At 60.2% G+C, this 53,375-nt stretch carries 55 protein-coding genes and 5 pseudogenes; 27 read left to right on the forward strand and 33 right to left on the reverse strand.

Features of this window, described 5'->3' with window-relative positions:
* Window positions 1-68 precede the first annotated feature (68 nt).
* The gene (phaR, locus tag BMZ19_RS12795; RefSeq protein ID WP_090311472.1) at window positions 69-599 is read right to left on the reverse strand and encodes a polyhydroxyalkanoate synthesis repressor PhaR; all 531 of its coding nucleotides are present in this window, start codon (window positions 597-599) and stop codon (window positions 69-71) included.
* Between the two features lie 238 nt (window positions 600-837).
* Here phaR and BMZ19_RS12800 point away from each other — a divergent pair, with 238 nt between their 5' ends.
* From BMZ19_RS12800 to BMZ19_RS22175, 5 genes are all read left to right on the forward strand, one after another.
* Window positions 838-1,248, forward strand: coding sequence for a PA2779 family protein (locus BMZ19_RS12800; RefSeq protein ID WP_090311473.1), 411 nt, complete (start codon window positions 838-840; stop codon window positions 1,246-1,248).
* 415 nt (window positions 1,249-1,663) lie between these two features.
* Window positions 1,664-2,296, forward strand: a complete 633-nt coding sequence (locus BMZ19_RS22170) for a hypothetical protein (RefSeq protein WP_139214673.1) — start codon at window positions 1,664-1,666, stop codon at window positions 2,294-2,296.
* Window positions 2,289-4,175 carry a helix-turn-helix domain-containing protein gene (locus BMZ19_RS12805; RefSeq protein WP_090311474.1) on the forward strand — a complete coding sequence of 629 codons (1,887 nt, stop codon included), beginning with the start codon at window positions 2,289-2,291 and terminating at the stop codon, window positions 4,173-4,175. The genes BMZ19_RS22170 and BMZ19_RS12805 overlap by 8 nt, the downstream gene beginning before the upstream one ends.
* A 15-nt stretch (window positions 4,176-4,190) precedes the next feature.
* Entirely contained in the window at window positions 4,191-5,171 is a 981-nt protein-coding gene (locus BMZ19_RS12810) for an AAA family ATPase (RefSeq protein ID WP_090311475.1), read from the forward strand.
* Window positions 5,171-6,613 (forward strand): TniQ family protein, encoded by a 1,443-nt coding sequence (locus BMZ19_RS22175; RefSeq protein ID WP_139214674.1) that lies wholly within the window; start codon window positions 5,171-5,173, stop codon window positions 6,611-6,613. The genes BMZ19_RS12810 and BMZ19_RS22175 overlap by 1 nt, the downstream gene beginning before the upstream one ends.
* A 13-nt stretch (window positions 6,614-6,626) precedes the next feature.
* Here BMZ19_RS22175 and BMZ19_RS22180 read toward each other — a convergent pair whose 3' ends face one another.
* Window positions 6,627-8,072: a hypothetical protein gene (locus BMZ19_RS22180; protein ID WP_139214675.1), complete on the reverse strand. Its 1,446-nt coding sequence runs from the start codon at window positions 8,070-8,072 to the stop codon at window positions 6,627-6,629.
* Between the two features lie 82 nt (window positions 8,073-8,154).
* Window positions 8,155-9,312, reverse strand: coding sequence for a tyrosine-type recombinase/integrase (locus BMZ19_RS12825; RefSeq protein WP_090311479.1), 1,158 nt, complete (start codon window positions 9,310-9,312; stop codon window positions 8,155-8,157).
* Between the two features lie 87 nt (window positions 9,313-9,399).
* Here BMZ19_RS12825 and BMZ19_RS12830 point away from each other — a divergent pair, with 87 nt between their 5' ends.
* The 8 genes and pseudogenes from BMZ19_RS12830 to BMZ19_RS12865 all read left to right on the forward strand — a co-directional run bounded on the left by BMZ19_RS12830 (window position 9,400) and on the right by BMZ19_RS12865 (window position 19,500).
* Entirely contained in the window at window positions 9,400-10,362 is a 963-nt protein-coding gene (locus BMZ19_RS12830; RefSeq protein ID WP_090311481.1) for a DNA-binding protein, read from the forward strand.
* A gap of 590 nt (window positions 10,363-10,952) precedes the next feature.
* Window positions 10,953-13,442 (forward strand): tellurite resistance TerB family protein, encoded by a 2,490-nt coding sequence (locus BMZ19_RS12835; protein WP_090311482.1) that lies wholly within the window; start codon window positions 10,953-10,955, stop codon window positions 13,440-13,442.
* The gene (locus tag BMZ19_RS12840; RefSeq protein WP_090311483.1) at window positions 13,439-14,734 is read left to right on the forward strand and encodes an ATP-binding protein; all 1,296 of its coding nucleotides are present in this window, start codon (window positions 13,439-13,441) and stop codon (window positions 14,732-14,734) included. The genes BMZ19_RS12835 and BMZ19_RS12840 overlap by 4 nt, the downstream gene beginning before the upstream one ends.
* Complete coding sequence (locus BMZ19_RS12845) at window positions 14,709-16,919, forward strand: DEAD/DEAH box helicase (protein WP_090311576.1); 2,211 nt, start codon at window positions 14,709-14,711, stop codon at window positions 16,917-16,919. Before BMZ19_RS12840 ends, BMZ19_RS12845 begins: the two co-directional genes overlap by 26 nt.
* A gap of 26 nt (window positions 16,920-16,945) precedes the next feature.
* Window positions 16,946-17,089: pseudogene (locus BMZ19_RS12850) on the forward strand (helix-turn-helix domain-containing protein); the annotation flags it as partial.
* A 45-nt stretch (window positions 17,090-17,134) separates the two neighbouring features.
* Entirely contained in the window at window positions 17,135-17,500 is a 366-nt protein-coding gene (locus BMZ19_RS12855) for a histone-like nucleoid-structuring protein, MvaT/MvaU family (protein ID WP_090311484.1), read from the forward strand.
* Between the two features lie 866 nt (window positions 17,501-18,366).
* Window positions 18,367-18,615, forward strand: coding sequence for a hypothetical protein (locus BMZ19_RS12860; RefSeq protein WP_090311485.1), 249 nt, complete (start codon window positions 18,367-18,369; stop codon window positions 18,613-18,615).
* A 99-nt stretch (window positions 18,616-18,714) separates the two neighbouring features.
* Window positions 18,715-19,500 (forward strand): inositol monophosphatase family protein, encoded by a 786-nt coding sequence (locus tag BMZ19_RS12865; protein ID WP_090311486.1) that lies wholly within the window; start codon window positions 18,715-18,717, stop codon window positions 19,498-19,500.
* Window positions 19,501-19,733: 233 nt separating this feature from the next.
* On the opposite strand, the gene BMZ19_RS12870 is transcribed toward BMZ19_RS12865, so the two are convergent.
* Genes BMZ19_RS12870 through BMZ19_RS22530 form a run of 3 tightly spaced genes read right to left on the reverse strand, consistent with a single transcriptional unit; the run spans window position 19,734 to window position 20,990 of the window.
* The gene (locus BMZ19_RS12870) at window positions 19,734-20,372 is read right to left on the reverse strand and encodes a DUF6088 family protein (protein ID WP_280142160.1); all 639 of its coding nucleotides are present in this window, start codon (window positions 20,370-20,372) and stop codon (window positions 19,734-19,736) included.
* Complete coding sequence (locus tag BMZ19_RS22905; RefSeq protein ID WP_425287170.1) at window positions 20,363-20,629, reverse strand: hypothetical protein; 267 nt, start codon at window positions 20,627-20,629, stop codon at window positions 20,363-20,365. The genes BMZ19_RS12870 and BMZ19_RS22905 overlap by 10 nt, the downstream gene beginning before the upstream one ends.
* Before the next feature lie 4 nt (window positions 20,630-20,633).
* A complete protein-coding gene (locus tag BMZ19_RS22530; RefSeq protein WP_090311487.1) occupies window positions 20,634-20,990 on the reverse strand; it encodes a hypothetical protein in 357 nt (118 codons plus the stop codon).
* 179 nt (window positions 20,991-21,169) lie between these two features.
* Here BMZ19_RS22530 and BMZ19_RS12885 point away from each other — a divergent pair, with 179 nt between their 5' ends.
* Window positions 21,170-21,355 carry a hypothetical protein gene (locus BMZ19_RS12885; protein WP_090311488.1) on the forward strand — a complete coding sequence of 62 codons (186 nt, stop codon included), beginning with the start codon at window positions 21,170-21,172 and terminating at the stop codon, window positions 21,353-21,355.
* 504 nt (window positions 21,356-21,859) lie between these two features.
* Here the strand turns inward: BMZ19_RS12885 and BMZ19_RS12890 are convergent.
* Together BMZ19_RS12890 and BMZ19_RS12895 are read right to left on the reverse strand one after the other, a co-directional pair.
* Entirely contained in the window at window positions 21,860-23,020 is a 1,161-nt protein-coding gene (locus BMZ19_RS12890) for an ATP-binding protein (RefSeq protein ID WP_090311489.1), read from the reverse strand.
* Between the two features lie 110 nt (window positions 23,021-23,130).
* Window positions 23,131-23,421 (reverse strand): helix-turn-helix domain-containing protein, encoded by a 291-nt coding sequence (locus BMZ19_RS12895; protein WP_090311491.1) that lies wholly within the window; start codon window positions 23,419-23,421, stop codon window positions 23,131-23,133.
* 146 nt (window positions 23,422-23,567) lie between these two features.
* Between BMZ19_RS12895 and BMZ19_RS12900 the strand changes: the two genes are divergently transcribed.
* Entirely contained in the window at window positions 23,568-23,954 is a 387-nt protein-coding gene (locus BMZ19_RS12900; protein ID WP_244517198.1) for a hypothetical protein, read from the forward strand.
* Between the two features lie 22 nt (window positions 23,955-23,976).
* Window positions 23,977-24,312 carry an RNA chaperone Hfq gene (locus tag BMZ19_RS22910; protein WP_090311495.1) on the forward strand — a complete coding sequence of 112 codons (336 nt, stop codon included), beginning with the start codon at window positions 23,977-23,979 and terminating at the stop codon, window positions 24,310-24,312.
* 137 nt (window positions 24,313-24,449) lie between these two features.
* Here the strand turns inward: BMZ19_RS22910 and BMZ19_RS22670 are convergent, their stop codons facing one another.
* From BMZ19_RS22670 to BMZ19_RS12925, 4 genes and pseudogenes are all read right to left on the reverse strand, one after another.
* Window positions 24,450-24,629 carry a WCX domain-containing protein gene (locus tag BMZ19_RS22670; RefSeq protein ID WP_244517199.1) on the reverse strand — a complete coding sequence of 60 codons (180 nt, stop codon included), beginning with the start codon at window positions 24,627-24,629 and terminating at the stop codon, window positions 24,450-24,452.
* Window positions 24,630-24,681: 52 nt separating this feature from the next.
* Window positions 24,682-25,012: pseudogene (locus tag BMZ19_RS12915) on the reverse strand (site-specific integrase); the annotation flags it as partial.
* A gap of 441 nt (window positions 25,013-25,453) precedes the next feature.
* On the reverse strand, window positions 25,454-26,236 hold the full coding sequence (locus tag BMZ19_RS12920; RefSeq protein WP_090311500.1) for a metallophosphoesterase: 783 nt from the start codon (window positions 26,234-26,236) through the stop codon (window positions 25,454-25,456).
* A gap of 106 nt (window positions 26,237-26,342) precedes the next feature.
* Window positions 26,343-26,483, reverse strand: a pseudogene (locus BMZ19_RS12925) (IS3 family transposase); the annotation flags it as partial.
* A 400-nt stretch (window positions 26,484-26,883) separates the two neighbouring features.
* On the opposite strand from BMZ19_RS12925, the gene BMZ19_RS22675 reads away from it, so the two are divergent.
* Complete coding sequence (locus BMZ19_RS22675) at window positions 26,884-27,024, forward strand: DUF4113 domain-containing protein (protein WP_244517201.1); 141 nt, start codon at window positions 26,884-26,886, stop codon at window positions 27,022-27,024.
* A 120-nt stretch (window positions 27,025-27,144) separates the two neighbouring features.
* Window positions 27,145-27,795 (forward strand): annotated as a pseudogene (locus BMZ19_RS12935) (transposase); the annotation flags it as partial.
* Window positions 27,796-27,862: 67 nt separating this feature from the next.
* Here the strand turns inward: BMZ19_RS12935 and BMZ19_RS12940 are convergent.
* Window positions 27,863-28,507: a class I SAM-dependent methyltransferase gene (locus BMZ19_RS12940; protein WP_090311502.1), complete on the reverse strand. Its 645-nt coding sequence runs from the start codon at window positions 28,505-28,507 to the stop codon at window positions 27,863-27,865.
* A gap of 93 nt (window positions 28,508-28,600) precedes the next feature.
* Here BMZ19_RS12940 and BMZ19_RS12945 point away from each other — a divergent pair, with 93 nt between their 5' ends.
* From BMZ19_RS12945 to BMZ19_RS12960, 4 genes are all read left to right on the forward strand, one after another.
* Window positions 28,601-29,263 carry an ArsR/SmtB family transcription factor gene (locus BMZ19_RS12945; protein ID WP_090311503.1) on the forward strand — a complete coding sequence of 221 codons (663 nt, stop codon included), beginning with the start codon at window positions 28,601-28,603 and terminating at the stop codon, window positions 29,261-29,263.
* 69 nt (window positions 29,264-29,332) lie between these two features.
* Window positions 29,333-29,683, forward strand: a complete 351-nt coding sequence (locus BMZ19_RS12950; RefSeq protein ID WP_090311505.1) for a DsrE/DsrF/TusD sulfur relay family protein — start codon at window positions 29,333-29,335, stop codon at window positions 29,681-29,683.
* 13 nt (window positions 29,684-29,696) lie between these two features.
* Window positions 29,697-30,428 carry an MBL fold metallo-hydrolase gene (locus BMZ19_RS12955; RefSeq protein WP_090311507.1) on the forward strand — a complete coding sequence of 244 codons (732 nt, stop codon included), beginning with the start codon at window positions 29,697-29,699 and terminating at the stop codon, window positions 30,426-30,428.
* A 13-nt stretch (window positions 30,429-30,441) separates the two neighbouring features.
* Window positions 30,442-31,773, forward strand: a complete 1,332-nt coding sequence (locus BMZ19_RS12960) for an MFS transporter (protein WP_090311508.1) — start codon at window positions 30,442-30,444, stop codon at window positions 31,771-31,773.
* Here the strand turns inward: BMZ19_RS12960 and BMZ19_RS12965 are convergent.
* From BMZ19_RS12965 to BMZ19_RS12995, 7 genes are all read right to left on the reverse strand, one after another.
* Entirely contained in the window at window positions 31,709-32,059 is a 351-nt protein-coding gene (locus BMZ19_RS12965; RefSeq protein WP_090311510.1) for a DUF3147 family protein, read from the reverse strand. The genes BMZ19_RS12960 and BMZ19_RS12965 overlap by 65 nt on opposite strands.
* Window positions 32,060-32,155: 96 nt before the next feature.
* Window positions 32,156-32,821 carry a transmembrane anchor protein gene (locus BMZ19_RS12970; protein WP_090311513.1) on the reverse strand — a complete coding sequence of 222 codons (666 nt, stop codon included), beginning with the start codon at window positions 32,819-32,821 and terminating at the stop codon, window positions 32,156-32,158.
* Between the two features lie 12 nt (window positions 32,822-32,833).
* Window positions 32,834-33,568: a HupE/UreJ family protein gene (locus BMZ19_RS12975; RefSeq protein ID WP_090311581.1), complete on the reverse strand. Its 735-nt coding sequence runs from the start codon at window positions 33,566-33,568 to the stop codon at window positions 32,834-32,836.
* Window positions 33,569-33,618: 50 nt separating this feature from the next.
* Window positions 33,619-33,960, reverse strand: a complete 342-nt coding sequence (locus BMZ19_RS22185; RefSeq protein WP_139214676.1) for a hypothetical protein — start codon at window positions 33,958-33,960, stop codon at window positions 33,619-33,621.
* A gap of 190 nt (window positions 33,961-34,150) precedes the next feature.
* Window positions 34,151-34,468 (reverse strand): YnfA family protein, encoded by a 318-nt coding sequence (locus BMZ19_RS12985; RefSeq protein ID WP_090311518.1) that lies wholly within the window; start codon window positions 34,466-34,468, stop codon window positions 34,151-34,153.
* Complete coding sequence (gene dmeF, locus BMZ19_RS12990) at window positions 34,465-35,439, reverse strand: CDF family Co(II)/Ni(II) efflux transporter DmeF (RefSeq protein WP_090311519.1); 975 nt, start codon at window positions 35,437-35,439, stop codon at window positions 34,465-34,467. Before dmeF ends, BMZ19_RS12985 begins: the two co-directional genes overlap by 4 nt.
* Window positions 35,440-35,447: 8 nt before the next feature.
* Window positions 35,448-35,726: a metal/formaldehyde-sensitive transcriptional repressor gene (locus tag BMZ19_RS12995; RefSeq protein WP_090311521.1), complete on the reverse strand. Its 279-nt coding sequence runs from the start codon at window positions 35,724-35,726 to the stop codon at window positions 35,448-35,450.
* A gap of 142 nt (window positions 35,727-35,868) precedes the next feature.
* Between BMZ19_RS12995 and BMZ19_RS13000 the strand changes: the two genes are divergently transcribed.
* From BMZ19_RS13000 to nrtS, 3 genes and pseudogenes are all read left to right on the forward strand, one after another.
* A complete protein-coding gene (locus BMZ19_RS13000; protein WP_090311523.1) occupies window positions 35,869-37,071 on the forward strand; it encodes an MFS transporter in 1,203 nt (400 codons plus the stop codon).
* 92 nt (window positions 37,072-37,163) lie between these two features.
* A pseudogene (locus BMZ19_RS13005) lies at window positions 37,164-37,697 on the forward strand (recombinase family protein); the annotation flags it as partial.
* A 226-nt stretch (window positions 37,698-37,923) separates the two neighbouring features.
* Window positions 37,924-38,151, forward strand: a complete 228-nt coding sequence (gene nrtS, locus BMZ19_RS13010; RefSeq protein WP_090311525.1) for a nitrate/nitrite transporter NrtS — start codon at window positions 37,924-37,926, stop codon at window positions 38,149-38,151.
* Window positions 38,152-38,158: 7 nt separating this feature from the next.
* Here the strand turns inward: nrtS and BMZ19_RS13015 are convergent, their stop codons facing one another.
* From BMZ19_RS13015 to BMZ19_RS22410, 3 genes are all read right to left on the reverse strand, one after another.
* Window positions 38,159-39,031 (reverse strand): patatin-like phospholipase family protein, encoded by an 873-nt coding sequence (locus tag BMZ19_RS13015; protein ID WP_090311527.1) that lies wholly within the window; start codon window positions 39,029-39,031, stop codon window positions 38,159-38,161.
* Window positions 39,032-39,045: 14 nt separating this feature from the next.
* Window positions 39,046-39,834, reverse strand: a complete 789-nt coding sequence (locus BMZ19_RS13020) for a DUF547 domain-containing protein (protein ID WP_090311529.1) — start codon at window positions 39,832-39,834, stop codon at window positions 39,046-39,048.
* A gap of 409 nt (window positions 39,835-40,243) precedes the next feature.
* Window positions 40,244-40,399: a hypothetical protein gene (locus BMZ19_RS22410; protein WP_170847760.1), complete on the reverse strand. Its 156-nt coding sequence runs from the start codon at window positions 40,397-40,399 to the stop codon at window positions 40,244-40,246.
* 38 nt (window positions 40,400-40,437) lie between these two features.
* Here BMZ19_RS22410 and BMZ19_RS22915 point away from each other — a divergent pair, with 38 nt between their 5' ends.
* On the forward strand, window positions 40,438-40,515 hold the full coding sequence (locus BMZ19_RS22915) for a DUF2790 domain-containing protein (protein ID WP_425287172.1): 78 nt from the start codon (window positions 40,438-40,440) through the stop codon (window positions 40,513-40,515).
* Window positions 40,516-40,741: 226 nt separating this feature from the next.
* Here BMZ19_RS22915 and BMZ19_RS13030 read toward each other — a convergent pair whose 3' ends face one another.
* From BMZ19_RS13030 to BMZ19_RS13040, 3 genes are read right to left on the reverse strand one after another with little or no spacing between them, the layout of a single operon-like run.
* A complete protein-coding gene (locus BMZ19_RS13030) occupies window positions 40,742-40,981 on the reverse strand; it encodes a GDCCVxC domain-containing (seleno)protein (protein WP_090311532.1) in 240 nt (79 codons plus the stop codon).
* Between the two features lie 7 nt (window positions 40,982-40,988).
* Complete coding sequence (gene merP, locus BMZ19_RS13035) at window positions 40,989-41,264, reverse strand: mercury resistance system periplasmic binding protein MerP (protein WP_090311534.1); 276 nt, start codon at window positions 41,262-41,264, stop codon at window positions 40,989-40,991.
* A 12-nt stretch (window positions 41,265-41,276) separates the two neighbouring features.
* A complete protein-coding gene (locus tag BMZ19_RS13040; RefSeq protein WP_090311536.1) occupies window positions 41,277-41,624 on the reverse strand; it encodes a mercuric transporter MerT family protein in 348 nt (115 codons plus the stop codon).
* A gap of 75 nt (window positions 41,625-41,699) precedes the next feature.
* Here BMZ19_RS13040 and merR point away from each other — a divergent pair, with 75 nt between their 5' ends.
* Window positions 41,700-42,095, forward strand: coding sequence for a mercury resistance transcriptional regulator MerR (gene merR / locus BMZ19_RS13045; protein ID WP_090311539.1), 396 nt, complete (start codon window positions 41,700-41,702; stop codon window positions 42,093-42,095).
* Window positions 42,096-42,451: 356 nt separating this feature from the next.
* Here the strand turns inward: merR and BMZ19_RS13050 are convergent, their stop codons facing one another.
* The 7 genes from BMZ19_RS13050 to BMZ19_RS13075 form a co-directional block, all read right to left on the reverse strand.
* Window positions 42,452-42,655 carry a hypothetical protein gene (locus tag BMZ19_RS13050; RefSeq protein ID WP_090311541.1) on the reverse strand — a complete coding sequence of 68 codons (204 nt, stop codon included), beginning with the start codon at window positions 42,653-42,655 and terminating at the stop codon, window positions 42,452-42,454.
* Between the two features lie 30 nt (window positions 42,656-42,685).
* On the reverse strand, window positions 42,686-42,808 hold the full coding sequence (locus BMZ19_RS22820) for a hypothetical protein (RefSeq protein WP_280142161.1): 123 nt from the start codon (window positions 42,806-42,808) through the stop codon (window positions 42,686-42,688).
* 121 nt (window positions 42,809-42,929) lie between these two features.
* Window positions 42,930-43,172 carry a hypothetical protein gene (locus tag BMZ19_RS22535; RefSeq protein ID WP_212633231.1) on the reverse strand — a complete coding sequence of 81 codons (243 nt, stop codon included), beginning with the start codon at window positions 43,170-43,172 and terminating at the stop codon, window positions 42,930-42,932.
* A gap of 79 nt (window positions 43,173-43,251) precedes the next feature.
* Entirely contained in the window at window positions 43,252-47,592 is a 4,341-nt protein-coding gene (locus BMZ19_RS13060) for a PAS domain S-box protein (RefSeq protein WP_090311543.1), read from the reverse strand.
* 93 nt (window positions 47,593-47,685) lie between these two features.
* Window positions 47,686-50,226 (reverse strand): EAL domain-containing protein, encoded by a 2,541-nt coding sequence (locus tag BMZ19_RS13065; protein ID WP_170847761.1) that lies wholly within the window; start codon window positions 50,224-50,226, stop codon window positions 47,686-47,688.
* 542 nt (window positions 50,227-50,768) lie between these two features.
* Entirely contained in the window at window positions 50,769-51,926 is a 1,158-nt protein-coding gene (locus BMZ19_RS13070) for a response regulator (protein WP_090311547.1), read from the reverse strand.
* An 87-nt stretch (window positions 51,927-52,013) separates the two neighbouring features.
* On the reverse strand, window positions 52,014-53,375 hold a 1,362-nt coding region (locus tag BMZ19_RS13075), incomplete at its 5' end, for a response regulator (RefSeq protein ID WP_139214678.1).

Below are 53,375 nucleotides of genomic sequence, written 5' to 3' on the forward strand. Positions count from 1 at the left end.
GGGCACGCGTGCAATGGCCCGGGTTGTTCGGCCTTGCACGCATCTGGTGCGAGGTGCTTCAAGACCGTTCAGGCCTTGTCGTCATCTTCGCTCTTCTTGTCCTTGTCACTGCGCCCCGGGGTGCCCGGAAAGCCAGGGAACATGCCGAACAGGTTCTGCGTGTTCAGGTACAACTGCTTGGACTGCTCCACATACTGCCCCATCAGATCCTGCATCACCGGCAGTTGGCTGCGCATGTAGTCGCTCCATGCTTGGGAGGACTGTTGCCCGGTTTTCGCCTGGATATCGACGACCGCCTGGATGCTCTTTTCCAGGTAATTGCCAAGCATGCCCTGGAAGGGGCCATAGAACCGGATGATCCCCCTGAGCATGTCGCTGGAAAAGATCGGCTCGCCGTCGCTTTCGGCTTCCTGAATGATCTGCAGCAGGATGCTGCGGGTCAGGTCTTCGCCGGTCTTGGCATCCAGCACCTGGAAGGGTTCTTCGTCGATGACCAGCTGGCGGATGTCGTGCAGCGTGATATGCGTGCTGGTCTGCGTATCATAGAGACGGCGGTTGGCGTACTTCTTGATCAGGCGGACCTGGTTCTGATCAGACATGCTGCGGACTCTCGCGAACTGGGGATGTCAGTCATGTTACCCCAAACCACCGTGCGCTGGACCGGCCAGTGCTGATACTGCCACCACATCAGGGGCGGGAGCCGGTGCCGCCGAGACAGGAATACGTGCGCCGCGAAGCACGCTGCGCATCCACACGAGATATCCTTCAACTACGCTGCCTTGGAGCCAGCGCGCATTCTGCGCTGGTCCATAGCTGATCAAGCGAAGGAGTGGCCTCATGTTCAAGCGTGCATTTTCCCGCCGACTGGCCGTACTGCTTGCGGCATCGCACATGCTGATGGTCGTTCAGGTGCCGGTAGCGCAGGCGTCGATGATAGGCACCACTGAAGTCGTGCAGGCGCAGCAACAGCAACTGGATCGCCAACAGCTGTTGGCCATGCTCGATGACCAGGATGTGCAAGGCAAGCTGGCTGCCCTGGGTGTCGAGCGCGATCAGGTCGAGCGGCGTATACAGAGCCTGACCAATGCCGAGCTGGCTCATTTCAACCAGCAACTGAGCGAAGCACCTGCCGGTGCGGGTGCCGGCGGTATCCTCGGGATCATCGTGCTGTTCCTGGTGATCTTCATCATTACCGACATGCTGTGCGCGACCAACGTGTTCAAGTTCGTCAACTGCATCAATCGCTGAGACCGCAAGCGTTCGGCTGTGACCCTGCAGCTGTGGCAAATGCACACAGCTGCAGGAGGAATCCGTTCTGGCGAAGTGGAAGAGAGGGGCTGTTGCTCCAAGAGACTTGTGAATGCGCGAAACATAAACTATTTGGATTTGAAACTTTTAGTTTTGATGAGCTTTAAGCGTTAGTTTAACTTGGCGCGCCAAAAAAGTCATCATTTTCCTCCTTGGTGTCCGGTATTGCTCGCCTTGCTATTCCAGTGAGAAATATAAGTGGCCGGCCAATATGCGGAAAAGATATGAGTCGATTTCCATATTGGGTCCATAATTTCGTAAATCCGAAACTTTCTAGTTCATATGTAAAAGTAAAACTTTGTAATCTTTTGAATCTCGAGGGTTTTTTCGGATTGGCTTGAGATGGAGGGATATGATGAATCCATTCGTTTCATCTGAAGATTGCGTTCGCCCTAAGGGGGCGCCTGAGTTCTTTGCCTTCAGCTTGAAAAAGGACCAGAGCGTCAGGTTTTTTCATCGCGCGAGTCTGTGGCGTTGGGCTCGCGTTGAGTTTGACCATTTTGCAGTGTCTTTGAGGGTGAATGAACAGAGCTTAACCGCTACTAGCGGAAAAGTAGCTATTTCGATTAGTTATGAAGATAATTTTTCGGATAGGCTAATAGTTTTTGAGACGGGCCTCGGCGAGGCTTTGCGGGTGGATGTTTGTCGCTATGCTGAGACGACGGGGTGCGCTGTTGAGTTTCTCAGCAATAGATTCCTGCATGAGAATGAAATTGCTTCAGGGAATTATTTGCGAATGCTTTCCTATATAGTTAAGCGACGCGAGGTATTGACTGAGCGAAATTTAGATCGGTGTTTGAGGGTAGTGCGAGATAACAACAAAGTTGTCCAGGATGCTGTAAAAGAACTGGCGATTGAGTTTCGAGATAATGCAGCTGCGCTTTTCTTTGAATTGGTGCGGCGTGGCAATATCACGCTCGCTGACGTGCAGACCTGCAAACTCACGGGGCGCACCAAATTCAGTGCCGAGGAGAAGTTTGGTGAGTAATTCCAAGCGGTTTTCCAAGGCGCTTTTTAAGGCTGATGGGGGCGATTGTGAGTTATGGCCGTCCATTGATGTAAACTTGTTGCCCGAAAAATTTCGGGAAGCGACGCTGCTACGTATTAAAGCAATAAAGGCATTTCTCAATGAAGGTGCTAGCCTTGTTGAGATAGAAGATAAATATAAAGTAAGTCGTGCAACGCTGTACCGCATGATTGAACGATGTGAAACGCTCGGAGAGGACGGCAGGGTTTTAGGTTTCAAGGGGGCGATCCCTTATTTGCGAGTCTCAGATGAAAAATATCACCGTTCGAGAAATATTGAAAATCAGGCTGGTGTTTCAGAGGCAGGCGATGCGGGTGCTTTCCATAAGCTCTTGAGTGAACAGAACGAGCTTAAAAAATGGGTAGACAAGCGTGCGAGCCAATACAAGTCGCGTAAAGAGGGGGGGGAGCATCTGGCGGTTATCCATAATGCGTTTTTAAATCTATGTAAGGCACTTGGTATACCCGATACAGAGTACCCATTTTGCCGCAAAACGGCCGCCCGATCTGCGCTGCGAAGGTATTTAATCGATACTGCGAAACATCTAAAAGCGCAAAAGGAAAAAGCCTATCACGAGTCGGATATCCGCGATGCTATAGCTCCGACTGATATTCTGGAGCAAGTAGAGGTCGATGGTCATGAAGTGGATATACGACTGGTAATTGAAGAGCGTGACCGATACGGTAAACCCGTTCGATACGAGATCTTGCGAGTCTGGCTGATCGTGCTGCTTGACGTCTTTTCTCGCTGCATACTTGGCTACTCAATAGCCCTAGGGCGTAATTATGATCAAGTTGACTTGTTGTCCGCAATCTACCACTCAATGGCACCTCATATCTCTCCTCCATTGTGTATACCGGACGCCACTTATGCTGCTGAAGGTGGTTATCCTTCTGAATGTGCAGGTGCCTGGGAGACGTGGAGCACGTTGAAACTTGATAACGCATGGGCGCATAGGGCCAAACATGTGCTTGCCGTGCTCCAAGACAGGGTGGGTTGTATCGCTGAATTCGGCCGTGTCCATACCCCCAATGATCGACCTTTTGTAGAGCGTTTCTTTTTGTTTTTGACCCAGCACTTCTCACATCGAATCATTGGGACGACTGGCAGCGACAGCAGAGACGCAATCATACAGAGACTTTCGCCCAAATCCAAGAATCCATTGAGCCTCCTGATTACGCTAGATGAGTTAAATAGCGCCATCGATATTGTATTGGCTGGCTATAATGGCAGGCCACATTCATCTCTGCAAGGGCATACGCCACTCAGTATTTTTAATCTGAGGCTGAGTGAGCGACTCTTGCCGGCGAACGCGCTGCCAGAACAGTACCAAAGAGCAGATGAATTTATCATTGTGCGCGAGCAGGTTGTAGTGAAAAGCTCATCTGACTTTGGTGGGGCTTATATTAATTTTGCTTATCTAAAATATAGAAACTCTGAAATATTACGCAGCGACTCGGCGGGCAGGAAATTGTTCGTGGAATACGCAAGGAATGATGTCTCTGTTCTCCGATTATTGGACGAGAACGGCGCGAAACTTGGCATGCTGATGCCGCCGGATCCCTGGTGTCGTCACCCTCATAGTCTCAAGCTTCGCACTGTATTGTGGAAGTTAATTAAAGATGGCCAGTTTGCATTCGAGCGCAATGAATCAGTACACCAGGCGCTTCGGCGAAGCCAGCTTTCCAGTGAGGGTATGTCCCGCAGTCTGGCTACAACACTCTTCAAACAGTCTGGACGGGTGTCCGAGGAGCCCGCTATTGAGACAGCAGCAGATCGGGAGCCCCCGACGGAACCCACGGTGAAGCCGCCACGGCTGACCAAGGTGTATACGTTTTAAACGGGAGATACTTCCATGGATATCAGCGAAGCCCGGATAGTGCAGCCACATCTTCACCCACTTTGCTTGGAGCGATACCTGATCCCGACCGACTCTATCAGTGCCACCTATGCGATGGTCCTCAAAGTAATTCATCGCAGGGATTCTGGGCTGGTGATATATGGCAACCCACGGTACGGAAAAACTCGCGCCATGATGTACTGTCAGCATTGCTTGAATGTGGACTTTCCGGATATGCCGGTTGCGATTTTCAATGCAAAAGATGAAGCCTCACCGCACAAGGGAAACTTCTACACAACTTTTCTGGAGGTGGTGAAATCCAAACCCTTCAATGGACGTGTGTCACTGGCAGATAAGCACTCGCGTTTGGTGAAATTCATGGTCGGCGAGGCAGATAGGGACTTGCGCCGCTTGTTTATTTTATTTATTGATGAAGCGCAGCGGCTCATGTTGTCTCACTACGAATGGATAAAGGATATATATAACGACCTTGCGCTGCAGGGGGTGACTCTACTCCCGATTCTCCTCGGTCAGAAAGAGTTGCTGGGTCAAAAAGACGCGTTCGAATGTGCAGGGAAGGACGCAATAGTCAGTCGCTTCATGCTCTACGAACATGCGTTCCGAGGAATTCGTGAGAAGGACGATTTCGTCACTTGCCTCGGCTATTACGACAGTTCGGTGTTTCCAGTCAATACGAACTGGACCTACACACGATTCTTTTTCCCAAAAGCGTATGCGAACGGATTCCGACTCGCTGACTTTGGTGATGAGCTATGGGCAGCTTTTGTCGAATCCTATGATGGACTCGGCTTTCGCAGTCGAATGGAAATACCGATGAAGTATTTCACCAAGACGATTGAGATTTTGATGATGGATTACTCTGATAAGGACTATCCAGAATTCTCTATCTCTAAAGATCTCTGCAAGGAGGTTATTAAGGAGTCGTGGTATCTCGCGGCCACCAGTAGTATGAAAAAGATGAACCCGAGCATGTGATGATTATTACCCTGGATCATTCGCCCGCCGAACCAGAGGCACACTACTGCAGGATTAGTCCACGCTACATTTTGCACGAGTCGGCGTATTCAATTTTGTGTAGATTCTCATTGTATAATGTGGTTTCAGGGCGTGAATTGGTTGATATTTTTGCGAGCCATGAATATTCCTCCCGTCGACCCAAATCGCAACGCTCACCACATCTTGCCTGTACGCAATCAGTGGACCTGGCGGTCATGGCCGACACCTTCAATTTGCCGATGTTCAAAATCCATAACCTATTTCTTTGTCCAACCTGGATGCCTTTTGATCGACATGTGGCTGAGGTGTTAAAGGTCTGCCCAGAGTGCTTGGCGCAGGGTAGGCATTTCACGATCTTTCAATATGGTCTAGTGCATCAATGCCCTATCCATCAGATAGAGCTACAACAGCGCTGCCCTAACTGTTCAGCAACCGTTCGATACGCCTTATCGGCTCAGCTATTCAAGACGCCATATGGCTGCTGGCATTGTGGTCTTCAGTTGGGAACGGCACGAAACAAGGATGTTATTCGTTATATAAACGCCATAGGCATGGAGCGGCTGAGAAGAAGTTACCGGGCTTTTGAGTTGGCTAGGGGTAAGTACCTGAATTTCGCTGTCGGCGGCACAGAAGACCTCTACTGCGACAATGTGCTGCAGTTCTCTACGTCATTCCGGGAAATTGCTGAGACGGAGAACGTGCTTTTTAGTCATATCCAAGGGCTCGCTGCGGACCTTTCTCCAAAAATTATCTGTGCGCAATACGCTTGGTTTCGGTGGCACCCTAACCATGGCACCAGAGCGTGTGGCAAAATCGTACCGGTTGGTGTGCAAGACCTTCGTAGTACGGCGAAAGCAATTTTCCGACATTTTCGAAAAAAACGCCTAGGCGGCTTCAAACTGTCGATACGAGTTCTGTTACCGTTGTGGCGATCCCTGGAGTCTTGTCAGATCCCTGCAGAAGGCTATCCGGTCATCGCTTGGTTGGACTGGTATTGCTTCTGGTCAGGAGTGGGCACACCGAGTCAACTGGCTGATAATAAGGGATTGATTCAAATCTCGAAATGGTTAATGAAGGTGAGTCGGCATTCCGTTTTCTTGAAATGCCGAGACGCTCGTGCCAAAAACTGGCTGATGCAGCGACTGTTCGCGCACGAAGTATTCACATTGCTGGCGGGGCAATTGGCTTGTGTGGCCCAAGCCAAGGCAGGGGTACTTGAGGGGACTCCTGCGAAGATCGTCTACGAGAGAAAGCTTCTTCCTGTCTCCTGGGCAACCTACTTCCAGCATCACCTTGATCATATGCGAATAATTTTTATTCCTGGTTATGCGGGCGTCATTTCGCCAAATGATGAGCGTCAGGGCAGAACTAACTTGAGGAATATCCTTAAACAATGTGCCGATCAGGATGGGAGTCAATAACTTTGACTTGCTGTCAACTTTCGTATTTGCCCAGGATGGTATCTTCCCAGCTGGCTTGTTCGTCATCTGACTCTTTTCGGCGACTTTCAATTTCTTGCTGGTTATAAACGTGTTCATGCCAGTGCATCTGTCGTATTGCTGCATCCCAATCGCCATCATGAACGGAAACTGTCGTTTCATCACGATTGCACTTCACATCAGGAGTCGGTGGGTTGGATGGTGCGTTCTGGCCACACACTGGCATTTGTAAGCCGGTGACCTGGTCAGTATTGCGCCAGTCGGTGTCGCGTTTGTTGATCTTAGCTTTGCAGGATATCCGCTCAATTGACTGTGGCCCCCATGCATCTGGTTCTCGCAAGCGTTCGACTTTACGCCTAGCCTTGTGCTGGAGGGGCTTCGCCTCTCGCTCGGCTTGGCGTTTGCGCTCTTCAATGTGCCTCTCTACGGCGCGCCGGATGCAATCCTCGTGCTTTTTTGCAAGCTCTATTGAACTGACGAGTTGTTTGACCTGGCGGGACAGCAATTCTTCGAGATACGTGTCACTCAAGTTGGCATATAACAATCTCCTGTCGGCGATCATGTCTGGTTCTCTATCGCTATAGCTCTTTGTTAACACCTGAGATATTCGATAGCGACGCTCAAAGATGAGCCGTATGTGGGGTGGCGTCAGTGGCCCGGTCCGGTTGTCGAGTTGGAACAGTTTTTCCTCTAAACCAGGCCGCCATGCTCGTTCGAACAGCCACCCCACCACCTTGCAGGCCGTGTTCAGATCCAGGAGCATAGGCGCAGCGCTAGGCTGCGAAGGTAATCGAACCGACCAAACTTGCCAGTCGTCTGTCTGGATATCGCTGCACTTCATCTGCGCAAGGTCATCCAGGGGACAGTCTAGTAGTTGTGATAAGGCAATCAGGGCTTGGTCTCTGCCGCCCTGGAAGGTGCACTGACAAGCCCTGAGTATGTTGCTGATGCAAGCGTCACTCCCTGGCAGCTCAGTAATATGCTGCGCAGGTTGTTGCGAGATCGCGCGAAACCGCTGATACAGCCGGGACAGGGCCCGCAGATCCTTTTTTTCATTCCACTGATTATGGGTCTGCCATTGAACCAAGATGGAGATCCGGCGTTTTACCTCGTTGAACGACAATGGTCCACGGGGTTTGAGCTGTTTTTTACAGAGGGTCTCTTCGATATACTCATAAAGGCCGTAATCGCTCCTTTCGCCGGTCTCGTAGATCACCGCATGATCGGTCAGAAATCTCTCCCAGTAGCAGTAACCCTTGGCTGACTCCAATGAACCCAAATGCAGCAGTTGCAGCCACGTATTCCAGTGTGCCAGCGCTCGCTTTACTTGGGCCGCGGCCCTGGGAAGGGAGGCTGCGTACATCAGCACAGCTGGAGGCAGGTCCTGATCCCACTGACCTAGATCGATTCTGCTGGTGTTGCGAATACGGAGGGTTGACATCGGTATGCCGGGTATGGTTTTGGATGTGTACAGCGCGGAGCCTCAACGAACACACCGCAGTTGGACAGGGTGGGCCAGGGGCCTAGTCCTCAGTCGGCGCAACGTGGCGTGAATCCATCGGATGACTTCCTGCGAGCGGTTTGGTAGCAGATGACCCAGTCACAGGGTCAGCCCCCGTTAGCAGTGTAGTTGCTCGGCTGTTCAGCAAGGAGCCTGCCTGGAAATAACCCATGACGGTGTGTATTGAGCGGTGTTCGGTCATGGCCATGACCTCGCCGAGCGGCACACCCTGGCGCCCGGCTTCGCTGACAAACCCGGACCTGAGGCTGTGCGCCGACCAGTCGCCATCGAGGCCAGCCAATTGTGCCCGGCGCTGTACGATGCGTGCGATCTGGTCGCAGGACAATCCCGCCGTACCCACCCGGCCGCCCCGGTAGACCCGCCGAAACAGCGGTCCCGTGCTAGCCGGCGCAGCCGCCAGCCAGGCCGCGAGTGCCTGTGCCGCGGGCCCGCGCAACGGTTTTTCCCGGCGCACGCCCTCGGTCTCGGTCTTAGTGATGCCTAGGGCGTAGAGCCAGGTGTCGGCATCCAACTGACAGACATCGCCCACTTGCAGCCCGACCACCTCCGAGCGCCGGCGCCCGCCACCGCTCCAAGCCAAGAGGAGGAGCGCGCGGTCGCGCAGGCCGCGCACGCCATCGCTACAGGTGGCGAGCATCGCCTCCAGCGGTTCGCGCACTGCCGCGGACTTCTTGCGCACGCTGACACCCTGGCGGGTCTGGGCCTTACGGGCCTCGCGCAGCAGCGTCTTCACCGTGGTTGCCTCGGTCGGGCTCGGCCAGTCCTTTAGGGCATGCCACTTGGCGAGCACCGCCAGGCGATGGCGTATCGTGTTGTAACTCAGGGCGCCGAGTTTGGCCTTGACCCCGACGTCGACCAGCGCGGCATCCAACACTGGAGGTAGCAGGTACTGCCAACCGCCCGCCTCGGGGCGTGCCAGGTGATCGAGGATGAACTGCACCACCACCGTGTCCGCCAGCGGCCCCGCCTCCAAGGTATGGCCGTAGCGCAATTGCAGCCAGGCGGCCCAGTAGGCGAGGGCGCTGCGGTAGCTGCGCACAGTATTGGCGGCGGTGCCGGCGGCGACGAAGGCGGCTGCGGCGGCGTGGGCTTCGGCATCAAGGCGATCGATAGCCAGCAGGCTGCTGTCGCTGCAATGGAGTAATAGCGTATTGTTCATTACGTTCAACGTATTCTAATTAAGGTTTTTGGTAAATATAGTCGGATAACAATCGTTTATCAGACCTAATCTAGCAGGAGACAGAGAATGGCGGTAGGCGTACCGGAAACCGACGTATTCGCGGCGGCAGACGCAGTCTTGGCGCGCGGCGAACGGCCGACGGTGGAGAGGGTGCGCCTGGAGCTGGGGCGCGGCAGCCCGGCGCGGGTCGGCGCCTTGCTGGATCAGTGGTGGGAGCAGTTAGCCCAGCGCCTGCGCGGCGAAACGCGGCTGCCGGCGCTGCCGACGGAGTTGGCGCAGTCCTTTGTCGCTATCTGGCAGCAGGCGACTACCTTGGCTCATGGGGTAGTCGAGCAATCGCTCGCTGGCCAGCGCCAGCTGTTAGCGGTAGAGCGCGAGCAGCTGGCCGCAGCCGAAGAACAGGCGCGCCAGGACGCGGCGCAGGCCCGCCAACAGACCGCCGCGGCATTGGCGGGACGGCAGGCGGCTGAAACCCGGCTGTCCGACCTGGAGCAATTGCTGAGCCAGCGGCTGGCGCAAATCGGCGACCTCCAGCAGCAACGCGGCGAGCTGCAACAGGTGTGTAATGCCCTGCAGCATCAGTTGCGGACTCTGCAGGCCGAGCTGCACGTAGCCCAGCAGCAGGCTGAGCAAGCGCGGGTGGCGCAAGAAACTTACGTGCGCGGTGTTGAGGAGCGCGCGCACCGCGAAGTCGACCGAGCGCGGGAGGAGAGCAAGTCCCGCCAAGCCGAGCACCGGGCACTGCAGCGCCAGCTCGACGAGCTGCAGCAGCGTATGGAGCAAGTCCGGAGCGCCTTGAGCGAGGCGCAGCACCAGGCGGCTGCACAGCAAGCTCGTGCCGAGCTGACAGCGGAGCAGGGAGAGCAGCAGCGGCAAGCCCTGGAAGACCGGCTGTGCGCCACGCAGCAAGCGCTCGACGCGGTGCGGCATACAGCCGTGGCCCAGCAGGCTAGGGCCGACACGCTGGAGCAACAACTGGTCCAGCAGCAGGCATCGGGCTTGCGCAAGTTCAGAACGAAGAAAGGGTAATCCAACCGCGTCCCGACTGGTGCGGCGCCAGGGTACCTACAATCCGAGCACCATTCCAACGCCCCAGGACGGTAACAGGTTGCTCGCCGGCCTCGTGGCCGCGCTAGAACATGGCAACGAGCAGGACTATTAGCCATCCCGCGATGCACTGGTGTTTTTGGATCGCCAGTGCTTTATGGAGTTGGAGAGGGAATCGGCGTTCGTTGAGCTCATCTCGCATTTGGCACCGCGTGATCCTAGGCGGGCACCGTATCACTCGCGCTATGGACTCAAATCAACTGAACTTCCGCCCGATACCACTGATCAGCAGGTGGAGGTCAGTGTCAGAGCTCAGCTTGGAGTAGAATTCTTTGCCTCGCTCAGCCAGGCATGTACCGACATGCAGGTTCACCCAGCTCATCGGGGCCAGCCCATCGGCAGCCATCAGATCTTCCGAATCGACTTGTAGTGAACACTGGGACTATGCAGGACTAGCCCTCTGGAGATGCCTGAACGTGCGTTTTTAGAGGTGACCACTGGGGGAGTTGGCTGATTCGCTTGAATCTTCGATACTGACCGTCGGCCAGCACTAACCAGGGAGCGCCGTACAAATGGCAAGGAAGCGTAGAAGCAGCAGCAAATCCAATGGATCCGTTGCATTGGTCCTCGGGGCCATTGTGCTAGGCCTGCTTGCTTCCGTTCCCAAGGAGGTATGGATTTTCCTGGGCGGAGCAGCCATCGTTAGTGGGGGTATGTGGCTGATCGTGAAGGCCTCCAACAAACAGCCGGCTGTGCCTCCTCCCTCGACCAAGCGGCAGTCTTCTCTGCAGGCAACCCACCCAAGTGCTATCGATGCAGTTGTGCACGGTGGTTTGACGTTTTCTTCGAATACAGCTGTGCCGCTGGAGGCTGTCTCGACCTCTAGCGTACAAAAAACGGTTTCGTTCCAGACTCCGACAGCAAGGCCAGAGAGCTCCGAACTGTTCACCGTGACGCTCGAGGTGGTGGAGCAGCCCTCTCATCGAATTCCCAGCGCGCCTGCTGATTCGGTTGGTGCGCAAATGCGTTGGCTCTCTGCCGGTGACTTCATCGAGATCGCCGGCGAGAAAATTCCTGGTGGCATGATCTACGTCGGAGAGGATCGAAACAGCCGCTACGGCTCATCAGAGCCCTCCCGGATTAATCCCAGGCTGAAGGTCGCGCGAGGCATCGTGGATATCGCCGAGCGCCTGACATCCTATTGGCCGAGCTACGATACCATCTCCCCTGAAGCACGGCGTGCCTACCTGCAGTGGCTGTCCAGTGGCCGTAAAGCCCCGCATGCCAACATCGGTTACGTGTTCCTGTTCTTCTATGGCCTGGAGCGCCGGGTATTCGTCGACGCGAAGACAGATCGCGCAGCGGCCGCCGAGATTCCCAGCATCATCGCAGAAGTCGAAAGGTTGCTCTCGATTTACGGCGAGAACCAATCCTTCAGCAACTATGCGAGCCGCTTCGCGGACTTCCTTCGTCAGGGCACGGTGTCCGCCCGACGCTATCTGGAGGCGCCGCCAGCACCGTTGTCTTACGGCTACGAAATGCCCATAGAACTGCGCATCGGTCTGGGACAGTTGGCTGTCGATAAGCAACCGATGCCTGCTAACTGGGCACTGACTTGGGTCCTGTCTGATCACAGCATCGGGAAGCGGACACCCGTGACTCGTTGTGAGGATGCATTTGCCCACTTGTTCCGAATGCGCTACGAGGAGCGCCATGGCGCTGGGGTAGTGCTTCCGCAGAACAAGACCCGGCTGAAGTTCCAGTACAACACCGCCTCTGCGGGGCTGCCTCCCCAAGAGCTGGATGGCCTGTCCGGAATTCCTGATGTCACTGTCACCTCCGCGGCACGGAAGAAGCTGCAGCAACTGGTTGACGAGTGCACAGTGCTGTTGGAGCCTTACAGCCGTTATCTCGGCCGAAACCCCGGCGTTCCAGATGCACTGGAAGGCCTTCTGCAGCTTCCCGTCGGTCTGTGGCCAGCGAGAGCTCGAGCAGAGCTTGACGAGCTGAAGCAGCGCATCGGCGACGGCATGGTGGTCATGAGCTTCGGCGAACTTGCGGGACGGCTGCAGAGTGCGGGAACCTTGTCGCGAGACAAGGTTCTGATGCTCGCTCGGGCCTTGGAGTCATTGCACATCGGCATCGAGCCGGATGTACTGGCAGGCAGCAGAACGCCCAAACCTGAGGACCGCGTGGCGCTCTTCGCGACCCAGGCCGAAGATGGTGATCTGCGTGCTTCGCCGGCGTACAGCGCCGCCTCTGTCACCTTGGACCTCGCTTGTGCTGTAGCGGCTGCCGATGGCGACACTTCGCCGAAGGAGATCATGCTGTTGTCCCAGCATGTCGACTCCTGGAATCACCTGAGCGGTGCACATCGCAAGCGTCTAAAGGCCCACCTGCGTTTGCAGCTGAACCAGCCCCCAACCCTGCAAAGCCTGAAGAAGAAACTGGAGCCCTTGGCCGAGTCGGCCAGAAGAGCAGTGGCGGCGCTCCTTGCCCACTTGGCGCAGGCCGACGGCGAGGTCACCCCTGCGGAAGTGAAGCTGCTCGAGCGTGTCTACAAGGCCCTGCAGCTGGACCTACAGTCGCTGTACAGCGACCTGCATGTAGCGGCCAGCGGTAGTCCTGTCGGCCCATCGCAGTCGATGCCTTCTGCACCTGGAACATCTCAATCCAAGTCCGCTGGCGGCTTCGCTTTGGACCACGAGCGCATTGCCCAACTGCAGCGTGAAACCGAGCAGGTATCGGCGCTGCTGGCACAGGTTTTCGTTGACGAACAGCCTGCAGAGCCGGAGGAGACTACAGTCGAGGAAGCCATCGAGGACACCGTCAGCATCTGCGGGTTGGACGCCGATCACTCGGCGTTCCTACGCGTACTCCTTTCCCGTACCTCATGGGCACGAGACGAGTTGGAAGCGGTGGCAAGCGACATGGAGCTCATGCTCGACGGCGCATTGGAGCAGATCAACGACATGGCCTTCGAGAATTTCGATATGCCGGTCACCGAGGGGGAAGACCCCTTCGAAATCAACCCTGACATCATGGAAAGGCTACCGCTATGAGCAGCATCAGAGCCAAGGATCGCGACGCGGTCATTCAGTCCCTGCGCGCCGGCGTCGTTCCTCGCGCAGGTCAGCATCTCATCCAGGTAGGGCGAGTCGGTGAGCTTGAAGCACTCATCCGTGACGTGGAGCGCCTGGCGGGAAGTGGCTCCGCGTTTCGGGTGGTGATCGGTGAGTATGGCGCGGGTAAGACATTCTTCCTCAACCTGGTGCGCTCCATCGCAATGGAGCGCAAGCTCGTCACCATGCATGCGGATCTGAACCCTGATCGCCGTCTGCATGCCACCGGTGGTCAAGCGCGCTCGCTGTATGCCGAGCTGGCCAAGAACATGTCCACCCGGACTAAGCCTGACGGCGGCGCTTTGCAGGGAATCGTCGAGAAGTTCATCGCTCAGGCCAAGACCGAGGCCAAGGCGTCCGGTAAAGACAGTGAGGCCGTGATTCGTGAGCATCTCACCCAACTGACCGAGATGGTCAACGGCTATGATTTCGCCGACGTGATCGCTGCCTACTGCAAAGGCTTCGAGGAAGGCAACGAGCAGCTCAAGGCCGATGCGATTCGCTGGTTGCGTGGAGAGTTCACCACCAAGACCGATGCGCGTGCCGCGCTGGGTGTGCGCAGCATCGTCGACGATGCTTCCGTCTACGATCAGCTCAAGCTTCTCGCTCGGTTCGTTCGGCTGGCGGGTTTCGGCGGTTTGATGGTGTGTCTCGACGAACTGGTCAACCTGTACAAACTGTCCAACACACAGGCTCGCAACGCCAACTACGAGCAAATCTTGCGAATCCTCAACGACTCCCTGCAAGGTTCCGCAGAGGGGCTCGGTTTCGTGCTGGGCGGTACCCCCGAGTTCCTCCTGGATACCCGCCGTGGCCTTTACAGCTATCCAGCCCTGCAGTCGCGTCTAGGGGAAAACAACTTCGCCAAATCAGGCCTGGTGGACCTCTCCGGGCCGGTCATCCGCCTCACCAGCCTGACGCCTGAGGACTTCTACGTGCTGCTGCAGAAGCTGCGCCATGTTTACGCAGCAGGTGAGAGCGAGCGGTATCTGCTGCCCGACGAGGCATTGCCTCTCTTCATGGCCCACTGTAATCAACGGTTGGGGGAGGCCTACTTCCGCACCCCGCGGACTACCATCAACGCATTCATCAATCTGCTGGCAGTGCTGGAGCAGAACCCGGGAGCCGACTGGCGAACTCTGCTGGGCGCTGTAGAGATTACGCTGGATCGAGGCGGTGACGCTGATACACAGGTAAATGCTGACGATGAGCTTGCCACCTTCCAACTCTGAGTCCGCAGGGTTCGCATTACTCGAACCGAGAATCCAGCGCTGGGTCTGGTCCGAGGGCTGGACCGCCCTGCGGGACGCCCAGGAGCGGGCCATCCCGGCGCTCCTGAGGGCAGACCAGGATGTCATCATTGCGGCCGCGACGGCTGCAGGGAAAACCGAAGCCGCTTTCCTGCCCATCCTCACGCATCTCCTGCAGCATCAGGACTCACCGGGGGCAGTGCTCTACATCAGTCCCCTTAAGGCGCTGATCAACGACCAGTGGGATCGCTTGGCCAGACTTTGTGATGAGCTCGAACTTCCTGTCGTTGCCTGGCACGGGGATATCTCGTCGAGCCGCAAGCATCGCTTCCTCAAGTCCCCGGAAGGCATTCTGCTGATCACACCTGAGTCGCTCGAAGCCTTGTTCGTGAACCGGGGAACCAGCCTGGCGGGGTTGTTCGCGAACCTGCGCTACCTGGTGGTGGATGAGCTACATGCCTTCATCGGCAGCGAGCGAGGCAAGCAACTGCAGTCCCTCATGCATCGTGTTGAAGCGATCATTGCTCGGCCCCTGCCCAGGGTCGGTCTTTCCGCCACACTGGGAGACATGACGCTGGCTGCGGCCTTCTTGCGTCCCAATGCCCCCCATCACGTCTCGGTGATCGAGTCGAAGGGGACGGGACAGGTATTGAAGGTCCAGATCAGGGGGTATGCGGAGTCTCGACAGGACATCTCGGCGCCATCTGAGGGCGAAGAGGTGTTTTCCGCCGACCATGCCATTGCAGAGCATCTCTTTCAGGTGCTGCGGGGCAGCAACAACCTGATCTTCCCCAACAGCCGAGCCCAAGTGGAATGGTTCGCGGACAACCTGCGGCGACGTTGCGAGCAGGATGGCCTACCGAACGAGTTTTGGCCGCATCACGGGAGCTTGGCGAAGGAGATTCGAGAGGAAACCGAGAAAGCACTGAAAGCTGGCGGCCAACCCGCCACCGCGATCTGCACCACGACGTTAGAGCTGGGGGTGGACATCGGTAGCATCAAGACGGTGGCGCAGATCGGCCCACCACCGTCGGTAGCCAGCCTGCGTCAGCGCCTGGGCCGATCCGGTCGCCGCCCGGGCGAGGCCGCAATTCTCCGGAGCTACTGCAAGGAGCGCCAGCTGGACGATGACTCTCCACTGTCGGATCGGCTCCGCCAAGGCTTGGTGCAAAACATCGCCATGATCAGGCTGTTGATGCAGGGCTGGTTCGAGCCGCCTCGAGTCCAAGGATTGCATCTGTCGACTCTGGTACAGCAATGCCTCTCGGTGATTGCCCAGCGGGGCGGTGCAACAGCGGCAGACCTTTGGAACACACTGATTCGAAGCGGTCCGTTCACCGGCGTTGAGCAGAGCAACTTCCTGAGTCTGCTTCGCGCCCTGGGTGACCGCGATTTGATTACCCAGGAAGCTTCGGGCCTCCTGTTGCCCGGTGTGCTGGGAGAGCGTCTGATCAACCACTACGACTTCTACAGCGCATTCGTCAGCAATGATGAGTTCCGCCTGGTTTGCGATGGCAAACCACTCGGGGCACTGCCGGTCTCCAGGCCGCTGACCGTCGATCAGCGAGTCATCTTTGCCGGTCGCCGCTGGCGAGTCACGGATGTGGATACCGAGGCTAAGGTCATCGTCGTGAGGCCCGATCCTGGTGGTGCGCCTCCGTCCTTCGACGGACTTGGTGCTCGTGTACATGATCGGGTCAGGCAAGAGATGAAGACGGTTTTGCTGGGGACCGATGCCTACCCCTATCTCGACACCACTGCACAGGAGCTTCTGGCTCAGGCGCGCGGCACCTTTTCGGACCTCGGATTGGCCCATTCGAGCATGACTGAAAGCGGAGGCAAGACCTGCCTTTTCACTTGGCAGGGAGATTGGGTAAACGATGCTCTGGCTATCCTGCTCACATATACCGGACTACCCAGTGAAAACACTGGCCTGGCGATTGAGGTCGACGGGAGTCGTGCATCACTAGCAGGTAAACTGCTGGAGATCTCGGAATGGGAAGATGTTCAGGCCGCTATGGTCTTGCGCGACGTACGGAATATGGTTCGCGAGAAGTGGGACTGGGCACTTCCAGCTGATCTGCTGATGAAGTCGTTTGCCACGATGCATCTGGATCTGAAAGGAGCCAGAGCAGTGGCAAACGAGCTGTCGAACTGTCAAAGCTGAAGCAAGGCAAGAGGGGATGCGCCTAACGTGGCCGGAAGAAAGCCTTGAGCGATACTAGGATCGCCGAGCTACGCCGACGCGTCGATGCGCACGAGTCGAAAGCCGCCCTGGCCCTCGAGTTCGGCATCAGCCGGGCCACCCTTTATGAATACCTGCGCGCCGGCAATTAGCCGGCCGCATCCGTTTTATTCCGTTACCAAACCAAAGGAGATGACATGTCCAAACTTGCCGAATTTCGCCGCGCGGAGCAGGCCCTCAAAGAACAGCTGGCACTGCTGGAGAAGCTCCAGGGCGACAGCGGCCTCCAGCGCGAGATGGAGTTCGAAGACAAGCTGAAGGCGCTGATGGGCGAGCATGGCATGGATCTGGCGAAGGTGGTCGCCATTCTCAATCCGCAGCCAGCCGAGCTTGAACCGGCCGCGCCGGCTGTCGTGAAGCAGCGCCGTGCCCGTCAGGTGAAGCTGTACGTGCAACCGGTCACCGGCAAGCGCATCGAAACCAAGAGCGCGAATCACGCCTTGCTCAAGGCCTGGAAGGCAGAGTTCGGGGCAGATGTGGTGGAGGGGTGGAGGCAGGCCTAATTGGCTTGGCGGGTGATGTGTTGGGCAATCCCCGTGTGGATACGCCCCGACTGCCTGTCTGAGTGAGCGTGGAACTGCGTCCGGATCTGCGGGGGCTGCGTGTAAGAGTGGCGTGGAGTCCGCATTTCGGTGGAGTGTGAGGGCTGATCGACGACTGTGCCCCCGGGGCCGGGTGAATCCGTCTCCGGCTCTGCAGCCAGTCTAGGTGTGGCCTGTGCGGTTAGTTTGTTAACTCAAGCTCGGATGACCATGGTTTCGAGACAAGGCGACGCGACGAGTCATAGCAAGGCTGTGGCGAGGAGTGGCAACACAGTATCGTGACCATGGGCGCCGAAATTGACTAACTGAACTAACCAAACAGGCCACTAGCCATTTTGAGGATCCTTCAAGACGGTCGACAGCGGAGCTTAGTAGAACGTCACAGCATTTCCGGGCAATATATTATAGTGGTCAGCTGCAAAGGGGGAGTGTCCGCTTCTGGCCGATTCTGTTGAAAAAGTCCCGCCGCGATTTTTGCTCCCGAAATTGCGTGGTCGGCGTTGAAATCTGGTTCGTTAGGAAGGCGGAGCCGTCTTGGTTTTTACGTAGAAACACCAAAACCGAGCGTTGTTTGAGCTGCTGAAAGGCAGCCCTCCCAGATGTCGACTTTTTCAACAGAATCGGCCGAAAGAGATCATCCTGCTCACGATTCAGCTACCGGACGTGGAGCTGCCCTCCGGGAAAAACCACGATAAAATCCGTTATCGTCACTTTCCGGCCGGCGGTCGTTTCGCTACCCTGAGCGCCTGTGCCGTGGGACTTGTTGGCATCGGCTCACCGACGCCTCCCCCCGCGGACGCCTGATTTAACTCACCCAGGAGTCGCCCATGGAAACCCGGCAGGTCGTGATCGAAGACTGGGAAGGCGATGGCGGGATCCGCATTCCCGATGAGGCCCTGCAGGAAATGGGGGTAGACGTCGGGGACTCGCTGTACCTGATCGAGGAGTACGTGGGCACGACACGCTGCCTTGTGCTCAGCAAAACCCCGCGCATTCCCGATCGCGTCGATGAGCTGGTTGACCACTGGGAGTCCTTCGGCAAGGTGGCAGCCGAATTAGACACCAAAGATGAATGAGCTGATCCCAGGGACTCCGTTTTTCTTGGTAGTAGCCTCGACGAGACGCCAAGGGAATGCAGATGAGCCCGTTGGAAGGCTTAGGCTCAAGGCCAGCCCATGCTGAACGAAGTCATCCCACTGATTCTGCGCGCCGGAACGCTCATCGCTGCCGAGGCCAATCGCCCGGGAGGCCCGCGCGGGGAAGGAGACAAGGCCGATATTGACGTCGAAGTTGAGATTCTGCTGCGCGAGGGACTGCTACGACTGCAGGCGGGTGACTTCTGGGGAGAGGAGACGGGGAGCGCACTGACGGGGGCACCCTATTGCTGGGTGGTGGATCCGAACGATGGCACTTCCGATTTCTTGGCTGGCCGGCAGGGCTCGGCCATTTCCGTGGGGTTGCTTAGGGACTCCGAGCCAGTGCTGGGCGTTGTCTATGCGCCGACTTCTCCGCGCGGGCCGGACTGCATCAGCTGGGAGACTGGCATGACTGGCCTTCTGCGTAATGGCATACAAATTTCCCCCGACCTGTCTGCACGGCAACTCGACGCCGCTACGGTGGTCTTCGTAAGCACAGCCGCCAACCAAAAACCGGAGCTGAATGCCGAGCTTTGTTCACCAGCAGGCTTCAGCTCGATGCCCAGCATCGCTTATCGCCTCGCCCGGGTGGCCGCCGGCGACGGCATTGCGGGGGTTTCGCTCTACCCCGTATCTCCGCACGACGTAGTCGCCGGCCATGCCCTCCTCAAGGCTGCTGGCGGCGACTTGCTTGACCAAGACGGCCACCCGATTCGTTACGACGACCTGAACAAACCGCTGTGCCGAAGCTGTTTCGGTGGAAATTTGGCTGTCAGTCAACGCTTGGCCGCACGCCCTTGGCGGCAGCGGCTTTCGATCCCCTGACATCCTGAGCACCTCGTGCTCCCCACACTGGGAAAGGTAAAGCGATCGTGCGTGCACTGAACACACAGCTTGGATCGGCTGCTGTTGGTCAGTAGAGGCTGCTATCGACCCGGAGCGGCCGGTCACGACAGGCAGGAAGCGGCCGATTCTGTTGAAAAACTCCCGCCGCGTTTTTTGCTCCCGAAATTGCATGGCCGGCGTTGAAATCTGGTTCGTTAGGTGGCGGAGCATGTTTAATTTTGATGTATGCCCTTTCGGACGAAGTCCCTCATCCAGCGAGGCATTCTGCAGCGGCAAAGCATGGCGAGATCATCGTCGCTCAAGAATGCCTTGAGGTGAGATAGAACTTGATCGTCGATACCTCTTTTGCCGATGTAGTGCAGTGCGATCAGTGCTATGCCTGCAGGGCTGCCGGCGCATTGCAGTTTGTCGGGTGTGACATGTCGCAGGTGTGCGACAGCTGCGCCCAGGTGCACCGTGCGACTGCGCCCACTGGTGTAGAACATCGGGACCAGCTGCATTTGGGTACTGAGTCTGAGTCGTCGTACCGCTTCCGCCCCGTGAACTTGCAAGGTTTCAACATTGCACCGGGCGATCAGCCGGACCAGCTGCTCAACGCCCGGCCTGACTCGGCCGATGTAGCGGTTGAGCTTGGGGCGCATGTAGACGCCCCGCACGATGCGCTCCAGATCGCCGCGGGCGCACAGGCGCGACAGCGCCCTGCTAATGGCTGCGGGGGAGCCCAGATCCGCTAGTAGGGTGCGGCTGAACAATCGGCCCTTGGGCATGCGCTGGATGCGCCGGAAGACCACGTCCGTTACGGACGTACCTTCGGCGGGAGGCGCCAAGCGTTCGCAAGCATCTAGAAGCATGGTGCCATACCATGGCCGCGCGTCTGACCTGTGACTCGGCACAGTGGTTGACTGTGGCTGGGAGAGCCACACGGTCCGATCACACTGGGCAGCAGGTGGCGAGGTAGTTCGCGGAAGGCGGCCTGCAGTTCGGCCACCGTCTCGCCTTCGTAGTTGATCAGCTCGCGAATGAAGAGCAGCTTGCCGAACAGGCAATTGTCCTCGGCGCTGGTTTCGATGGAGCCGTAATAGCCCCGGTATTGCCGCAGGTTGTTCACGGAGTCAGTCCTCCTGCCCTGGGTCAGGATCGTCGTCGAACATATGATTAACCCAATGCGCGTGCTTGAGCGTGGCCATTGCGTAGCCGAAGCAGGACCTGCACAGTTGCATCCTTTCGCGCTCGCCATCACGCCACTGGGCCTGCAGGACACCATGCCCCGTTTCGGCTGTACTGGCGTCGCACACGTCGCACCGCACGACCTTCATCAGCCGTATCGCCGAGCTGTCGTCCGGGTCAGGATCCAGCTCCAGAGTGTCGCCCTTGGCCAATCCTGCGGCCTGGAGCAAATCGTCCGGCAGCTCTAGGATCACGTCGCCGCTGCCGTCCCCGGCGTCGCGGCAGGTCAGTTTCCATTTCATCTAATTCCCTCCGCTGTCCCTCCCGGCAGGTGCCCACCTGGGAGAGCATTGGTCAGATCCCAACTTTACGCTGCCGGCTCCTAAAAATGGGGCAGCAACGCCTCCACATTCAGCTTGATGATCTGTGATTACTCAATGACACTTAATATTTCGGGGCACAACCTCCGCATGAGGTAGGCATGAAACACCAGAAAGTATCTGACAAGCACGCCATGATCGCGAAATTCACGGAAGAGGCCATGCAGTTAGGCGGCCGCGTTTCAGCCAACCAGCGCCACTTCATAAAGGCAGCTCTTGCCCATGGCAAAACGATGGAGCCTGCAGGTCGCCTCGCGGGAGCCAACAGGGAGTGCAGTCATGCCTGATCAGTCCAAGCAAGAGGCCGTCACGCTTAGCGCCGAGGCCCTCCAGGCACTCCTCGACGAGCTGGAGGATCTTCGTATCGAGCGTGTTGCGTGCGATCGTATACCCACCATCCAAGTATCTAAGCTGCTATCTATAGAGGCCATGCGGGCCTGCTTTCGTTGATGCGCAGGCGAGCAGAGTCCAGTCACGGAGTTGATCAGTCACTTAACGGTGACTCGACACGCAAGGCCTCCAGCCCGTCCAGAGCTGTTTTTGCCAGCAAAACCGCCGGCCGGCCACCGCCCATGAATAGACGCGCCCCCCCGGGGATCACGAGCTCACCGCAATCGGGTGGCCTCCACCAGCGCTTCACAGCGGGCCCGACGCAATCTGCACATTAGTAATGAGTGAAGGGGGCCTCGTGGTGGTTCAAGAAGCCGAGTCTCGGGTTCGGGAGATGTAGGCTTGGGCCGAGTGTGTATCTGAAAGCAGAGTGATGGCCTGGTGGCGGCGTAGGCTACAGATCAGGTTTGTTGACGTTTGAGCCACTGCGTCATGGAGGCGTCCTCCAGTGCGTATTCGCCGCGGTTGGATTTCCAAACCAATCCTTTATCGCGAAGCCCGATGATCGCGTTCTGGATCGTGGTGGTGGTTGGCTGAATGTCGCTTCCCTTTTGCTCCAGGGCGCGGCCGACCGCGAGTAGGGTGGTCTCTGCGTAGGGAAGGAAAGCCTCCTTTTTGAGTGCCAGGTCTGCCATGACGTCCAGCACAGCCTGCTGCGCCGGTGTCAGGGTGTTGTAGGCGCTCTCATACTCCCCCCAGGCGCCGGTCTGGATGGCAAGTGCGTCGCTGTGTAGCAGCTGGCCGAGGTTGCCGGCGTCGCCGATATCGAGCCCGACATCCTTGATGATGGCTGCCAACAGTTCCGGCCGGTTGCCGACCATCCTGAAAGCGTCTGCCATGTCGTCGGCTGAGAACTGATTGCCCTCAGCCAGGCGCGCATTCACATGGGTGGAGTACGCCTCGATGTAATCCCACCCGAGCAGAGGGAAGGTGGTGATGCTTGCGCCATAGAATGGCTGACTGCGGTTGGACACGAGGTTGGCCAGCTTGTCACGACTGGAACCGGTGAAGATGAGGCGGAGGCCCTCGCGAGCTCGCCCCAGATTGAGTGCGTCGCGTGCAGCCTTCAGGCCAAACATGGCATTGATGCCTTTGTCGGTGTTCAAGGCGAGCTGGGCTTCGTCGATGATCAGGACGATCAACTTGTCAGATGCTTGATGAAGCAATTCGAGGGCCTGGGCTAGGGTTGCGTCGGGCGGCAGCTCGGATTTCGAGAGGTTCCATGCCAGGGCCCGAAGTGTGCTGGTCTTGTTGGCGCCGATAGACTTGGTCAGCTTGAGCAGGCGGCCTTCATACGTGGACAGCGTTTTGGCTATGGCGGTGGCGATCAGGTCTCCTGGGTCGGTCTTCTTGTTGCCCCACAGGTCAACGTAGACCGGCAGCCATCCGGAAGCCTCGCACTGCGGGATGAGATCTACCTTCAGGAAGGTGCTCTTACCAGTGCCGCGCGGAGAGGTGAGGAACAGGCCTGAGCTGTAATCGGCCAGGCCTTCGCCGGCCAGATCGCGAACCAGGGATGCGGCAAGAGCGGGGCGGTTGAAGACGAAGCGTTGCAGGCTCATTGGATTATCCTGAATTATTGCTGTGGCAATAATTTGCTTAGCCTACAGTAAAACGCAATAAGCCTGTGACCTACGCCCCCGTGCACGCGCCCGGGGCATCCGTCCAGCTATCAATGTGGTTCGTGCTCTCCTTGGTTGAGCTCTGTACGGATGAGGGAAAACAGCTCCTCGATGGTGAGCGTTTCCTCAAGCTGTAGGTAGCAGCTTGTCAGGAGTGTTAGCGGATGGACGCCGATGACGGACGATAGCTCGTGAAGCTTGTCTAGTGTTGGAGATTTCAGGCCCCGCTCCAGCGCGCTGAGATAGGTCCGGCCGCTGACGTCCGCGAAGTCTTCCTGGGTGAGGTGCTTGTTCAGCCTCGCCTGCCTGATGGCTCGCCCGAGTGCCTGCTTCAGCTCCATTTTGCTGCTCCCGCAAAAGGAACGATGAAGCCTTCTTGAACACTATAGGGCTACACCCTATAGTGTTCATTTTGGGTGGAAGACGTATGTTCATAACGTACAAGCACGCGGAGCTGCCTCTGGGAGAGCTCCTGGGAGATCCCCGCGTGCAGCACTGGCAGTTCGTCGAGCAGGACGTCCATTGGCCATGGTTTTACATGGAGTTCGTGAGAGACCTTGGCGAAGACTGCATAAGCAGCATGCTGATGATCCCGACGGTACCGGCACTTGAGCAATTGCTAGATGAGCAGAACGAGCGCTCGTGGCTTGCCCAAGCCTTGCTGGTCACGCCAGGACACTTGAATGGGAGCAAGGGTTGGATGATGGAGCCTTTGGTCGAGGTCAGTGTGGCTTTGGATGAGGAGGAGAACCAGTTAGGGTACGTTTACAAGGTTGAGGCTGGACACTGCTACAGCACGCATCCTGGCGGGAAAAAAAATAATTTACTGACCTCTCACGTCATTTTTTCAGCGGACAAGCACCTACGCAGATAATTGCCGAATCATGAGGGTTGTCATGGAAGAGTTCTGTCATCAGGCCGAAAAGGTTGATCGCTCGACAGCTGAGCAGAACAGGTTTCTTGATCATTGCCTTACGCATGGGCGAGAGTTGACCATTTTTCTTGAGTCAGGTGTGCAGTTCATTGGTGTAGTACGAGCCCATGACAGGAAGTCGCTCTTGCTCGGTGGGCGTAGTCGGAACAAGGATCCTCGCATGATCTTGAAAAGCAGCATTGCATACATTCGGGCTGCCGAGGATCTCGATCTTTTTCTGCCCTACCGGGGAATGGGGACTGCACTGCAGAGAAGGCGAAACCGTCGTATGGCTGAGCTTCGCAGGCCGAGGCGATAGCCATGGTGCCCCCTAGGTGAGCGTGCAGATGCAGTGATTCCGACAAGGGGTTATGGTCAGGTTGAGATGGGATTTTCAGTTGTCGGATGAGCTCCGCAGTGAGGCTGATCGACTGCTGAGGCGCTATTCCTCGAAAATTAACTTGTCAGATAGTACCCCAGCCCCTTCTTCAGATGCCCAATCAACTCTTCACGCAGTCCAACCGGCTCCAGCACGGGGATGGAGCCGGCCTGCGATAGCAGCCACCAGCGCAACTGCCATGAGTCCTGCACGGTAGCAGTCAACCGGTGACCATCCTCATCAGGCTCCAGTTGCATGTCACTGGACAGCGGCGTTTCGCGCAGCTGTCGGCCCAGGTCTTCGTTGATCCAGGCTGGCCTGATGCATCCAAGCCTCCAGAGCCTTTCGAGTTTGCTCAGTAATTTCAAACTGAACCGGACGCTGGGTTTTGTGCTGCATCACGATGGCTCGTGATGACACGTGCTCACCATGGGCTATGTCCCGTATTCGCAGCTTGGTTAGGTCGCAGGCACGCAGCTTGCTGTCGATTGCCAAGTCGAAGAGCCAGATCCCGTGTTTTCTCCGCAAGCTGGAGTCGTACCCGAATGGCCCAGATATCTCTGAGCCGGAATGGAGCCTTCTGCCCAACGAGCTTTCCTTTGTTCCACGGTTGATGACCAACGGTTGCAGTGATACTCATGGCTTGCCCTCCTCGATAGGGAAAGACAAAGGTGGGTCAGATCAGTGCATGAGGCGCTAACCGACCCAGAGCTACCGGTGGAGACCGGCAGAGTCCAGCCAGAAGTGGACGTTTTAAGCAGGGGAAATAAATCCGGCTCTTTCCACCGGCTCCGTGACAGGCCATGCCGCCGCCATCAGTGCATAAGTTTGTAGATTTTACCGGTATTGTCTGGCATGCCCATGCGGCTTCCAACGGGTGTCATTACATGGGTGTTGCTCGTCTGGTAGGCGGCCAGGGCAATGACCGCGGATACCTAGGGGATTAGCTCATTCATCATTGGTCGAATCCGGCGGAGTGAACTGGGCCTGCTCCTCGGCGAGCTCACGCTCCCACTGGGCGACCAAGACGTCGACCCGATCGGGGATCAGCGGAGCCTTCGGGCCCTGCGATTATTGGCAATTATTGCCCCGACAATAATTGCTCATCGCCCGCTGGCAGCAGGGCCTCGAGGTCGATGACCAGGGACGGCTGGAACCCAGACTCCTCCCCTGGATAGCCCCGCTGATTGGAGACAACCCGCGTCCCATCCACCTCGAAGTCGACCGAGGTATGCGTGTGGCCATGCACCCACAAGGCCACGCGATCGCTCCCTATCAGATCCTCCCAGTCGTTCGCGAACGCAGCATCTAGGATCGTGCCGGCATGGGGGCTTTCTTGCAGCGAGCGCAGCGTCGGGGCGTGGTGGGTGATCACTACGGTCGGCCCGTCATGGGGCACGGCGAGTTTGCTGCGCAGCCAGTCACGGGTCTTCTCCGCCTGCTTGATCAGGTCCGCCGGCCGGATGCGGCGATAGTTCTCCGTGCGGATCTGGCGGAAATCGCTCAGCGCCTGCTGCGCGCTCAACGCGGCCAGGGGCGGGTTGCCGGTGGCAGCGAAGTCGGTCCACATCGTGGTGCCGAGGAAGCGCACGCCGCCGATCTCAACCTCATCCCGATCCATGACGTGCAAACGTTCGTCGCCGGCGGCACGCATCGCCTGCAGCGTCTTGGTGAGGTGGCCACGGTAGAACTCATGGTTGCCCGGCACGTAGAGCACCGGGCAGTCGAATGCCTGCCTGGCCCACTCGATGCCCCGTACGCCGAGGTCGATATCGCCCGCGAGGATGACCACATCCGCATCCCTCACCTCGGGTATGAAGGGGGCGAACTCGTTGTGCAGGTCGGAGAGGGGGTGTATTCGCATCGAGAGTACCTGTTGCAGTGGATGCCGACCAGTGTGTGCAAAATCTGCACATTGCTCGCCGAGCCTCACTATTGTGATCTTGCCCAGCATTCGTGGAGACGGGTTTAGCACTCATCCGGGCCTCGAAGGCCTCCGGGCTGATGTGCCCCAATGTGCTGTGACGCCGCAGACGGTTGTAATCGGTTTCGACGTATTCAACCACGGTTTCACGCATCTGGGCGCGGCTCATGAAGCGCTCGCCGTGTAGACCGGCTGGTCGAGAGGGATCCTGCAGCTTTCTTGTCTGCAGTCCTTGAGGAGGAGCTGATGGCACCGGACTACCAGCTGTTTCAACTCGTTTGTGCGCAGCAATTGGACCGCAGAACACGGCATGGAGGCCAACTATGCGAAGATGACGGACCTCGTCATTGGCTATCACAGCGTAGTCACGACGCTCTGACCCCCAGTTTCTGAGGCTGGACTTTCCACTGGCAAGCGGTTCACTTTGCTTAATGCTCGCGCCCACCGACAGGCTACCTGCCTAGGGAACCCCCACGCTCAGGGGGGCGTGGTGCTGATGGGCTTCGCCAGCCCTGGCCAGGTCCAGGACAACTTGTTCGCCCCGTCGCCCCGTCGCCCCGTCGCCCCGGCAGGGCAGCGAGGCGCTGATGGCTACCCTCGACCGCATCAACGCGCTCATGGACCGCGGCACCATTCACCTCGCCCGGGCGCCGGCCTGGGGGATGCTTCAGAAACTCAAATCGCCTGGCTATGTGAGCCACTGGAGCGAATTGCGCCGCGTGACCTGAGCACGCAACCTGGATTGACTGCTGTTGGTCAGTAGAAGCTGCTCTCGGCCCAGACTGTGTAAAAACGGTGGCATCGAACTTGCTGTGATTTGATGAATTCGAAATCAGTGGGGGCGGCCAATGAAGCGCTTTATCCAGGGAGAGCACCGAGGGCAAAGCACGCTGCTTCCCGAGAGCCTGGATGACTACGTGGCGGACACCAATCCGGTGCGGGTGGTCGATGTTTTCGTCGATGAGCTCGATCTTGGCACGCTGGGTTTCGACGGTGTCGTCCCGGCGGAAACTGGCAGACCGGCCTACCATCCTGCCGACCTCCTGAAGATCTACATCTACGGCTATCTCAATCGCATCCAGTCCAGCCGCCGTCTCGAACGTGAGGCTCAGCGCAACGTTGAGTTGATGTGGTTGACCGGACGTTTGATGCCGGACTTCAAGACCATCGCCAACTTCCGCAAGGATAACGGCAAGGCAATCCGCGGCGTCTGTCGGCAGTTCATGGTGCTGTGCCAGCAGCTTGGCCTGTTCTCGGAAGCGCTCGTGGCCATCGATGGCAGCAAGTTCAAGGCGGTCAACAATCGCGACCGTAACTTCACCAGCGCCAAGCTTCAGCGGCGAATGGAGGAGATTGAATCCAGCATCAACCGCTACCTGACGGCACTGGATACCGCAGATCGTCAGGAACCTGCCGTGGCGCAGGTCAAAGCCGAACGCCTTCACGACAAAATCGCGACCTTGAAAACTAAGCTGCAGGAGCTCAAGGAAGTCGAGGTTTGTGGCCAGGCACTGATTGATACCAAGTCCATGACAGGGAGCTGTGTGGCGAGCTGCTCGTTGAGGCTTACGCAGCGACCTCGCCACTGACAATCAGAAAGGCGCCCCAAGGCAACCAGGCTGGCAGGATGGATTCAACCAGCCGGGCCAGGCCTGTCCCTGTGGGGATGAATACGGCTGTCTGTAGGCACACCTGTCGAACCTTCAAGGTTGCGAGTACCGGGGCGAGTTCCTGACGAGTGTGCCAGTGGGCTCCCGTATATCCGCCCGTGCCGCCATCTTGCCCCTTGCTTCTCCACAACAGGCTGTGCCGGTTGAGCAGACCCAGCACGAAGCGCGAGCGGGTCACGCGGACGATTTCTCCAATGGCCCGCGGCCAGTCGTCGATGAAGCACAGGGAGGCGAGGGCGACTGTCTGATCGAACGTGCGGTCGGCGAAGGGCAGGCAACGGCCATCGCCTGTGAGGTAAGTGATGTTCTGCGGCGAGTGTGTGCGTGCGAAATCCAGGGCGGCAGGGTCGATATCCAGGCCGGTGACCCGAAGGCCGGCGCTAGCCAGGCGGCGGGTGAACCAGCCCGTGCCGCAACCGACATCGAGCAGCGTGGAACCGGGCGTCAGGTCGAGATGGCGACGGATCCCGCGCCATTCGGTATCGCCGATCCAGCGTCCTCGCGGGCTGTCGTACCAGGCGTCGTATTCTGCGGGTGTCATCGTCCATTCCCTCTCGGTAGTGGAACCAGTATGGGGACAGCCCGCGGGTTCATGCGATTTGCCAATCAATCTAACAATCATTAGATTAAGAGAATGGAAAAGCGAATTCTCAAAGACCTGCTCTATGAACAGGTCGCCCGCATCGGCAAGGCGGTCTCCAGCCCCAAGCGTCTGGAACTGCTTGAGCTGTTGGCCCAGGGCGAAAAGACCGTCGAAGTGTTGGCTGCCGAGCTGTCGGCCGACATCAAGCTCACCAGCGCTCATCTGAAAGCGCTGCGCGAGGCCCGGTTGGTCGCCGCCCGGCGTGACGGCAAGTACATGGTCTACCGGCTGGCCGCGCCAGATGTGGCGGGACTGTGGGTCACCCTGCGCCAGGTGGCGGCGGCGCATCTGGCGGAGTTGCATCTGGCTTTGGAACAGATGGCAGCCGCCCCGGACACTCTGGCTGCAGTTGGACGTGAGGAGCTGCTTGAGCAGGCGCGCTGCGGCGAGCTGGTGGTCATCGATGTGCGGCCCGTGGACGAGTACGCGACGGCCCACCTGCCCCATGCGCGCTCGCTGCCGCTGGCCGAGCTTGAGCAGCGGCTCAACGAGCTGCCGCGCGGCCGGGAGATTCTCGCCTACTGTCGCGGGCCCTTCTGCTTGTTCGCCGATGAGGCGGTGGCGCTGTTGCAAGCCCGAGGCTACCGGGCGCGCAAACTATCCGATGGTGTCAGCGAATGGCAGGCCGCTGGCCTGCCGGTGGTCGCCGCCTGAGCGACCGTTGCCAAGGGAATCCAAGGCCGCCGATCCGCGGGCGGTCTGATCAGCACGGGAGATTGCTTCATGACCAGCACCCTGTTCATCGTCAACGACGCCCCTTACGGCAGCGAGCGCCCCTATAACGCCTTGCGCCTGGCCGGAGCCCTGGCCGCTCGTGAGGGGCAGCAGGTGCGGGTATTTCTGCTCGCCGATGCCGTGGCTTGCGCCCGCGCCGGCCAGAAGGTGCCGGAGGGCTACTACAACCTCGAACTGATGCTCAGCAAGCTGCTGCGCCACGGTGAGGTAGCCCTGTGCGGCATCTGTATGGACGCCCGCGGCATGACCGAGGCCGACCTGATCGAAGGCGCGCGGCGCTCGACCCTCGCCGAGCTGGCCGACTGGACCGCGGCGGCGGATAAGGTTCTGGTGTTCTGAAGGAGCATTGCCAATGTTTTTCAAACAACTGGCGACCCGCGAGGCGTCCCTGTCCTACTTCTTCGGCTGTGCGGGTCATGGTGTTGCGGTTGCCGTCGATGTGGTGGCCGGTGATGAAGACTGGTTCATCGAAGAGGCCGACAAGGCTGGCGTGGAAATCCGCTACGTGATCGACACCCATGTGCATGCTGATCACTACTCCGGTGGTCGGGCGCTGGCTCAGCGCGTCGACGCACCGTACTGCCTGCACGAGTCCGATCGTGACGTGGTGCGCTTTTCCTTCGAGCCGTTGCGCGATGGTCAGCGCCTTGAGCTGGGCAACGTCAAGATCGACGTCCTGCATACCCCGGGACACACGCCCGACAGCGTCTGTCTGCTGGTCACCGATGCCCGACGGGGCGAAGCGCCCTGGTTCGTGATTACCGGCGACACCCTGTTCGTCGGCGCGGTCGGCCGGCCGGATCTGGCCGGTCAGGAGGCGGAAATGGCCGGCGTGTTGTACGACAGCCTGCATGCCCGCTTGCTGTCCCTGCCCGACGATCTGGAGATCTTCCCCGGCCACCAGGCCGGCAGTACCTGCGGTGCTGGTCTGTCCGGGAAGCCATCCTCGACCATCGGCTTCGAGAAGCGCTGGAGCGTGGCCCTGGCACTGGATCGCGCATCCTTCATCGCGCAGCTGACCACCTCGATTCCACCGCGTCCGGCCGACATGGATCGCATCGTCGCCGCCAACATTGCGGCCTGAGCAGGGAAGCGGCATGGATCTTCAGCACGGCATCCGCCCCAACCTGGTGCAGTTTCTTCACCAACTGCTGCAAGTGCTGCTGGTCGGCCTGACCATCGGCATGATGCGCACCGTGGTGCCGGCGCTGGCCGAGTCCGAGTTCGGCGTGCCGAAGGACTCCTTCGTCCTGCTCAGTTCCTTCGTGGTCGCCTTCGGGGTGGTCAAGGGGGCGATGAACTTCGTCGCCGGGCGGCTTTCCGAGCGAGTCGGCCGCAAGAAGGTGCTGCTGCTGGGCTGGCTGGTCGCGCTGCCGATTCCGCCGCTGGTCTGGTATGCCCCCGACTGGAACTGGATCGTGCTGGCCACCGTGCTGCTCGGCGTCAACCAGGGGCTGACCTGGTCGATGACCCAGACCGCCAAGCTGGACATCACCCGCCTCGACGAGCGCGGCCTGACCCTGGGTCTCAACGAGTTCGCCGGCTATCTCGGCGTGGCCCTGGCAGGCATCGTGACCGCCTACCTGGCGACCTTGCTGGGCGCGCGGGTCGGGCTTCTGGTGTTCGGCCTGGCGGTAATCCTGCTGGCCCTGCTGCTGACCCAGTTGTGGGTCAGGGATACCCTGCCCTGGGCGAAGGCCGAGGCGGCCCGTCATGCGCAGGGCACCAGCGCGCAGCCCTTGCCGCGCTATCCGCGCAACGTGTCGGCGCAGCCGGGCAGCTGGGAGATCTTCGCTCTGATGTCTTGGCGAGACCGTCGGCTGGCAGCGCTCAGCCAGGCGGGCCTGGTGGAGAAGTTCGTCGATGCGCTGGTCTGGGTGTTCTACCCGCTGTTCCTCTATCGCCATGGGCTCAGCCTGCCCGAGGTCGGCTGGGTGATCGGCATCTACGGCTTCGTCTGGGGCGGCTCGCAGCTGTTCACCGGCCGGCTGTCCGATCACGTCGGCCGTTACTGGCCCAACGTGCTGGGCATGTGGATCTGCGGCGCGGGCGTGGCGATGATGCTGCTGGGCCAGGGGATCTTCTGGTGGAGCCTGTCGGCGGCGGTTTCAGGTATCGGCATGGCGCTGCTTTACCCGAACCTGTCCGCTGCCGTGGCAGACATCTCCCATCCAGCCTGGCGTGGCTCGGCCATCGGCATCTACCGCTTCTGGCGCGACCTGGGCTACGGCATCGGCGCCCTCGGCCTGGGTTTGACCGCGCATCTGAGTGGCCAGATGGAGGCGGCGTTCTGGTTCGTCGCGCTGTCGATGTTGGTTTCCGGAGCGCTGCTGGCCTGGCTTGGCGAGGAGACCCATCCGCGGCTCACAGCAGCTCGATGCCGAAGCGACGAACCGCAAGCGCAAACAGACCAAAGCAGACAACCGTGATGACTACGCAGGCCAGCAGCGTCAGCCAGAAGCCCAGGCGTGGCAGCAATGCCGGGAAGACCAGGAACATAGGCAGGGTCGGCAGTACGTACCAGAAGGTGTACCAGGCGTGATTGGCGATCTTCTCTGGAGACTGCCGTTCAACGTACAGCCAGATCAGCGTGAGGACGGTGATCAGCGGTAGCGCCGCGACGAAACCACCGAACTTGTCGCTGCGCTTGGCGACTTCCGATACCAGCACGACCATGGCAGCGGTCAATGCGTATTTGGTGATGATCCAGGTCATGGGGGCTCCAGACGAGGCAATGCCGGAGCAGGGGCCGCACGGCGCCCCCTGTTCGGGCAGATGGAAACGCCCAGCCTTGCGGGCAGGGCTGCGTTCTCAGAGAACCTGCTCAATGGTGATGTAGTCGCCTTCGGTACGCAGAGTCAGCTTCACCGTCTGGTTGCTGCGGTTGCGCCAGAACCAGCCGTGCTTGCCATCGAATGCGGCGACCAGCACGCCCTGCTGCTCGGGCGTCTGCTTGCCTTTGCCATAGCCATGGTAGAAGCCCTTGGGCGCCTTGTAGGGGTCTCCATGGGTGTCGTAGTTGAGCAGGCCGCCGTTGGCCGTCCAGAGGAAGTTCACCTTGGCGCCTTGCTTCATCTCCAGCTTGATTTCGGCCGCCTGGTTGGGCTTCAGGGTGAGATTCACCTCATGCTCCTGCAGGGCCACCGTTGGCTGCTGCGGTTCCGGGGACGGGGCAGCGGCTGCGGGGACTGGCTGGGCCGCCGTGGCGGTAGCGGGGGCCGGGACTGCCGCTACCGCAGGCCGCTGCCCGGCATGTGCGTCTTCGGCGGCGGCCTCCTCTGCCAGGGTGGCCTTCAGCTCGCCCATCTGGGTCATGCCCAGCAGGCGACCCACACCGGTCGGGTCGATGGCGTATTCCGCCGGCATGACCACGGTGACCAACAGGACGCCGGCGGTGATCAGGGCGATGACGGTGGAGCGCAGCAGCTGGGTGCTGCTCGGCAGTTCGTTGAGGTCGGGACGTTGGTTGTTGTTCATGGCGAAAATTCCTTACTGAGACACGATCAGGCCGGTGAGCTGGTAACCCATCAACAGGAAACCGGCGCTCATCATGGCGACGTTGGCGGTGTAGGCGTGGCGCCAGAAACCGGTGCTGCGCCGCCAGTAGCCCATGGCGATCAGAATGGCGCTGAGGGCCAGCAGCTGGCCGATCTCGACGCCGACGTTGAAGGCGATCAGATTGGGGATCAGGCCATCGGCGGCGATCTGGTAGTCGAGGATCTTGGTGGCCAGGCCGAAGCCGTGGATCAGGCCGAACACCAGGGTGGCCGTGCGGGTATCGAGCTGGTAGCCGAACCAGCGCTGGAAGGCGCCCAGATTGTCGAGGGCCTTGTACACCACCGAGAAGCCGATGATGGCGTCGATCACGTAGGCGCTGACGCTGATCTCCATCAGCACGCCGAGCAGCAGGGTGACCGAGTGACCGACCGCGAACAGCGTGACGTACAGGCCCACGTCCTTGAGCCGGTAGAGGAAGAAGATCACCCCGAAAAGGAACAGCAGGTGATCGTAGCCGGTGATCATGTGCTTGGCGCCCATGTATATGAACGGCAGCAGCATCACCCCCGAGCTTTCCTGGATGAAGCCCTTGTCGCCCTCGGCCACGCCGTGGGCCAGGGCTTCCGGGGCGGCCATGAACAGCAGGGCGCTGAGCACGGGCAGCAGTAACGAGCGGCGCAGGCGCGCGAAGAGCGCACCTGTCCCGCGCAGGGATAACGAATGCATGAGGTTGTCCTGGTTGTGGTGGTCCTGGGCCGCCATGAAGGCGGCCGACGTCAGAGTACGAACTGAGGGCGAGGGGGGCGTTCGATCAGAAAGACTGGATCTTCAGGAATACGATGGCGGGCGGTGCTTGGCATCTGGCCATGCTCAGCCAGGGCTTGCACCTTGATCAAAACGGTGGGATAGGGCGTCTCGTGCAGATGATCGGCGTCCAGCGGGGCGTGATCGTGTTGCAGCTGGCAGAGAACGCAGGCGCTATCGATCTGTGCATCATGCTCATACAGATGGGCATGCTGGAGGGCATGCGACGTCGCTGCCGGTTGGGAGACGTTTTTCAGCCAGGCAGCCGCGTGCCCGCCCCAAGCCATGAGCATGGTCAGGAGCAGCGCAAGCACGAGTCTGATCCTGAGGGCTTGGCTGAACATCTCGGTCTCTGAATCCTCGGAGTGGATCACCTGTCCATGATCGGATCAGGCTAGTTGAGTCTCCATCCGGCTGGAGGAGAAGTTGTTTCATGCCTTGGTAGCGGTTCCCTCGGTCGAGGGGAGAGCGGAGTGCGAGAGCATCGCCGCCGCCCCGTCTCTTCTAGCGCGGCTGAAAGGCGATGATGCCCATGCCCGCCAGGGCCACGGCGACGCCTGCCACATCCCAGACCGAAGGGCGCATGCCGTCCACCAGCCACAACCAGAGGATCGCCACGCCGATGTACACCCCGCCATAGGCGGCGTACACCCGACCGGATGCGGCATCGTGCAGGGTCAGCAGCCAGGCGAACGCGGCCAGGCTCGCCGCCGCCGGCAGCAGAAGCCAGGCCGAACCGCCCTGACGTAGCCAGAGCCACGGCAGATAGCAGCCGACGATTTCCGCAAGCGCCGTGGCCAGGTAAAGCAACAGCGTTGTCATGCGCTCGCTCCAGCGGACAGATCGCAGCAGTGATGGATCTCGATGGTCGAGTGGACGATCTCCTCGTGCACCGACAGGCGCTCGCGCACCACATCCGGCGTCAGCGTCGCATCCTGGGTCACCACCGTCATGGCGCACGAATAGACTTGCTTGCCGACCCGCCAGACGTGCAGGTCGGCGATCCGGGTTGTCCCGGCGTCACTCTCGGTTTCCACGACCTCCCGGATCTCGTCGACTACCGGGTGATCCATCTCGCGGTCGAGCAGCACCTTGCCCGTGTCGACGATCAGCCCTTTGGCCCACAGGGCGACCAGCACGGCCCCGACGATCCCCATGAGCGGGTCCAGCCAGGCCCAGCCATAGATCCAGCCGCCGAACAGGGCCGCGATGGCCAGCACCGAGGTGGCTGCATCGGCGATGACGTGCAGGTAGGCCGACTTCAGGTTGAGGTCGTGATGATGGTCATGGTGATCATGGCCGTGCGCATGCCCATGGGAGTGACCATGGTCGTGATGGTGAGCCTTGCCGAGAATCAGCGCGCACACCAGATTGACCACCAGGCCGAGGATGGCGATGACAATCGCTTCCAGGTACTGAATAGGCTGCGGCGAGACGATCCGCTCCACCGAGCCCACCACCATCATCACGGCAACGCCGAGCAGGAAGATGGCGCTGGCGAAACCGCCGAGAATCTCGATCTTCCAGGTGCCGAACGCGAAGCGCGGATCCCTGGCGTAGCGCCGGGCCGTGGCATAGGCCAGCGCGGAAAGGCCCAGCGCCACGGCATGCGAACTCATGTGCCAGCCGTCCGCCAACAGGGCCATGGAGTTGAGCCACCAGCCCGCGACGATCTCGACCAGCATGGTCACGGCGGTGATCCACATCACCACCCAGGTGCTGCGCTCGGCGACCGAGTTGCCGGTGTCAAAGACGTGGTCGTGCATCCATCTGGACAGGTTTTCTCTGGACATGACCGTTCTCACTTCAGGTAGGTGCGCAGCACGGCGATCAACTCATCGGCGCCCTGCTGGCGTTCAGCATCGCTGTCGATCGCCGGGTCGGCGATGTGCGCGCGCACGTGATCTTCGAGCACCTCCGCCATCAGGCCATTGATGGCGCCGCGCACGGCAGCTATCTGGTGCAGAATCTCGCAGCAGCCCTTTTCGGCATCGAGCGCACGCTCCAGCGCCTCGACCTGCCCCCGGATGCGGCGCACCCGCCCCAGTAACTTCGATTTCTCATGGGAGGTGTGGCTCATGCTCTATCGCTCATTATGGGGTAGGGGGGTATGGTATCAGAGGCGAAATGGAGGCGTCAGCGGAGCCAGGACAATGGATTCGAGAGACTCGCGCTGGGCGAGCCGGAAAGAATAGGGGCAGCGACCAGTAGGAGCGACCAGAATGCAGACGAGCAGCGGCGGTTCCACCCTGAAACAGATCCCGACGGGCATCTGGATTCTCGGCTTGGTCAGCATGCTGATGGATATCTCATCGGAGGTGATCCACAGCCTGCTGCCGATGTTCATGGTCACGACCCTGGGCGCAAGCGTCCTGATGGTTGGCCTGGTCGAGGGGCTGGCTGAAGCCACAGCGCTGATCGTCAAGGTGTTCTCCGGCGCGCTGAGCGACTACCTGGGCAAACGCAAGGGGCTCGCCGTTTTCGGCTACGCGCTGGGAGCGCTGACCAAGCCGCTGTTCGCCATCGCGCCAAGCGCCGGCATCGTACTTACGGCGCGACTGCTTGATCGCGTCGGCAAGGGTGTCCGGGGTGCGCCGCGCGACGCCCTAGTGGCCGATTTGACCCCGGCGCACATCCGCGGGGCGGCGTTCGGTCTGCGTCAGTCGCTCGACACCGTCGGCGCCTTCCTCGGCCCGCTGCTGGCCGTCGGCCTGATGCTGCTGTGGGCCAACGATTTCCGCGCAGTGTTCTGGGTGGCCGTCATCCCCGGCTTGGCAAGTGTCGCGCTGCTGGCCTTCGGCCTGCGCGAGCCGACACATGAGCAGACCGACAAGCGCACAAATCCGATCCGCCGCGAGAATCTGCGGCGCCTCGCCGCCCCCTACTGGTGGGTTGTCGGCATCGGGGCGGTGTTCACGCTGGCCCGCTTCAGCGAAGCCTTCCTGGTCCTGCGCGCCCAGCAGGGCGGCGTGCCGATTGCTCTGGTGCCGTTGGTGATGGTGGCGATGAACCTGGTTTACGCGCTGTCGGCCTATCCGTTCGGCAAGCTCTCCGACCGGGTGAACCATCGCAGCCTGATGGCCCTTGGGCTGACCGTGCTGCTTGCGGCCGACCTAGTACTTGCGACGAACGACCACTGGAGCGTCGTCCTCGTCGGTGTCGCCCTGTGGGGCATACACATGGGCATCACGCAGGGGCTCCTGGCGACGATGGTGGCCGATACCGCGCCCGTCGACCTGCGAGGCACGGCCTACGGCTTCTTCAATCTGGTCAGCGGTATCGCCATGCTGATCGCCAGTGTCGTCGCCGGCTCTCTGTGGGACACACAGGGGGCAGCGGTCACCTTCTACGCGGGGGCGGTTTTTTGCGTGATCGCCCTGCTTGGCCTGGCTTGGCATCCAGCGACACGGGGAGCCCGTGCTTAGCTGCAGGAGGCTGTTTGTGGTGTTACTACAGGTGTTTCTCCGAAGCACAGCAAGTCGGCTCGCTCCCGCCAGTCCTGGTCTTCGGGTCAGGTGAAATTGGTTTGCCCGACACTGGCAAGGGCTCCGGCAAGGACACCCTGCGCTCCCAGCTCGATGCCCTGCTCGACTGCGTGCGCGAGGGCGAGGGCGAGGGCGAGGGGACACCATGGTGGTGCACAGCATGGATCGCCTCGCTCGTAACCTGGATGATCTGCGTCGCCTGATACAGCAGCTCACCGGCCGCGGTGTGCGGATCGAGTTCGTGAAGGAGGGCCTGACCTTCAGCGGCGAGGATTCGCCGATGGCCAACCTACCGCTGTCGGTGATGGGGCCTTCGCCGAGTTCAAGCGCGCGCTGATACGCGAGCGGCAGCACGAGGGGCGCCCTGGCCAAGCAGCGCGGCGCCTACCAGGATCGGAAGGAAGCCCCGAGCGACGTCAGGATTGTCGAGCTGCGGCGCCCGCGAGCCAAAGTCCGCTTTGGTCCGCGAGTTCCGGATCAGCCGGGCCACTCTCACTCTAATGAGTACCTGCTCGCTGGTGGCCCCTGTCCCGTTTAACGCGACCGTATTCTCGTGTGAGGTTTAGCTGTAACGAATCCCCGTGCCAAATCTCAGATTGGCAAAGGCATGCCGTTGCTTGCGAGCCTGGAGGCGAGCCGGGGTGTACCAACGAGCGAGGGGGGAGGTGCCGACAACGCAGGCACATCCACCACCTGGGCACAGGGATGTGCCAACCAATTCGAGTTCGGCGCTGCCTCTACGGAGAAGACCGCCGCCATTCGGTATGAATCCACCTGTCCAGGAAGTCATCGATGCAATTGATCCGCATATGGGGGCAGCGCTCCGTGTTGTTTGGCGCGACCAAGGTTTCGTTGGTCGTCGGGACGCTGCTGAATCTGATCAACCAGGGCGAGGTCTTGTGGGGGGAGCAGCTCATGTCCTGGTGGCAGCTGTTCATGAACTATGCAGTCCCCTTCGGCGTGTCCAGCTACAGCGCTGCCTGCCATGAGTGGCGTAGCCTGCTGCGTGGCGGGCAATGACGCGACCTCAGGACATCACCATGTCCGCATGATGGTGTGCCTGCAGCGAATCCGGCACCCTGCTCTGCTCGAGCCCTCCCACGTCCAGCCAGAGACGGGTCTGCTCGCGAGCCCGTTGCAGAAGCTCGGCCGTCTGGCCGAAATCGAAGACCGACACGCCCAGCGGACAAAGCGGCGCGACGACATGGATGGCTGCGCGAGCGGCATACAGCTCGGTGTCGCGTACCAGCTGTCGCATGCTCATCAGGTTGAGGGTGTGCAGCGCCAAAGCCACGAGTCCTTGCGGTGGCTCTTTGCAGACGCAGCCAAAGCCGGTCGGCAACACCAGCAGACGAGTGGCCCCCAGTGCCACGGCACTGGCAATCGGGGTATTGCTGCACACCCCGCCATCGACCAGGAAGCAACCGTCGCGGGACACTGCAGGGAACACCAGCGGTATGGCGGTACTGGCCAGCAGGGCCTGCTCGGCGTCGCCTGCGGAGATCGCCACCTCTGCGCCGCTGAGCAGATCGGTGGCGATGATGTGTAGCGGTAGTTGGGCCTCCTCGATGCGGCGGATCGGCAGTGCCCGGCGGATCAGGCGCTTGAAGGCGACCGGTTGCAGCAGGTGGCCTCGCTGGTGCAGCAGGCTGCCCAGGGTGTCGGAGAGCGAGAAGGGAAACACATCCGACTGACGCAATCCGCACCAGACTTCTGCCAGTTCTGCAACACCGGCGAGGGTTGGCCGGGCGGCAAAGTATGCTCCGTTGATGGCCCCGACCGATGAGCCGACCACGAAGTCGAAGCTCAACCCCGTCTCGACCAGCGCCTGCAACATGCCGACCTGGACGACACCGAGGCTGCCGCCTCCGGCCAGGACTAACGGGGTAGTGGAGCTCATCTCGACCCTCCTGTTCAGGGCGTACCGTTCAGCGACCAGTCATAGTCGAGGTAGCCAAGGCCGACGCCCTGACGGATTCGTAGTCGATCCGCCGGGGCGTCGCTCAGCCAATCGGCCCGTGCGGCCAGATAGCGGCTGACCGATCCGGCCTGACGGGCGAAGTCCTCGCCGTACCAGTCGAAAATCTTCGAGACCCGCAGACGACTGGCTGGCCGGTCGTAGCGATTGCGCTGCCGGTCGCTGAGGAAGTGGCGCAGGCTGTCTTCCAGCTGCTCCTCCAGTTGCTCGGCGCGCAGGGCCTGCGGACGCGGAGCCGGGCAGCCGATCGAGGCGCAGTTGACCACGGAGTGGATGCGCGGCTCGTCGTACACGCCGGGCTGGCGGATCAGCCCGTGCTCCAGGTCGTCGAGGCTGAGATTCTGGCCCAGCAGTGCAATGAAGCGGCGTTTCCAAGGTGAGCCGAACAGGCCGCCGATGTCCTTGATCGAGGCAAGCGGATAGTGGTCGAGGATCAGCTGTACGGTTAAGGCGTTGTAGGCATTGATCAGGAAGGCCAGGCGCTGGTCGCGTGACCAGCCGGCGAACTCGGTGGGACCGACCGTCGACAGCTGTGCGAGATAAGCATCCAAGGACCAGCGCTCGTCAGCCAGGGCCGGGTAGTCGACCGTGCTGGCCACCCCATCGCGCACCCAGTGCACATGCCGTTCAAGCAGGCCGTTCCAAGCCGCGTGGCGGTGATCGAAGGGGGCAGCCTGAGCGATGCCGCTCAGCACCAGCAGTCCCCACAGCAATAGCACCCTCATGGGTGCCCCTCCGAGGTTGGGGGCCGGGCGGGCATCGCTCCTGCCTTGGCCCTGCCGGCGTACAGTCGCGCGAGCGTGGCGGGGGCCATGCCAAGCATGAAGCCCCTGGCCAGCAGGCGATTGCGGCAGGCGCGCGGCGGGGGCTGACCCGCAACACCAGGTCCAGGCGGCGGAAGTCGCCGTATTCCCGCAGCTCCTCGACCAGCGGGACCTCCTCGAACAGCGGCCAGGGCGCGTGCTGGCCGGCGGCGAAGTAGACGCTGCGCCGGGCGAACAGCCCCTGATCGCCATAGGGCACACCAATCTGGTTGCGCCAGGCCACTAGGCGCTCGAGCACACGCCCATGCCAACAGGGAGGACTGCAGAAGCGGAAGGCAAAATAGCCGCCTGCCGATCCTTCCGTGATGGCCTAGCGCAACGCGCTCAGCGGCTGACTGTCCAGCTCGGCGTCGGCGTGGAGAAACCAGAGAATTTCGTGCCCGGCGAGTGCCGCGCCCTGGCGCAACTGTTCGCCGCGGCACGGCGTAGCGGTCACCCAGAGCGCCCCGTGAGTCTGGCAGAGCATCTGACACCCGCAACGTGTGTGGTCCGGTGGAGGCAACCATGCACTATCGGGATAGCGCGGGAGAGCTGCGGGCGCTGGAGTACCTGATTTTGGGTGGCGGGTGTGTCGATCACTGAGAGTGCTTGGTGCCACCCGTGACAGCTTTCGATTGTGTCCCGGGAAATGCTTTCCAGCTGGACCACGTAGGGGAGGTCGGACTCAGCACTGATGATGCGAACTTCACCGTTAGGGAGGGCGGAGGGCCTCACGTGATCGCGCGTGCCACTGGCCGGTGTTTCGGTCAGTGGCGCGCAATTGCGCCCCGTAACTGGGGGAGGCCGCGCTCCCCGATTGCAGGATCTCTCACGGATGGGGGGCTGCCGAGCTGTCTTGGCTGCCACTCATGCCTTGCTGCTGGATTGGCGGACAGGGTACCGAACCGTAGGAGCAGAACACGCAGCAGTCGCCCGGTTTGGGGGGCAACAGGGTATGACAAGCAGTGCACTCGTAGTAGAACTGGCAGGCGTCCGTGGGCATGGTTTCGCGCTGGATATGTCCGCAGTGCGGGCAGGTCACCACGGATTCGAGAAAGATTTCGCTCATCGCAGTGCTACTCCTGTGTTCTGGACGGATAGCCAGCATTCGTTGTGGCGCGGGTCAGCGCTTCAAGCTTGGCCCTGTCCGGGTCGTACGTGACGGTGGCCGTCTTTTTGTCGAAATCGACCTGGACGGCGCTCACGCCGGGCACCTTTTCCAACGACTTCCTGACCGTGACAGAACACAGCGAGCAGGTCATGTTCTGCACGGTCAGCGTAACGGTTTCAGGCTGCGCGGCGAATACCGCCAGCGGCAGCGCCGCGAGGATGGCGATCAGCAAGTGGCGCATTGGAGACCTCTTTCAGTAGAACCATGGGGCCAGCCATGGCGCGGCCAACAGGCAGAGCAGTAGGGCGGTCACGATCCAGAAGATGAGCCGCTGTCGCCGTATCGTGCGCGGCTCGGCGCAGGGCGTACCCGGTGTGCAGGTCTGCTGCGCCAGGTAGAGCTTGTAGAAGGCCAGACCGAGAAACAGCAAGGTCAGGCCGATGAAGAAGGGGCGGTACGGCTCCATGCTCGTCAAACCGGCAACCCATGTACCGCCGATGCCGAGCGCGAGCAGTACCAGTGGCGCGACACAACACACCGATGCGCCAATGGCGGCCAGTGCGCCGGCGATCAGCGAGCCATAGCCAGTCAGTCTTGCCATCGTTTTACCCTTGAGCCTGTTTGCTTGAGTGTTACTCTAAATCCCGTACCTTAGTACGGAGTCAAGGGGGAGGTGATGACGGCAAAGCTGACAATCAGCAAGCTGGCGGAGGCGGCCGGAGTAAGCATCGAGACGATCCGCTACTACCAGCGTCGCAGCCTGTTGGATGAGCCGCCCAAACCATTGGGCGGTCAGCGACGCTACTCGGTGGAGCAGGCCAAGCGTGTGCGCTTCATCAAGCGGGCACAGGCCTTGGGCTTTTTGCTGGACGAGGTTGGGGCTCTGCTGACCCTGGAGACGTCGTCCTGTAGTGATACGCGAGCGCTGGCCGTACGCAAGCTCATATTGATCGAGCAGAAAATGGCAGATCTCGCGGCTATGCACCAAGCGTTGGGCAATTTGGTGCAGCAATGCGATGCCGGTGACGGTGACGCGGCCTGCCCCATCATTGACGTGCTGGAGAGAGACTGAATGGAGCTTGATTTGGGTATTCGGGAAATCCTGTTGTTGGATTCGTTCCGAATACCCGTCGCTTCCATCGTTAGTCGTGGTGCTGAAGGTACTCGCTCAGTGCCTGTCGGGTGAGATCGCTCAGGCATCATGCGATTCTATAGGCCGGGATGCCAGTTGAGCCCAGCTGCTCGAGGCCAGCGCGGCTGTAGTAGCTGGCATCGGCAGTGTAGTGTCGGGGAACGTACATTGGCCTTCGCCTCGACCGCCGGATCGAGCAGCGCCTGTTCTGCACCCGCGCCATGGGCCTGGACTTCGAGGATGATCTACGCCTTCTCGTCCACCACTGCGATACTGGTGTAGCCCTGGATCACGCCCTAGCCGGTGGACATCTTGCCCGACTCGTTGTCGGTGCGATTGAACAGGTTGACCCGTCCGTTCGCGCCCTTGCGGTCCTCCAGGTTGTCGTTCAGCCAGGCGCGCAGTTGCCGCGCATTGGCCTGCAGGTGCTTGAGCTGGCGTGCGGCGCATTGATCCTCGCTCTCCAGGATGTGGTCGCTCTGACGCTGCTGTTCGATCATTGCTTGGACAGCCTTTTCCATTTTCTCGGCTTAGAGCAAGAAGTCGGCGCGTGTGCCGCTGTGGGTCTGGCTGGCGTTGCTCGGCAGCTTCACGCCATCGATGGCGAACATCTCATGTCCATTCAGGCCCTGACGATCACAGACGGCGAGCACTTAGGCGAACAGCTTGGAGGCCAGATCACCCATCTTGGAGACGAACGCAGCCAGGGTGGTGAAGTGCAGCTGGCTGTCGCCGGATACGGCCATGAACAGCACATGCTCGCGGCAGGAAGCTTCATCTTGCGGCTGCTGACGATACCGCGGCTGAGGCGAGGAGGGCGATCTTCAGCAACACGGCTGGATCGAAGGCCGGTGCACCTTCGACATCGTTGCTGTAGCTGGTGTGGAGGCCGGAGAGATCCAGTTCGTAGTTGACCAAGTAGCACAGGGCATGCTCGAAGCTGCCGGGAAGCAAGTGCTTGTCGAAATTCATGGGGAGAAGTTTGAGTTCCTTGTGAACGGTCTTGAACCGAGGCATCGCCTCGCGCCTCTCTGCGAATGGGTGAACCGAGGCGTATCAGCCCCAACACGGGTAGGCAGCCGGTTTTTCTACAACCTCAACCGTTTTTTTCCAGAAGAAACTGTTCGATTCGCGCGACTGTGGCGGCCTGCAGGGAGGGGAATTCGGCGATGCCGCGAGCAAGTGAGGTGTCGTCGCCATCCTTGGTGGCCTGCTCGAGTGCTGCGCACAGCTGCCCCAACCGCGCGGCGCCCACGGCGCGGGACGATGACTTGAGGCGGTGGACAAGGGCGCCGATTGCGTCGAGGTCGTTGCCTGCGAAGTGCTCCTGCAATTGTGGCGTCAGGTTGCTCAGTGCCTCGCTATAGTCGCCGAGGATTTCACGGATCATCTGCGGTGTGTCGCCGACCAGTGTGGTCAGTGCGTTCGGATCGAGCAGGAGCGCTTCCTTGGGGGAGTCTGCCGCTGACGGTGTGTTCCGCTCGGAGAGCGCTTTCCGATGCAGCCAGCGGAACAGGGCGTCCTCAAGATCGTTCAAGAGAATGGGTTTGGTCAGGTAGTCGTCCATGCCGGCGGCACGGGCCCGTGCGGCCTCGTCGCGCAGCGCGTTGGCGGTCAGCGCCAGGATGGGGATGTGGCGATCGGGACCCTCCTCGCGGCGGATGCACGCGGCCAGCTGATAGCCATCCATTTCCGGCATGTGCAGGTCGCTGAGCACCAGGTCGTAGCCGCCGAGGCGCCACATGGCCAAGGCTTCGACGCCATGGCAGGCCATCTCGAAGCGGTAGCCGAGCAGGGTGAGTTGCTGCTGGATGACCTTGCGGTTCACGGTCTCGTCCTCAACCACCAGGATTCGCCGGCTGGCTGCAATATCGGTCGGCATAGCCGATTCGCGCATCGGTACCCGTCCGCGGTCGCTCCCTGACGGGGCGTCGATGGCTATCAAGGGCAGGGTGATGGTGAAGATACTGCCGCTGCCCGGGGTGCTGGCGACTGTGATTTCGCCGTCCATCAGCGTCGCCAGACGCTTGCAAATGGCCAGGCCGAGGCCGCTGCCGCCGAAGCGGCGGGTGGTCGAGGACTCCGCCTGGGTGAAGGGGCTGAAAAGGCTGGCCTTATGCTCGGGGGCGATGCCGATGCCGTTGTCCTCCACGGCGATGGCCACGCGCAGCGGATCGCTGCCGGCGAGGCAGGCGCGCACCACAACTTGGCCGAGGCGTTCGCTGCGTCCACCGGAGAACTTGATGGCATTGCCGATCAGGTTGTAGAGGATCTGCCGCAGGCGTATGGCATCGGAGCGGACCCAGCGCGGTATCTCGGGGGCGATGTCCTGCTCCAGGGTGACGCCGCGCGAGCTGGCTAGCGGCCCGAGGGTGCCGCATAGGCTTTCGATTAGCTCGACCAGAGGTACGGGGGCTTGCTCGATCTCCAGCCTGCCGGCCTCGATCTTGGAGAAGTCGAGGATATCGTCGATCACGGCGAGCAGGGTGTTCGCCGAATCGCGGATGGTCATCACCAGGTCGGCCTGATGCGGAGGCAGACGATCTCGGCTTAGCACGTCGATCAGGCCGATCACGCCGTTCATTGGTGTGCGTATCTCGTGGCTCATGGCGGCGAGAAAGGCCGACTTGGCGCGACTGGCCTGTTCGGCATCCTTACGCGCCTGGGTCAGACTGGCGATCAATACCTTACGCTCGCGGATGCCGCGCAGCGTGCCGACGAAGAAGTGCTCACCATGCACATGGTATTCGGAGACGCTGATTTCCAGATCGACCGCATGTCCATCCTTGTGCCGACCGGTTACCTCCCGGGTGAGGCCTGTGACGTGCCGCTCACCGCTTTGCCGATAGCGCGCGATTGCATGAGCGATACCATCGTCATGACTTTCGCTCAGCTGGGGCGGCATCAGCATGGAGACGTTGCGACCGATCAATTCGGCCGGCGTATAGCCGAACAGCGGCTCGATGCTCGGATTGACGCTTTGCACAATGCCACGGCTGTCGATGGTGACCACGCACTCGAGCAGGTGGTCGAGCACGGCGCGGATCTCTTCTTCCTTGGCCTGCAGGTCGGTGAGTGCCCGGCTGCGTTCAGCGACCCTCTGCTGTAGCTGGGCATTCAGCTCGCCGAGTTGTTCGGCATGGCGGTGCTGTGTGGTGGTGTCATGAGCGGTGAGGAACATCAGACCGCCAGGTTGCGGCACGGCTTTCCATGCCAGCCAGCGCCAGGAGGCGCCCTTGCAGCGGTAGCGGTTCTCGAAGCCGATGGCTTTTTCCCCCTGCCCCAGTCGTGCGATTTCCGCCTGAGTAGCCTCAACGTCGTCGGGGTGTACGAAATCGATCAGCGGGCGACTGAGGAACTCCTCTTCGCTCCAGCCCAGAGTACGGGTGAAAGCAGGGTTTATGGTCTGGAAATAGCCGTCGTTGCCAACAATGCACAGCAGGTCGAGAGAGAGCGAGAAGATGCGGTCGCGCTGCTCTTCGGCATGGATGCGGGCACTGATGTCATTGAGTAGAAGGAGCGAGCCGGGGCGCCCCTCGTATTGGTAGGCCGCCGAGGTGATCTCCACCCAAGAGGAGGAGCCATCCAGGCGGAGGTACCGCAGCACAGCGGCATCCCGGATCGGCTCTCCCGCTGCGCGCCGAGTCAGACGGTCGAGGATGATCCCGTGGCTGTTCGGATGAATGAAGTCGAGGAGCGGGCGCTCCAGTATTTCCTCCTCCGAACGGGCGCCGAACATCGTCAGGGCGCTCGCATTGACGAAGGCACAGCGCCCCTCGCACTGCACGAGAATGCCGAAGGGCGACAGCTCGATAAGGCGGCGGTAGCGCTCTTCGCTGGAATGCAGCTGCGCCGTTCGTTCATTCACCTGGCGGGTAACGGTCACCTGCCGTCCGGCGCCACCAAGAGTGGCGAACACCGCGAGAAATGCGGTGGCCATGGAGAACCCGAGGAACAAGCGTTCCTCCTGGGTCGATCCTGGCTGGCGGAGCGGGCCATGGGAGGCCATCTCCAGCCGCCAGATACGGCCCTCGATCTGAAGGTCGCGATGCCAGGTTGGTTCGGCACCAGCGGGCAGCCGGTCGATGAAGACATGCTGCGAGGTTCCCGGAGTGATGTCCGCAATACGCACGCCGAAGTCGTTGTTCCTGGCCTTGGCCAGCAGCGGAGCGAACAGTTTTTCGATATCGATCACCCCTACCACATAGCCGTTCAGCTCTTCTTCCAGTTGGCCCTGGGTAAATCGCCAGACAGGAATGAAGACCAGGGTGGCTTGACGTTCGCTGCGCACCAAGTGGATCGGTTCGGAAGTGATGGCCCGGCCATGGTAGCGGGCGAGCTCCATGGCTTGGCGCCGCGACTTTTCAAAGGCATGGTCGAGCCCCACGGCCGTGCCGCCAGAGGCCGATGGCTCAGTGAACACAATGGGGTAGTACTCCGGACGCTCGGCTGCCGCCTGCAACTGTCTGTGCTCGTCCAATTCGCTGATACGAAAGCCGGCAAAGCCAGCAGCAGCCATGCTGGCTTCGAATGCGCCACGTTGGACCTGAGTAACGCGCGGCGCCCAGTCTACCGACAGCAGAGCCGCACGATTGACAAAGTGTTGCGAGTACTCGTGGAACGCCTCTCGGCTGACGTCCTTGCTGACTACCAGGAAGTGCGCGAGTCCTTCCAGCGGCAACAGTGTTTCGGCGATCTCCTGGGCCACATCGTCGCCGATTGCCTCCATAACCCGATGCGCCTCGTTTCCGGCGCGCAGATCCTCCAGTTGTGCCAAACCGATATGGCCTGTCGTCAACAGGGCCGAAGTGACGATTAGGGGCATCGCAAAGCGGTAGCTGCTCCCATCGGCCAGCCGGAAGGGATGCTTACCCGGCCACAGCAGCCGGATCAGCGGCGCGAATAGCAACACCCCCAACGAGTCGCCGACCCACCAGAGCAGCCATTCGCTGAAAAGGTTCTCGCTGGCGATCCGACCACCAGCAACCAGGACGACTGTACCAAGAGTGGGGGCCACCAGGCAGGTCAAGGGGCCGACGGACACTAGCGACAAAGCCAGACCGAAGTCGCGGGAAAATGGCCAGGAGCCTTGCAGGTAGAGTCTCGCCAGCCACGCGCCCAGCAATGCCTGGGTGGTCGCCGCGCTGGTGGTCAAGAGGCCCAGGCCGGCACCCGATAGCGTCGGCTCAAGCCATATCTCGATCAGCAGGCCGCCCAGCCAGAGGCCTGGCCAACAGGTCTGCCCCCATGCCAGCAGTACAGCCACTGCCATTCCTGCCGCCGGCCATACCGGAACAGCGTAGCCCGTGGATTGGGCCAGAAGGATGCCCAGCATGCCGGCCAGAACGTATAGTCCAGCTGCGCGCAGATTCACTTTCGCCAACATCACCCCAGTGGTGAGGAGCAGCGGACGGGACAGCATTTTTTTATTGCACATGGTCTGCTACGTGTATGAGGAAGTTGTCTGGTTGGGCAATGGGCGCAGTGGCAGGGCCCCACTGGAGGGATCTTGCCCTATATTTTCACGTTACTAGAGATTTGTGACAGCGCCTTCCGGGCATGATGGCCGCTGCAGGGCTGACCGGGGCAGCCCCTCATTAATGAGATCGAAGAAGGCATCCGCCGATACTGCAGGGCTGAAAAAATATCCCTGCCCTTGGTCGCAGCCACTGCTGCGCAGAAACTCGAGCTGTTCTGCCGTTTCGATACCTTCGGCTACAACCCTCAGGCCTATATTGTGTGCCAGAGTGATGATCGCCTGTGTCAGGGTTCGGGCATTCGGTCGCTTGTCGAGATCGCTGGTGAAGGACCTATCGAGCTTGAGGTTGTCGAATGGCAGTCGCATAAGGTAGCCAAGCGAGGAGTAGCCTGTACCGAAGTCGTCCAGGGAGAGGCCGACGCCAATTTTCCTGATTCCAGAAAGAATCTCTACAACCTCTTCAAGGTCATGGGCCAGTACGCTCTCGGTCAGTTCAATGTCCAGATATTGACCACTTAGGCCGGTATTTTCCAATATGCGGCCGATCATTGCGGAGAGGTCGCCGCCACGTAACTGTCTTGCCGACAGATTCACGGATATCGTGAGCTCGGAAAGCCCTGCCCTGTGCCAGGTCGCGTTTTGCGCACAGGCGGTGTGTATGACCCACTCTCCTATCTGGTTTATCAGCCCGGTCTCCTCCGCCAGCGGAATGAATTCGGCCGGAGAAATATTTCCAAGCCGGGGATGCTGCCAGCGCAGCAAGGCCTCTGCTCCTACGATACGCCCGCTTTCCAGCTCCAATTGGGGCTGGTACACCAACGTCATCTCTTTGTGATTGAGCGCATGATGCAATTCGTCTAGCAGTTCCATGTGGCGCCGGTTTTTACTGTCCATGTCTGCAGAGTAGTATTTGTATGCATTACCCTCTTCGCGTTTGGCTTGGTACATCGCTAGGTCGGCGCTTTTGAGAAGATCCTGTCCCTGGCCATCCTGCGGGTACAGGCTGATACCTATGCTGGCCCCGACGTGAACCTCTCTGGTTTCGATGTTCACGACCGTGGTCAGTGCCCGGATAATTCTCTGTGCGACGTGGGCAGCCTCCTCGGGCGTGGCCAAGTCCGAAAGAAGCACGACGAACTCGTCTCCGCCAAGTCGCGCGACCGTATCGGTTCCCCTGATGAGTTTCTGCAGCCGCCTGCCCACAGCTCGTAGCAGTTCATCTCCGGCGTGATGTCCCAGGCTGTCATTTATGACCTTGAATTTGTTGAGATCAAGCAAGAGTACTGCCGCCATCGCTCCCGTACGTTGGGTCCTGATAGTTGCCAGGTCGAGTCGCTCGAGAAACAGCTTGCGGTTGGCAAGTCCGGTAAGTTCGTCGTGCGTCGCTTGGTATTGCAGGCGTTCTATATATTCAAGCTGCTGTTGGCGTTGCTTGTCGTGACGTTCGGTTACGTCCAGCATGACGCCTATCACCGCGGGGCAGCCATTGATCGCCATGGCAGATCCGTAGATTTCCAGGTTCACGAGGGCACCATTCGATTTTCTCCCGCGCACCTCGTAAATGGCAGTACTCGCTTCGCCGCTCAAGCGTTTGCTTATCTGTTCCTGTGCAATTTCGAGATCTTCTTCGTTGATCAGGTCAAGCAGGTTAATTGACTCAGTGAATCGCTCGCGATTGTATCCGAACATTTCCGCCATGCGTTGGTTGGCGAATAAGAACCTGCCGTTCTGAGCGATATAAACGCCAGCGATCGAGTTCTCGGCAAGCCCTTTGAACATGCTGGAGGAGTGCTGCAGTGCAGTATTGTCGAGCTGGTTCTGGTGCATCAGGTCGGCAATCGTCTGCGACGCGAAATTGAAGGCGGAGGCGAGCTCGCTAATCTCGTCGCCCGATCTCACCCGCATCCGGGTGGAATAATTCCCATGCGCCAACTCCCGATGGCGACGTGTCAGCTCATGCAAGGGCTCGAGGACGCGCCAGCGAACGAACCAGACCAGCAGCAAGAAAATTACCAGCTCGGAAATGAACAGAGAAATCACCTGCTTCTGGATACTGGCATTGGTCCGCTGTGCCTCCAAGGTGATGGCCGACACTAGCGTCTCTGCACTAGCCAGCAATAGGTCAGTTTTTGAAGATATCCTTTCGATCGGCATCGCGGCTGCCATGCCTTGCGTATTTTCGAGTGCAGGGCTGTTGCGGTATTTCTGCCAGTCGTTGTGCAGCGCAAAGACCAGCGGTTGCATTGCCGGCGGTAGTCGCTGAATGCTGAGCCCCAGAGCATCGCCACCGTACTTGAGCACGTTGAGAGCGCTCTCGTAAGCGGCTTGAGCCGACGTGAGACTGTCGCTGCTCCGCACCTGATACCATGAAGCCAGTTCCTCGAAGGCGATTTTCTGGCTCAGCATGCGCAGCTTGCCCGCAAGGTTGACGACTTCCGCCACGCCCGAGAGGCGGGCGAGAAAGTTATGTACTATCACGACGTTGCCGGCGGCCATCATGGCCAGAACGATCAAAATGATGGCGAATTTCCACTGGAGGCTGAATCTCTGGGGATTCGAGCGTATGCAAAGCGGCGAATGGTAAATACTCATGCATGCGGACCTCTGGGCCGGTGAACATCGAGGATGAACAATCATTCAGGGGTGGCGATGCTCACTTTTGAGACATGGCTGACCCGGGTGCAGCTTCCATGTGCAGTAATGGTGCGTCGAGTGGCCAACTCCCTCATGGTCTGCCCAACCAGTTTGGGTGCTTTAGGTACCCACCATGGTGTGGGCATTGCTCCCCATGGTTTTGTTATGAGTCGTCTGGTGACCTCGCTCATCCAAACTCGACACAATCAACGAATCGCGCAGCTCACGGGAAGTAGGGGCTATGCGCATTCTGGCCCCCAAAAACCAAAAGGCGTCCGCACCGCCGCCGCCAGCAAGGAGCAGGGGCAGTAGTGGAGACGCCTTTGTCGAGGGAAGCATGGCCCGCCATTGGACCTTGGATTGCAATAAGCAAAGACTATGCCATTGCGGTATTCGAACGGGTCTTCTCCTCAGAGGGTGAAGGCATCGTAAGCGCCGAGACTCCCCAAAGGACAAGCGGTGCAGCGCCAGTGCTTGTGTGTCTCGAATGGATCAGCAGTTCATAGCAAGCGCGTGATCTTGGCCAGCAGCGTGGCGCGGTCGAAGGGCTTGGCGATGAAGTCGTTGGCTCCGCTCTTGAGGCTTTCCACCACGACCGCACCCTCGCTCTTGCCGGTCAGCATGATGAACGGGGTCTTTTCAAGGGACGGCATCAGGCGGAAGCGCCGCAGGGCTTCCAGCCCATTCACGCCCGGCATCACGATATCCAGCAGTACCAGGTCGGGTGCGTTGTTGCGCAGCATGCGCAGCGCCTCGGTGGCGTCCCTGGCGATGCTTAGATCGTAATCCCGGGCATCCAACTGATGCGCAACGATCTTGTGCACGAACTCGTCGTCGTCGACCAGCAGGATGCGCGGACGCATCTCCCCGGCCAGTGCGCCGAGGGCGCGCACCGACTCGATGTGCGGGCTGTAGTCGTGCTGCAGTTGCGCCGCCCACTGGTGTACCGGCTGCATGGCGGTGCTCACGTTCTGGAAGGGTTGGTGCAGTGCGGCCTGCTTGAGACGCACGATCTCTTCCTGCAGATGGCGCAGGGCCTGGGGGGCGTTGTGGGCATAACTGCCGGCGCGGTGGTGCAGATGGTCGAAGGCGCTGCCGATGTCCTGCTCGGCCTTGTTCACCGCACGATCCACCGTGGCGAGGCGCAGGCTGCCTTCGGCCACGTGCTGCTTGAGCAGTTCCTCGAGCTCGGCGATGCGTCGTGCCTGTTGGGCGAATTCGCCGAGGGCTGGCGCGGTGCGCTTGAGTGCGCGCTGCTCGCGCAGGGCGTTGTGCACCGACATGCGCAGGCGCGGCGCGTCATGGGTCATCGGCCAGAACATGATGTAGTCGTCGAAGACCTCGCGCCGGCAAAGCGCATAGGCATCATGCACACCCTGCTTGCTGCATAGCACCACTGTACGATGCGGTTGCAGGTGGATCTTCGCGCTCTGTCGATACAGCTCCAGGTAGAACTGTTCGGAGCGTTTCAGGCTTTTGAAGGCCAACACCAGCACGCCCGGAAGGTGCTCGTCGAAGGCGGCGATCCGGGAGTCCTCGTCGAGGGCCATGATCAGGTGCTCGAACTCGAGCTGCAGCTGGTTGTGGATGATAGTCGCGTCGGCCTTGTCGTCGGTGGCGACCATGATGGTGACGGGGAGCTTCTTGTCGGTGGTCATGTTCCGGGCACTCCACGGAAATTCAGTGGGGCGGTCGGCGAACGCGGGAGGCCCGCGCCCGGCGATCCGCCGAAAGGTGGTTGGCGGTCATGCCAGCATGCCGTCGATACACTGCTCGACCGCCTGCAGTTCGCGTTCCAGCTGGTCGAACAGTGGTTGCAGCAGGGCGGTGTCGCGGGGCTGGTCGCCGGATCCCTCCAGGCGGGCGCACAGCTCGCCCATGGACATGGCTCCGACGGCGCGCGAGTTGGACTTGAGGGAATGGGCGAGGCTAACCACGCTCGCGCAATCCTCGGCGTGCAGTGCCGTGCGCAGTTGTGCGACTGCCCGGTTGGCGGTGTTGCGAAATTCGCCGAGAAAGTCGGCGAGCACCGCCGGCTCGTCGCCGACCACGGTCTTGAGCACTTCGATATCGACCGCTGTCTTGCTGGCGGCAGTGGGGGCGGCTGGCTCGTGCGAGGTGGGCTTTGGGCTCAGCCATTTCTCCAGCATGGCCTGCAGATCGTCGAGCCGGGCCGGCTTGCACAGGTAGTCATCCATGCCGGCTTCCAGGCAGCGCTGGTTTATGCCTTTCTGCGAATTAGCGGTGAGCGCCACTATGGGCAGGTGCCGGCTGCCGTTCTCGGCGGCGCGGATCGCGGCGGCCAACTGGTAGCCGTCCATTTCCGGCATGTGCAGGTCGGTCAGCAGCAACGCATAGCCACCCTTGCGCCATAGTTCCAGCGCTTCCAGGCCGTTGGTCGAGACATCCGCAGTCAGTCCGAGCAGGGCCAGTTGGTGCAGCAGCACCTTCTGATTGGTTGGGTTGTCCTCTGCCACCAAGATCAGTTGCCCCCGCCGCTGCGCCACTTCCGACGACGGCGGGCTGGTCTTGCGCATGCGTGCGGTTCCCTTGCCGGTGTTGCCGGAGACGCTCTGGCCCAGGGCCAAGCGCGCGGTTTCGATCAGGGTGCGCCGACTCAGGACGTTGCCGTCGATGCGCACCAGATGACGAGTTTCCACCCGCGGGCGTCGACGTGCGCCGCGGCCGATGCACAGGAAGCGCAGCTCGGGGAGGCGCCAGGCTCGGGCGGCCTCGCGCAGCTGCGTGGAGTCCAGCTTGCTCCGGCCCTCATCCACGAGGCACAGCTGTGGCCGTTCGGTGAGTCGGGCTGTCAGGGGGGCATGGAGATCGGCAAGCGTAACGATGCTGGCGCCGGCGTCGATCAGGTACTGAGTGAGATCGGCAAGCAACCCGGTCTGCGCGCCAACCACCAGGCAGCAGACCTCGGCCAGCGCCGCTGGCGTGGCCGGAGGGGCGCCGTGTACGCGCTGCAGCGGCAGCTGGACGCGGAACAGCGCACCGGCGCCCGGTTGGCTTTCCACCTCGATGCGGCCGTCCATGAGCTGGATCAACTGCTGGCAGATGGCCAGGCCCAGGCCTGTGCCGCCGAAATGGCGGGTGGTCGA

Source organism: Pseudomonas linyingensis, from assembly GCF_900109175.1.
GTDB lineage: Bacteria > Pseudomonadota > Gammaproteobacteria > Pseudomonadales > Pseudomonadaceae > Geopseudomonas > Geopseudomonas linyingensis.

Bases quoted from the DNA above. Each gene is read 5' to 3' on its own strand.
- BMZ19_RS12870 (WP_280142160.1), bottom strand. From the start codon at position 20,372: ATGCTTCTAGATGCTTGCGAACGCTTGGCGCCTCCCGCCGAAGGTACG.
- BMZ19_RS13050 (WP_090311541.1), bottom strand. From the start codon at position 42,655: ATGATCGAACAGCAGCGTCAGAGCGACCACATCCTGGAGAGCGAGGAT.
- BMZ19_RS13015 (WP_090311527.1), bottom strand. From the start codon at position 39,031: ATGAGCTCCACTACCCCGTTAGTCCTGGCCGGAGGCGGCAGCCTCGGT.
- BMZ19_RS12825 (WP_090311479.1), bottom strand. From the start codon at position 9,312: ATGAACAATACGCTATTACTCCATTGCAGCGACAGCAGCCTGCTGGCT.
- BMZ19_RS12890 (WP_090311489.1), bottom strand. From the start codon at position 23,020: ATGAGCCTGCAACGCTTCGTCTTCAACCGCCCCGCTCTTGCCGCATCC.
- BMZ19_RS22170 (WP_139214673.1), top strand. From the start codon at position 1,664: ATGAATCCATTCGTTTCATCTGAAGATTGCGTTCGCCCTAAGGGGGCG.
- BMZ19_RS12855 (WP_090311484.1), top strand. From the start codon at position 17,135: ATGTCCAAACTTGCCGAATTTCGCCGCGCGGAGCAGGCCCTCAAAGAA.
- phaR (WP_090311472.1), bottom strand. From the start codon at position 599: ATGTCTGATCAGAACCAGGTCCGCCTGATCAAGAAGTACGCCAACCGC.
- BMZ19_RS12840 (WP_090311483.1), top strand. From the start codon at position 13,439: ATGAGCAGCATCAGAGCCAAGGATCGCGACGCGGTCATTCAGTCCCTG.
- BMZ19_RS12830 (WP_090311481.1), top strand. From the start codon at position 9,400: ATGGCGGTAGGCGTACCGGAAACCGACGTATTCGCGGCGGCAGACGCA.
- BMZ19_RS13065 (WP_170847761.1), bottom strand. From the start codon at position 50,226: ATGAGTATTTACCATTCGCCGCTTTGCATACGCTCGAATCCCCAGAGA.
- BMZ19_RS13040 (WP_090311536.1), bottom strand. From the start codon at position 41,624: ATGGCAAGACTGACTGGCTATGGCTCGCTGATCGCCGGCGCACTGGCC.
- BMZ19_RS12885 (WP_090311488.1), top strand. From the start codon at position 21,170: ATGAAACACCAGAAAGTATCTGACAAGCACGCCATGATCGCGAAATTC.
- BMZ19_RS12845 (WP_090311576.1), top strand. From the start codon at position 14,709: ATGAGCTTGCCACCTTCCAACTCTGAGTCCGCAGGGTTCGCATTACTC.
- nrtS (WP_090311525.1), top strand. From the start codon at position 37,924: ATGCAATTGATCCGCATATGGGGGCAGCGCTCCGTGTTGTTTGGCGCG.
- merR (WP_090311539.1), top strand. From the start codon at position 41,700: ATGACGGCAAAGCTGACAATCAGCAAGCTGGCGGAGGCGGCCGGAGTA.
- BMZ19_RS12860 (WP_090311485.1), top strand. From the start codon at position 18,367: ATGGAAACCCGGCAGGTCGTGATCGAAGACTGGGAAGGCGATGGCGGG.
- BMZ19_RS12950 (WP_090311505.1), top strand. From the start codon at position 29,333: ATGACCAGCACCCTGTTCATCGTCAACGACGCCCCTTACGGCAGCGAG.
- BMZ19_RS12985 (WP_090311518.1), bottom strand. From the start codon at position 34,468: ATGACAACGCTGTTGCTTTACCTGGCCACGGCGCTTGCGGAAATCGTC.
- BMZ19_RS22175 (WP_139214674.1), top strand. From the start codon at position 5,171: ATGATTATTACCCTGGATCATTCGCCCGCCGAACCAGAGGCACACTAC.
- BMZ19_RS13060 (WP_090311543.1), bottom strand. From the start codon at position 47,592: ATGTGCAATAAAAAAATGCTGTCCCGTCCGCTGCTCCTCACCACTGGG.
- BMZ19_RS12920 (WP_090311500.1), bottom strand. From the start codon at position 26,236: ATGCGAATACACCCCCTCTCCGACCTGCACAACGAGTTCGCCCCCTTC.
- BMZ19_RS22180 (WP_139214675.1), bottom strand. From the start codon at position 8,072: ATGTCAACCCTCCGTATTCGCAACACCAGCAGAATCGATCTAGGTCAG.
- BMZ19_RS22410 (WP_170847760.1), bottom strand. From the start codon at position 40,399: ATGCTCTGCCAGACTCACGGGGCGCTCTGGGTGACCGCTACGCCGTGC.
- BMZ19_RS22535 (WP_212633231.1), bottom strand. From the start codon at position 43,172: ATGCCTCGGTTCAAGACCGTTCACAAGGAACTCAAACTTCTCCCCATG.
- BMZ19_RS13020 (WP_090311529.1), bottom strand. From the start codon at position 39,834: ATGAGGGTGCTATTGCTGTGGGGACTGCTGGTGCTGAGCGGCATCGCT.
- BMZ19_RS12970 (WP_090311513.1), bottom strand. From the start codon at position 32,821: ATGAACAACAACCAACGTCCCGACCTCAACGAACTGCCGAGCAGCACC.
- BMZ19_RS12835 (WP_090311482.1), top strand. From the start codon at position 10,953: ATGGCAAGGAAGCGTAGAAGCAGCAGCAAATCCAATGGATCCGTTGCA.
- BMZ19_RS22530 (WP_090311487.1), bottom strand. From the start codon at position 20,990: ATGAAATGGAAACTGACCTGCCGCGACGCCGGGGACGGCAGCGGCGAC.
- BMZ19_RS12940 (WP_090311502.1), bottom strand. From the start codon at position 28,507: ATGACACCCGCAGAATACGACGCCTGGTACGACAGCCCGCGAGGACGC.
- BMZ19_RS22675 (WP_244517201.1), top strand. From the start codon at position 26,884: ATGGCTACCCTCGACCGCATCAACGCGCTCATGGACCGCGGCACCATT.
- BMZ19_RS12800 (WP_090311473.1), top strand. From the start codon at position 838: ATGTTCAAGCGTGCATTTTCCCGCCGACTGGCCGTACTGCTTGCGGCA.
- BMZ19_RS12895 (WP_090311491.1), bottom strand. From the start codon at position 23,421: ATGGAGCTGAAGCAGGCACTCGGGCGAGCCATCAGGCAGGCGAGGCTG.
- BMZ19_RS12810 (WP_090311475.1), top strand. From the start codon at position 4,191: ATGGATATCAGCGAAGCCCGGATAGTGCAGCCACATCTTCACCCACTT.
- BMZ19_RS22915 (WP_425287172.1), top strand. From the start codon at position 40,438: ATGCACTATCGGGATAGCGCGGGAGAGCTGCGGGCGCTGGAGTACCTG.
- BMZ19_RS12965 (WP_090311510.1), bottom strand. From the start codon at position 32,059: ATGACCTGGATCATCACCAAATACGCATTGACCGCTGCCATGGTCGTG.
- BMZ19_RS22670 (WP_244517199.1), bottom strand. From the start codon at position 24,629: ATGCAACTGGAGCCTGATGAGGATGGTCACCGGTTGACTGCTACCGTG.
- BMZ19_RS13070 (WP_090311547.1), bottom strand. From the start codon at position 51,926: ATGACCACCGACAAGAAGCTCCCCGTCACCATCATGGTCGCCACCGAC.
- BMZ19_RS12945 (WP_090311503.1), top strand. From the start codon at position 28,601: ATGGAAAAGCGAATTCTCAAAGACCTGCTCTATGAACAGGTCGCCCGC.
- BMZ19_RS12955 (WP_090311507.1), top strand. From the start codon at position 29,697: ATGTTTTTCAAACAACTGGCGACCCGCGAGGCGTCCCTGTCCTACTTC.
- BMZ19_RS12865 (WP_090311486.1), top strand. From the start codon at position 18,715: ATGCTGAACGAAGTCATCCCACTGATTCTGCGCGCCGGAACGCTCATC.
- BMZ19_RS22910 (WP_090311495.1), top strand. From the start codon at position 23,977: ATGGAAGAGTTCTGTCATCAGGCCGAAAAGGTTGATCGCTCGACAGCT.
- BMZ19_RS12975 (WP_090311581.1), bottom strand. From the start codon at position 33,568: ATGCATTCGTTATCCCTGCGCGGGACAGGTGCGCTCTTCGCGCGCCTG.
- merP (WP_090311534.1), bottom strand. From the start codon at position 41,264: ATGCGCCACTTGCTGATCGCCATCCTCGCGGCGCTGCCGCTGGCGGTA.
- BMZ19_RS12995 (WP_090311521.1), bottom strand. From the start codon at position 35,726: ATGAGCCACACCTCCCATGAGAAATCGAAGTTACTGGGGCGGGTGCGC.
- BMZ19_RS13030 (WP_090311532.1), bottom strand. From the start codon at position 40,981: ATGAGCGAAATCTTTCTCGAATCCGTGGTGACCTGCCCGCACTGCGGA.
- dmeF (WP_090311519.1), bottom strand. From the start codon at position 35,439: ATGTCCAGAGAAAACCTGTCCAGATGGATGCACGACCACGTCTTTGAC.
- BMZ19_RS12960 (WP_090311508.1), top strand. From the start codon at position 30,442: ATGGATCTTCAGCACGGCATCCGCCCCAACCTGGTGCAGTTTCTTCAC.
- BMZ19_RS13000 (WP_090311523.1), top strand. From the start codon at position 35,869: ATGCAGACGAGCAGCGGCGGTTCCACCCTGAAACAGATCCCGACGGGC.